At 53.7% G+C, this 57671-nt stretch carries 47 protein-coding genes (1 of these 47 running past the window's edge); 16 read left to right on the top strand and 31 right to left on the bottom strand.

Annotation, left to right across the window (positions count from 1 at the left end; genetic code table 11):
• The 5 genes in view from AAC086_RS21095 to phnN are tightly spaced (at most 14 nt apart) and all read left to right on the top strand, a layout consistent with a single transcriptional unit that may run on beyond the window.
• Nucleotides 1–540, top strand: partial view of an alpha-D-ribose 1-methylphosphonate 5-phosphate C-P-lyase PhnJ gene (locus AAC086_RS21095; RefSeq protein WP_339781749.1) — the 3' portion only. 387 nt of this gene lie to the left of the window's left edge; the window shows 540 of its 927 coding nt (coding positions 388–927); the start codon falls outside the window, past its left edge; the stop codon is at nucleotides 538–540.
• An 8-nt stretch (nucleotides 541–548) separates the two neighbouring features.
• Nucleotides 549–1322: a phosphonate C-P lyase system protein PhnK gene (phnK, locus tag AAC086_RS21090; protein ID WP_339781777.1), complete on the top strand. Its 774-nt coding sequence runs from the start codon at nucleotides 549–551 to the stop codon at nucleotides 1320–1322.
• Between the two features lie 14 nt (nucleotides 1323–1336).
• Entirely contained in the window at nucleotides 1337–2041 is a 705-nt protein-coding gene (gene phnL, locus AAC086_RS21085; protein WP_339781748.1) for a phosphonate C-P lyase system protein PhnL, read from the top strand.
• Nucleotides 2034–3176, top strand: a complete 1143-nt coding sequence (locus AAC086_RS21080; RefSeq protein WP_339781746.1) for an alpha-D-ribose 1-methylphosphonate 5-triphosphate diphosphatase — start codon at nucleotides 2034–2036, stop codon at nucleotides 3174–3176. The genes phnL and AAC086_RS21080 overlap by 8 nt, the downstream gene beginning before the upstream one ends.
• Entirely contained in the window at nucleotides 3173–3799 is a 627-nt protein-coding gene (gene phnN, locus AAC086_RS21075; RefSeq protein ID WP_339781745.1) for a phosphonate metabolism protein/1,5-bisphosphokinase (PRPP-forming) PhnN, read from the top strand. The genes AAC086_RS21080 and phnN overlap by 4 nt, the downstream gene beginning before the upstream one ends.
• 62 nt (nucleotides 3800–3861) lie before the next feature.
• Here phnN and AAC086_RS21070 read toward each other — a convergent pair whose 3' ends face one another.
• The 7 genes from AAC086_RS21070 to phaR all read right to left on the bottom strand — a co-directional run bounded on the left by AAC086_RS21070 (nucleotide 3862) and on the right by phaR (nucleotide 10881).
• Nucleotides 3862–4575, bottom strand: coding sequence for a DUF1045 domain-containing protein (locus tag AAC086_RS21070; protein ID WP_339781743.1), 714 nt, complete (start codon nucleotides 4573–4575; stop codon nucleotides 3862–3864).
• Between the two features lie 126 nt (nucleotides 4576–4701).
• Complete coding sequence (locus AAC086_RS21065; RefSeq protein ID WP_339781741.1) at nucleotides 4702–5316, bottom strand: chloramphenicol acetyltransferase; 615 nt, start codon at nucleotides 5314–5316, stop codon at nucleotides 4702–4704.
• Between the two features lie 36 nt (nucleotides 5317–5352).
• Nucleotides 5353–6165, bottom strand: coding sequence for a phosphonate ABC transporter, permease protein PhnE (phnE, locus tag AAC086_RS21060; protein ID WP_339781740.1), 813 nt, complete (start codon nucleotides 6163–6165; stop codon nucleotides 5353–5355).
• A 69-nt stretch (nucleotides 6166–6234) separates the two neighbouring features.
• On the bottom strand, nucleotides 6235–7251 hold the full coding sequence (phnD, locus tag AAC086_RS21055) for a phosphonate ABC transporter substrate-binding protein (protein WP_339781739.1): 1017 nt from the start codon (nucleotides 7249–7251) through the stop codon (nucleotides 6235–6237).
• 72 nt (nucleotides 7252–7323) lie between these two features.
• Entirely contained in the window at nucleotides 7324–8169 is an 846-nt protein-coding gene (gene phnC, locus AAC086_RS21050; RefSeq protein ID WP_339781737.1) for a phosphonate ABC transporter ATP-binding protein, read from the bottom strand.
• Nucleotides 8170–8893: 724 nt separating this feature from the next.
• Nucleotides 8894–9289: a helix-turn-helix transcriptional regulator gene (locus AAC086_RS21045; RefSeq protein WP_339781735.1), complete on the bottom strand. Its 396-nt coding sequence runs from the start codon at nucleotides 9287–9289 to the stop codon at nucleotides 8894–8896.
• A 959-nt stretch (nucleotides 9290–10248) separates the two neighbouring features.
• Nucleotides 10249–10881 carry a polyhydroxyalkanoate synthesis repressor PhaR gene (phaR, locus tag AAC086_RS21040; RefSeq protein ID WP_339781733.1) on the bottom strand — a complete coding sequence of 211 codons (633 nt, stop codon included), beginning with the start codon at nucleotides 10879–10881 and terminating at the stop codon, nucleotides 10249–10251.
• 321 nt (nucleotides 10882–11202) lie between these two features.
• Here phaR and AAC086_RS21035 point away from each other — a divergent pair, with 321 nt between their 5' ends.
• Together AAC086_RS21035 and AAC086_RS21030 are read left to right on the top strand one after the other, a co-directional pair.
• Nucleotides 11203–12312: a hypothetical protein gene (locus tag AAC086_RS21035; RefSeq protein ID WP_339781731.1), complete on the top strand. Its 1110-nt coding sequence runs from the start codon at nucleotides 11203–11205 to the stop codon at nucleotides 12310–12312.
• Nucleotides 12266–13384, top strand: a complete 1119-nt coding sequence (locus AAC086_RS21030; protein WP_339781729.1) for an alpha/beta fold hydrolase — start codon at nucleotides 12266–12268, stop codon at nucleotides 13382–13384. The genes AAC086_RS21035 and AAC086_RS21030 overlap by 47 nt, the downstream gene beginning before the upstream one ends.
• A gap of 100 nt (nucleotides 13385–13484) precedes the next feature.
• Here the strand turns inward: AAC086_RS21030 and AAC086_RS21025 are convergent, their stop codons facing one another.
• The gene (locus tag AAC086_RS21025; protein ID WP_339781727.1) at nucleotides 13485–14447 is read right to left on the bottom strand and encodes a nucleoside recognition domain-containing protein; all 963 of its coding nucleotides are present in this window, start codon (nucleotides 14445–14447) and stop codon (nucleotides 13485–13487) included.
• A gap of 215 nt (nucleotides 14448–14662) precedes the next feature.
• Here AAC086_RS21025 and AAC086_RS21020 point away from each other — a divergent pair, with 215 nt between their 5' ends.
• From AAC086_RS21020 to AAC086_RS21005, 4 genes are all read left to right on the top strand, one after another.
• Nucleotides 14663–15121, top strand: a complete 459-nt coding sequence (locus AAC086_RS21020) for an Lrp/AsnC family transcriptional regulator (protein WP_339781726.1) — start codon at nucleotides 14663–14665, stop codon at nucleotides 15119–15121.
• A gap of 184 nt (nucleotides 15122–15305) precedes the next feature.
• Nucleotides 15306–16478 (top strand): acetyl-CoA C-acetyltransferase, encoded by a 1173-nt coding sequence (locus AAC086_RS21015; protein WP_339781725.1) that lies wholly within the window; start codon nucleotides 15306–15308, stop codon nucleotides 16476–16478.
• 252 nt (nucleotides 16479–16730) lie between these two features.
• Nucleotides 16731–17453 (top strand): acetoacetyl-CoA reductase, encoded by a 723-nt coding sequence (gene phbB / locus AAC086_RS21010; RefSeq protein WP_339781723.1) that lies wholly within the window; start codon nucleotides 16731–16733, stop codon nucleotides 17451–17453.
• 236 nt (nucleotides 17454–17689) lie between these two features.
• On the top strand, nucleotides 17690–18208 hold the full coding sequence (locus AAC086_RS21005) for a DUF2478 domain-containing protein (protein ID WP_339781722.1): 519 nt from the start codon (nucleotides 17690–17692) through the stop codon (nucleotides 18206–18208).
• Nucleotides 18209–18532: 324 nt separating this feature from the next.
• Here AAC086_RS21005 and AAC086_RS21000 read toward each other — a convergent pair whose 3' ends face one another.
• Both AAC086_RS21000 and AAC086_RS20995 read right to left on the bottom strand, forming a co-directional pair.
• Nucleotides 18533–19210, bottom strand: a complete 678-nt coding sequence (locus AAC086_RS21000) for an NTP transferase domain-containing protein (RefSeq protein ID WP_339781720.1) — start codon at nucleotides 19208–19210, stop codon at nucleotides 18533–18535.
• Nucleotides 19211–19255: 45 nt separating this feature from the next.
• A complete protein-coding gene (locus tag AAC086_RS20995; RefSeq protein ID WP_339781718.1) occupies nucleotides 19256–20206 on the bottom strand; it encodes an NAD-dependent epimerase/dehydratase family protein in 951 nt (316 codons plus the stop codon).
• A gap of 285 nt (nucleotides 20207–20491) precedes the next feature.
• On the opposite strand from AAC086_RS20995, the gene AAC086_RS20990 reads away from it, so the two are divergent.
• The 3 genes from AAC086_RS20990 (at nucleotide 20492) to AAC086_RS20980 (ending at nucleotide 25175) form a co-directional block, all read left to right on the top strand.
• Entirely contained in the window at nucleotides 20492–23527 is a 3036-nt protein-coding gene (locus AAC086_RS20990; RefSeq protein ID WP_339781716.1) for a response regulator, read from the top strand.
• Between the two features lie 237 nt (nucleotides 23528–23764).
• Complete coding sequence (locus tag AAC086_RS20985; protein ID WP_339781714.1) at nucleotides 23765–24139, top strand: response regulator; 375 nt, start codon at nucleotides 23765–23767, stop codon at nucleotides 24137–24139.
• Between the two features lie 49 nt (nucleotides 24140–24188).
• Complete coding sequence (locus AAC086_RS20980; RefSeq protein WP_339781712.1) at nucleotides 24189–25175, top strand: endo alpha-1,4 polygalactosaminidase; 987 nt, start codon at nucleotides 24189–24191, stop codon at nucleotides 25173–25175.
• Nucleotides 25176–25258: 83 nt separating this feature from the next.
• On the opposite strand, the gene pelG is transcribed toward AAC086_RS20980, so the two are convergent.
• From pelG to gstA, 14 genes are all read right to left on the bottom strand, one after another.
• The gene (pelG, locus tag AAC086_RS20975; protein WP_339781710.1) at nucleotides 25259–26635 is read right to left on the bottom strand and encodes an exopolysaccharide Pel transporter PelG; all 1377 of its coding nucleotides are present in this window, start codon (nucleotides 26633–26635) and stop codon (nucleotides 25259–25261) included.
• Entirely contained in the window at nucleotides 26635–28161 is a 1527-nt protein-coding gene (pelF, locus tag AAC086_RS20970) for a GT4 family glycosyltransferase PelF (RefSeq protein ID WP_339781708.1), read from the bottom strand. The genes pelG and pelF overlap by 1 nt, the downstream gene beginning before the upstream one ends.
• Complete coding sequence (locus AAC086_RS20965; RefSeq protein WP_339781706.1) at nucleotides 28158–29273, bottom strand: hypothetical protein; 1116 nt, start codon at nucleotides 29271–29273, stop codon at nucleotides 28158–28160. Before AAC086_RS20965 ends, pelF begins: the two co-directional genes overlap by 4 nt.
• Nucleotides 29270–30691 carry a hypothetical protein gene (locus AAC086_RS20960; RefSeq protein ID WP_339781705.1) on the bottom strand — a complete coding sequence of 474 codons (1422 nt, stop codon included), beginning with the start codon at nucleotides 30689–30691 and terminating at the stop codon, nucleotides 29270–29272. The genes AAC086_RS20965 and AAC086_RS20960 overlap by 4 nt, the downstream gene beginning before the upstream one ends.
• A gap of 24 nt (nucleotides 30692–30715) precedes the next feature.
• Nucleotides 30716–31324 carry a GNA1162 family protein gene (locus tag AAC086_RS20955; protein ID WP_339781703.1) on the bottom strand — a complete coding sequence of 203 codons (609 nt, stop codon included), beginning with the start codon at nucleotides 31322–31324 and terminating at the stop codon, nucleotides 30716–30718.
• Nucleotides 31325–31343: 19 nt separating this feature from the next.
• On the bottom strand, nucleotides 31344–32927 hold the full coding sequence (locus AAC086_RS20950) for a tetratricopeptide repeat protein (protein ID WP_339781701.1): 1584 nt from the start codon (nucleotides 32925–32927) through the stop codon (nucleotides 31344–31346).
• 38 nt (nucleotides 32928–32965) lie between these two features.
• Entirely contained in the window at nucleotides 32966–36895 is a 3930-nt protein-coding gene (locus tag AAC086_RS20945) for a tetratricopeptide repeat protein (protein ID WP_339781699.1), read from the bottom strand.
• A 59-nt stretch (nucleotides 36896–36954) separates the two neighbouring features.
• Complete coding sequence (locus tag AAC086_RS20940) at nucleotides 36955–39195, bottom strand: hypothetical protein (protein ID WP_339781698.1); 2241 nt, start codon at nucleotides 39193–39195, stop codon at nucleotides 36955–36957.
• Between the two features lie 366 nt (nucleotides 39196–39561).
• Nucleotides 39562–40404 carry a formate dehydrogenase accessory sulfurtransferase FdhD gene (gene fdhD, locus AAC086_RS20935; protein ID WP_339781696.1) on the bottom strand — a complete coding sequence of 281 codons (843 nt, stop codon included), beginning with the start codon at nucleotides 40402–40404 and terminating at the stop codon, nucleotides 39562–39564.
• A 32-nt stretch (nucleotides 40405–40436) separates the two neighbouring features.
• Nucleotides 40437–40661 carry a formate dehydrogenase subunit delta gene (locus AAC086_RS20930; protein WP_339781694.1) on the bottom strand — a complete coding sequence of 75 codons (225 nt, stop codon included), beginning with the start codon at nucleotides 40659–40661 and terminating at the stop codon, nucleotides 40437–40439.
• A 200-nt stretch (nucleotides 40662–40861) separates the two neighbouring features.
• A complete protein-coding gene (fdhF, locus tag AAC086_RS20925) occupies nucleotides 40862–43741 on the bottom strand; it encodes a formate dehydrogenase subunit alpha (RefSeq protein WP_339781693.1) in 2880 nt (959 codons plus the stop codon).
• 4 nt (nucleotides 43742–43745) lie between these two features.
• Nucleotides 43746–45302 carry an NADH-quinone oxidoreductase subunit NuoF gene (locus AAC086_RS20920; protein ID WP_339781691.1) on the bottom strand — a complete coding sequence of 519 codons (1557 nt, stop codon included), beginning with the start codon at nucleotides 45300–45302 and terminating at the stop codon, nucleotides 43746–43748.
• Nucleotides 45299–45751 carry a formate dehydrogenase subunit gamma gene (locus AAC086_RS20915; protein ID WP_339781775.1) on the bottom strand — a complete coding sequence of 151 codons (453 nt, stop codon included), beginning with the start codon at nucleotides 45749–45751 and terminating at the stop codon, nucleotides 45299–45301. The genes AAC086_RS20920 and AAC086_RS20915 overlap by 4 nt, the downstream gene beginning before the upstream one ends.
• A 246-nt stretch (nucleotides 45752–45997) precedes the next feature.
• Complete coding sequence (gene gstA / locus AAC086_RS20910) at nucleotides 45998–46612, bottom strand: glutathione transferase GstA (RefSeq protein WP_339781689.1); 615 nt, start codon at nucleotides 46610–46612, stop codon at nucleotides 45998–46000.
• 101 nt (nucleotides 46613–46713) lie between these two features.
• Between gstA and AAC086_RS20905 the strand changes: the two genes are divergently transcribed.
• Nucleotides 46714–47595: a LysR family transcriptional regulator gene (locus AAC086_RS20905; protein WP_339781688.1), complete on the top strand. Its 882-nt coding sequence runs from the start codon at nucleotides 46714–46716 to the stop codon at nucleotides 47593–47595.
• Nucleotides 47596–47618: 23 nt separating this feature from the next.
• Here the strand turns inward: AAC086_RS20905 and AAC086_RS20900 are convergent, their stop codons facing one another.
• Both AAC086_RS20900 and AAC086_RS20895 read right to left on the bottom strand, forming a co-directional pair.
• Nucleotides 47619–48506, bottom strand: coding sequence for a LysR family transcriptional regulator (locus AAC086_RS20900; RefSeq protein WP_339781686.1), 888 nt, complete (start codon nucleotides 48504–48506; stop codon nucleotides 47619–47621).
• 179 nt (nucleotides 48507–48685) lie between these two features.
• Nucleotides 48686–50422 (bottom strand): OFA family MFS transporter, encoded by a 1737-nt coding sequence (locus AAC086_RS20895; RefSeq protein ID WP_339781685.1) that lies wholly within the window; start codon nucleotides 50420–50422, stop codon nucleotides 48686–48688.
• 412 nt (nucleotides 50423–50834) lie between these two features.
• Between AAC086_RS20895 and AAC086_RS20890 the strand changes: the two genes are divergently transcribed.
• Nucleotides 50835–51200 (top strand): hypothetical protein, encoded by a 366-nt coding sequence (locus AAC086_RS20890; protein WP_339781683.1) that lies wholly within the window; start codon nucleotides 50835–50837, stop codon nucleotides 51198–51200.
• A gap of 32 nt (nucleotides 51201–51232) precedes the next feature.
• Here AAC086_RS20890 and AAC086_RS20885 read toward each other — a convergent pair whose 3' ends face one another.
• From AAC086_RS20885 to AAC086_RS20865, 5 genes are all read right to left on the bottom strand, one after another.
• On the bottom strand, nucleotides 51233–53290 hold the full coding sequence (locus tag AAC086_RS20885; RefSeq protein ID WP_339781682.1) for a cache domain-containing protein: 2058 nt from the start codon (nucleotides 53288–53290) through the stop codon (nucleotides 51233–51235).
• Nucleotides 53287–54843 carry a sigma-54 dependent transcriptional regulator gene (locus AAC086_RS20880; RefSeq protein WP_339781680.1) on the bottom strand — a complete coding sequence of 519 codons (1557 nt, stop codon included), beginning with the start codon at nucleotides 54841–54843 and terminating at the stop codon, nucleotides 53287–53289. The genes AAC086_RS20885 and AAC086_RS20880 overlap by 4 nt, the downstream gene beginning before the upstream one ends.
• A 169-nt stretch (nucleotides 54844–55012) precedes the next feature.
• Entirely contained in the window at nucleotides 55013–55747 is a 735-nt protein-coding gene (locus AAC086_RS20875) for a DUF4396 domain-containing protein (protein ID WP_339781678.1), read from the bottom strand.
• A 180-nt stretch (nucleotides 55748–55927) separates the two neighbouring features.
• Nucleotides 55928–56134 (bottom strand): hypothetical protein, encoded by a 207-nt coding sequence (locus tag AAC086_RS20870; protein WP_339781676.1) that lies wholly within the window; start codon nucleotides 56132–56134, stop codon nucleotides 55928–55930.
• A gap of 212 nt (nucleotides 56135–56346) precedes the next feature.
• On the bottom strand, nucleotides 56347–57288 hold the full coding sequence (locus tag AAC086_RS20865) for a hypothetical protein (protein ID WP_339781674.1): 942 nt from the start codon (nucleotides 57286–57288) through the stop codon (nucleotides 56347–56349).
• Nucleotides 57289–57671: the final 383 nt, after the last annotated feature.

Below are 57671 nucleotides of genomic sequence, written 5' to 3'. Positions count from 1 at the left end.
GTCTATCAGGTGCCGATTCCCGAGCCTTTGCGTTTTTTGGAACCGCGCGAAACCGAAACCCGCAAGATGCACGCGCTTGAAGAATATGGCCTGATGCATGTGAAGCTGTATGAAGATATTGCCCGCCACGGTCATATTGCCACCACTTATGCCTATCCGGTGCTGGTCGATGATCGTTATGTGATGGACCCGTCGCCGACCCCGAAATTTGATAATCCGAAAATGCATAATATGGCGGCCCTTCAGCTGTTTGGGGCAGGGCGCGAAAAACGCATTTATGCCTTGCCGCCCTATACCAGGGTCAAAAGCCTTGATTTCGAAGATCACCCGTTCGAGGTGCAATCCTGGCAAGAGACCTGCGGCATGTGCGGGGCGCACGACAGTTATCTTGATGAAGTGATCCTCGATGACAAGGGCAACCGGATGTTTGTGTGTTCGGATACCGATTATTGCACCGAACGTCAGGAAGCGGGCCATCGGGGGGCGCAACATCATGATCAGCCGCTGGGCGGCACCAAAAGCGGAAAGGCAGCAGAATAATGAACAGCATGAATGAACCGCTTTTGCGCGTTACCGACCTGACCATGATGTATGGCGACCGGTTGGGGTGCAAGGATGTCAGTTTTGAGCTGCGCGCCGGAGAAGTTATTGGCATTGTTGGTGAATCGGGATCGGGGAAATCAACGTTGCTGCGCGGTATTTCCGCACAGCAAGAACCGGCCAAAGGGCGAGTTGACTATCAAACCCGTATTGACGGCATCTGCGATGTTTATGACATGTCCGAAGCCCGGCGCCGGTTATTGATGCGCACTGATTGGGCTTTTGTTCATCAAAACCCGCGCGATGGTTTGCGCATGAATGTCAGCGCCGGGGCCAATATTGGCGAACGCCTGATGGCGGTTGGCGAGCGCCATTATGGCAATATTCGTGAGGCGGCCGATAGCTGGCTGGGCAAGGTGGAAATCGCATCCGAGCGCCTTGATGATTTGCCATCAACCTTTTCAGGGGGTATGCAGCAGCGTCTGCAGATTGCCCGCAATCTGGTGACCAGCCCGCGCCTTTTGTTTATGGATGAACCGACGGGCGGGCTGGATGTTTCGGTTCAGGCGCGGTTGCTTGATTTGCTGCGCGGGCTGGTGCGCGACCTTAATCTTGCGGTGATTATTGTTACCCACGACCTGGCTGTTGCGCGCCTGTTGTCACACCGTTTGATGGTGATGCAGCAGGGCAAGGTGATCGAAAGCGGCCTGACCGATCAGGTTCTTGATGATCCGCAGCATGCCTATACCCAGTTGCTTGTTTCTTCCATCCTTCAGAACTGATGCCGGGGCGAAAAATGTCTGAAATGCTTCATGCTCTCAACGTCTCGAAAAGTTTTACGTTACATACTCAGGGTAGCGTGATGATCCCGGTTTTTGACGGTATTGAATTCAGCCTTTCGGCGGGGGAATGTATCGCGCTGACCGGGGAATCCGGGTCGGGAAAAAGTACATTCATGCGGATGCTATATGCCAATTACACATGTTCGAGCGGGTCTATCGCCGTCATGCATGATGGCGACTGGCTTGATATTACCACTGCCAGTCCGCACGCGATCCTTGAAATGCGCAAGCGCACGATGGGGTATGTCAGCCAGTTTTTGCGCGTTATACCGCGTGTGCCAACCCTTGAAATTGTGGCCGAACCGGCGGTTGCCCTTGGCACGTCACGTGCCGATGCGACAGGCAAGGCACGCGATCTTTTGACGCGCCTTCGCATTCCCGAGCGCCTGTGGCAGCTTTCGCCATTGACCTTTTCGGGGGGTGAACAGCAACGCGTGAACATTGCCCGAGGCTTTATTGCCGATTATCCGGTTATGTTGCTAGACGAGCCGACAGCATCGCTTGATAGCGATAACCGTGCCACGGTTCTGGCCTTGATCGAGGAAGCCAAATCGCGCGGGGCGGCAATTGCCGGTATTTTCCACGATCACGAAACCCGCGATGCGGTCTGCACCGGGGCATTTGATGTGACATCGTTTAAAGTTGGGGCCAATGACTGAACAAATTTTTACCAACGCCAAAATCGTTCTGGCAAATGATGTCATTGACGGGGCCATTCAGATAAAGAACGGGATCATTACCGATATATCGGATCGGGCATTTGATTTGCCCGGTGCCGAGGACCTTGGCGGTGATTATCTGATGCCGGGTCTTGTTGAATTACACACAGATAATCTTGATAAACATCTGACACCGCGCCCGAAAACCCGCTGGCCGGCCACGGCGGCGGTTGTTGCCCATGACAATCAGGTTGCCAGTGCCGGGATCACAACCGTTTTTGATGCGGTGTCGATTGGCGATGTCAATGAAGGGTCTGAACGCATCGTGCGACTGGTTGAATCGGTCGAGGCCCTTGCCCTTGCGCAGGATAACAATCTTTTGCGGGCCGATCACAAATTGCATTTGCGCTGTGAAACATCCTTTCCCGGCATGGCCGATGCCCTGGGCAAGATGGTCGATCTGGCGTTGGTCAAAATGTTGTCCGTCATGGACCATACACCGGGCCAGCGCCAATTTGTCAGTCTGGAGGCCTATTACACCTATTATCAGGGGAAATATGGTCTGAATGACGAAGCTATGAGCATGTTCGTTGCGACCCGCAAACGTGATTCCGAACTTTATTCCGCGAAAAATCGCCGTCTTGTGGTTGAAGCCGCCCATGCCAGGGGCCTTGCCCTGGCAAGCCATGACGATGCCACCACGGCCCATGTGGCCGAGGCCGTTAGCGATAAAATGACGGTTGCTGAATTTCCCACCACGCTCGAAGCTGCCAGGGCCTCGCACGAGGCCGGGCTTGGCGTGATGATGGGAGGACCAAACCTTGTGCGCGGCGGGTCGCATAGCGGCAATGTTGCGGCGGGTGATTTGGCCAGAAACGGTTATCTCGATATCATTTCCAGTGACTATGTCCCGCACAGCCTGTTGCACGGGGCGATGAAGCTGTTTGATGATTTTGACGGGTATGATTTGCCCCGCGCCATTCGCACCATTTCACTTAACCCTGCAACCCAGGTCGGCCTGAGCGATCGCGGTGAAATTGCCGTTGGCAAACGGGGCGATCTGATCCGTGTGCATCATTCGCCGCATCACCCGATTGTGCGGGGTGTGTGGCGCGAAGGTGTCCGGGTATCATGAGCACAGGCCCGCAAGAGCGAAATGGTTTGGGTGGGGCGTCAAAAAAGGGCATGCTGATCCTTGTCGTCGGCCCGAGTGGTGTGGGCAAGGATAGCCTTCTTGACGGCGCGCGCGCCAGGCTTGGTGATGCAGATGCAGCACAGTTTTGCTTTCCCCGGCGCTGCATCACGCGGCCAGCGGGCACCATTGGCGAAAACCACATTCCTTTGCGGCCCGATGATTTTCCGTCGATGGCAAAACAGGGGGCTTTCCTGCTGAGCTGGCGCGCGCATGATTTGTGCTATGCCATTCCAAGGCATGTCCAGGATGAAGTTATCAAAGGCAAAACCGTGATCGTCAATGTGTCACGCAGCGTGATTAACGATGCGTTTGCCCTTATCGGCGAGCGCAATGTGCGCGTTATCAGCATTTGCGCAAAGACAGAGGTGTTGCGTCAACGTCTTGAAGCGCGTGGTCGCGAAGATCGTTTTGACATCGAGAGGCGTCTGGCACGTGCATCGGCCTATGAGGTTGAGGGGCCAAATGTTGTGCATGTTCACAATGATGCGGATTTGGAAACCGGCATTACCCGGTTTCTTGAGGCCATCGTCGCACCACGCCCTGTATCGACCCCAAAAGTTTGAGCCCGTTTGAAACGGTGTGGAAAACATTCCAAGCCTTAACAAGATCAAAAATGCGGCGGTAATTACTGCCGCATTTTTGATCTGTTTAACGCAAAACGCCTTAGCAAATGAAACGGTTTTCCGTCACCGGGATCGCCAAAAAGGCAAATATCGTCGATGATAAAGGCGGTTTGGCAAAGGGGGGCTGCCGTGGAGGCAAGGGATGCTTCAAACCGTTCAAGCTGTTTTGGGTCAAGTTTGTTGCTGAGCGTCAGGTGGAACCGAAAGTCTTCCATCACATAGGGATAGCCCCACGTGACCAGATAGTTTTCCTGACGTTCGCTCAGGCCTGCCGCCCGGCGTTTGTTCATTGCCGTTGCGTCTTCTGGCTGACGAAAATCATCCAGATCGCGGACCATTCTTGCGGCCAGATGTTCCAGGGGGGCAACCGGATCGGTCGGTATCAAAGCGAGAAAGCCGCTGATTGATTTAAGGGTTAGCGGGCCGCATGTTACCGGTGTGATATCAGCACAGAGCTTTTCCAGCGCCGCTTCAAGACCAGAACGGCTTTGTCCTTGTTTTAAGGTGAAGGGCGGCTTTAGCGTTCCGTGAAAACCATATCGTGTCGGTGATGTGGTTGCCGCGATGACATCATCTGCCTTAAGGCCCGCAAGAGCAGGGCGGGTCAGTTCAGTATTTGCAAGCGGGTCCCGGCCCAGCCATGCATTGCCAAACCGGCCAAGGTCACTTTGGGGGTGCGGGGCGTAATAAACGGCATAGCGTTGATAGTCGGTCATGGAAGCTCTTTAACATTCGAGGCAACGCCAGAGGCAGGCAGTTTGGGAAGGAACCACGAGGTGCGCAACAGATAAATCAGGGCGGGGTGTTTGCCTGATAAACCTGACATACCAGGTTGGATGGGATCAGATCGTATCGAATTTCAAGCAAAAGGCCCGCACAGGAAGGCTGCGAAAATCGTTAAGGTTTTCCGCCAGCATATCGTGGCTCCAGTCCCACCAGCAGATGCGCATCAAGGCATCGACAATGTCGGTTTCAAACCGGGGGCGCAGCGGCCTGGCCGGTATGCCCGTGACAATCGTGTAAGGGGGGACGTCCCTGGTGACCACCGCACCCGACCCGACAACAGATCCGATGCCGATGGTGACGCCACCCTGCACAATTGCCCCGTGACCGATCCAGACATCATGTTCAAGTGTGACACGCTTTTCACGACGCCAGTCAAAAAATGTTGCATCATCATCCCCCAGGCGATAGGCGCTGGATCGATATTGGAAATGATGCATGGATGCCCGATCCATCGGGTGCTGGCCGGGATTTATCCGGGTATGGGCCGCGATATTGACGAATTTTCCGATGTTGGAATAGATGATTTCGCTGTCGTTTACGACATAGGAATAATCATCCATCACGGTTTCGCGGATACTGGTTCGCGGGCCAATTTCGGTCCAGGCGCCCAGTTCACAATCGACGACGACGGCACTTTCGTCAATTGTAGGCTGTTCGGACAGTTGTTTCATGGCTGATTTGGCCTGTGTTACCTGATAACGCATCGATCATATCACCAGTTTGCGCAGACGCTGCGAAACGATGTCAAGCAGGCTGACGGAAATGATGATAATGATCATGACCGCGGCGGTTTCGGCGTAATAGAACGCCCGGATATATTCCCACAGAACCATGCCAATGCCACCTGCGCCGACAATGCCCAGAACGGTAGCGGAGCGCACGTTGCTTTCGAAGCGATACAGCGAATAGGAAATCCACAGCGGAAGAACCTGGGGGATCACCCCGAAAATAACTTCCTGCAGGCCATTGGCACCGGTCGCCCGAATGCCTTCGACCGGTTCGGGATCAATTGCTTCGACGGCTTCGGAAAACAGTTTTGCCAATACGCCGGTCGTATGAATCCACAGGGCAAGCACACCGGCAAACGGACCAAGCCCCACGGCGACGACGAATAACATGGCAAAAACCATTTCGTTGATGGCGCGAAAGGAATCCATCAGGCGACGCACCGGCTGATAGACCCAGAACGGAACAATGTTTTCAGAACATAGAATACCAAACGGGATTGAACAGACAATCGCAAGGGCCGTGCCCCAGATTGCAATCTGGATCGTGATCCACATTTCGCTGACATAGCTTTTCCACATCAGGAAGTCGGGCGGGAAAAAGCCATCGGCAAAATCGACCATGTTGCCGCTATTTTCGATCAGGGCCATCGGGCGCATATCCGCCCCCTCCCACGAATATGCCAGAAGACCGAAAATAAAGGCCCAAAGAAGCATGCTTCCCATCGACCGTTTAAGGTCATGCGGCGGAAGTTCCGTAGCGGCAGGGGATGTCGAAGAAATGCTGCTGTTCATCGTGTTAATCCAGGATTGTAAATGCAAACAGGGAGCCCGCTTCACGCGCGCTCCCTGCCTAAAGGTCGATTACTCGTAGGAAACCAGAATGTCGAGTTCTGCCAGTTTCTTGTCTACTTCAGCAAGGCGGCTTGCTTTTTCGTCAGCAGACAGCTCTTCGGTGTTCTGAATTTTCAGTTTGTCTTTGAACAGGGCAAGCTGACGGATCGGGTAAAGCTGCGCGTTGGAGCTTTCCATGAATTTGCCCATGCCGTCCTGAATGCCGACAAGAACCTTGTTGGCTTCTTCAACATTGCCAAGACGGCCATAGCTAAGGAAGAAGGCCTTGATTTCAGATTTCAGTTCGCGCGACAGATCTTTGCGATAAACCATCGGGTCAGACGGGATCAGCGGTGACGTCCAGATCACTTTGACCTTGTCGGTGATTTCCGGCTTGACCATTTTGGTGCGTGCAAGCTGCTCGGAGTTATTGGCAGCAACATCAAGCTGGTTGTTGGCTGTCGCCATCAGGTTGGTTTCATGGTTCGCATTGCGCACGGTCTTGAAGCATTCTTTCGGATCAACGCCGTTTTTCGCAAACACATAGTAAGACGGAACCAGGAAGCCCGAGGTTGAGTTCGGATCACCGATACCGAAGTTCAGCGTTCCGTCACATTTGAGCATATCGGCAAGCGTGTTGATCTTGTCGTTATTGGCCTGGGTGATGATGTGGGAATAATACCCGTTTGTACCGTCGCTTTTCGACGTCTGGACGAACACTTCACCGCCCGCACGGTCAACGGCTTCCATGGCCGACTTGTTGCCAAACCAGCCAACATGGACCTTGCCAAAACGCATGCCTTCGATGATACCAGCGTAATCGGGCGCAAAGAATGCTTCGACTTTTTTGCCAAGCGTGGTTTCCATGTCGTCGATCATTGGCTGCCACTGGGCTTTAAGATTGGCACTTGATTCAGTCGAGATGAAACCGAAAACGATGGTATCGGGATCTTTTTCAAGCGGCTTGAAGTCAATATCGGCCTGGGCAAAGCCCGAGGCAAACATGCTTGCTGCAAGTGCAACAGATGCAAGTGTTTTGCGGATCATGAGAAGTCCCCTGTCAGGTTGTTGTAGAGATGAGAGCCAATGAGGTCAGGCAGAGAGAAACATTGTGTTGCTCTAGCTTGGCGCGTAAGCCATGTCTTTTTGCGCTTCGACAACCTTGCCTTTTGCCGGTGCGGGCTCGGGCGGGATTGCGAAAAGTTCGGATGAATATTCGCCGTAAAGATCGCGCAGAAACTCGGGCGTCAATGCGGTGGACGGGCCGTCAAAAATGACTTTGCCGTCCCGCATGGCGATGGCCCGGATGCAATAATCCCGGGCGTAATCAACCTGGTGTAACGATACGATCACGGTTACATTGTCTTCGCGATTTACCCGCTCAAGCGTGTTCATCACCTTGCGCGAGGATGCAGGATCAAGCGATGCAATCGGTTCGTCCGCCAGGATCAGGCGTGCACCCTGGGTAATGGTGCGCGCAATCGCCGCACGTTGTTGCTGACCGCCGGAAAGATTGCGGGCTTTTTTCGTTGCATGCCCGTCGATCCCGACACGTTTCAGCGCGGTCATTGCCTGCATGCGCTCTGCACGGGTAAACAGGCAAAGCGACCCGCGCCATGCCGGAACCTGTCCGAGCATGCCGGTCAAAACATTGGTTAAAACCGTCAGGCGGCTGACCAGATTGAATTGCTGAAACACAACGCCAATATTGGCCCGCACCTTGCGCGCACCCCTTGAAATACGGCCGTTCTGCTGGATGACTTCGCCAAAGACTTCGATCATGCCACCGTCGCGATCCGCGCGCAGCAAACCGGCAATATGACGAATAAGGGTTGATTTACCCGAACCGGATGCGCCGATCAGCGCGACCATCTCGCCCTCGCGAACCTGCAGGCTGACATTGTCCAGCGCCCGCTTGCCCCGCGTAAAGCTTTTACTTAGTCCGGAAATATTTACGACCAGCATTAACGTCCGCCTGCTTGTGTTTCGCTGATCAGGACGCTACGCGGAATTCGCGACTCTATGGTGACGGTGATGTTACGGTTCGATGATTACAGTGCCTTATTTTCATCGACAACAATCAAACTTGTCTACACATTAAGTATTGTTTTGAGTTAAAGTGCAATTTTTCATGTAAATTAGATGTAATAATTCATTTTACAATAAATAAAATGAATTTTATCTCGAAATTTTAAGAAATGAACAGGTCTTTATCATGCCTAAACTTTTTTTCATGATGCTTCATAAAGTATATGGGGCATTGATTTTTTTTTGTTTCTGTCTTCGATCGCGAGTTCCCGCTTTGAAAGCATGCCGTTATGGCGACCGTGTGGAATTGAGCACAGCAGAGGACCAGGAGAGGATAGGACTGTTTTTCTTTTTGATCTTTTGTTCGGGCAACTGTCCGGAGCTGTATGTCTTGTCGTTGATCAATCACGCTTAAATTACATGGCATAACGTGTTTGCGTGTGTTTGTAAGTTTTTCAACCAGATCAACAACAGCACGTTTTAGGCGCATATCGTGATAACGCTGACCGCGTCTTCAACGCACTGTTTCTATCGGTCATATTAAAGGAAAAATGCTTTATCCGATCCTCGCGTGACAACGTCTTCCGGGACGAGACAAGACATCAAAAAAGGCCGTCGTGAGACAGCCTTTTTTAAGGTAGCACTTCTGACGAAAAAACGGTCAGGCGGCCTGGTCGGCAAGGGCGCGGGCCATGTGGCTTAACGCTTCCTGATGTTTTTCGTGTTTGATGCTGGCGAAGTTACGCGCCAGTTCAAGGCACATGCGCTGACGCGCATTAAGTTCAGTTTCCTGGTTGCCTTCCAGCCCTTCATAGAAGTAGCTGACAGGAACACCAAGGACCTGCGAGATTTCATAAAGACGACCGGCAGAAATGCGGTTAATGCCGCGTTCGTATTTATGAGCCTGCTGGTAGGTAACACCAATCAGGTCTGCCATCTGCTGCTGGCTAAAGCCCAGCATGATACGGCGTTCGCGGATGCGCTGGCCGACATAGCGATCTGTGTCGGTTGCACGATTGGCACGTTTAGGTTCTTCGTTGGGGGAAATTGCATTCATTGCATTGTTATCCGTTATCAACCGCCAGTTATAAAGGTTCCCACCCCGGTCGTCGTTTGGCGTCGTAGTTGCGCCGCCCTGCCAAATCATTTGGTCTAGATTTTTAGAGGATTTTAATGTGGCAGGAATCTGACTGGGAGTCAGATATCGTTCTCAACGAACCGAAGGAAGCTAGGTATATAGGTCAATTGGTCTGTCATTGTCTAGTGCGTAAGGCGAAAAAAAGACAGAGGCTTCTGACCCGTAGGGTGTGAAAAAAGCCGCATAGCTGACATGCATCTTTCGAATGATCGCAGGTTGTGCATTGTTTTCCGACGGTAACAATTGACCTAAAAGTTGGGCCATAAAAGCCGAACTGCCACCGGGAAAATGATAGTCAAGCCAAGGCCCTCCGCCTTGATTTATAGCCAAATTCTTATGTGGCGGTGCAGCATGTTCAACCCTGATTTCACGCGTGCTGCTTGCGCCGGTATTGCTGGTTACCGGGGGGCGAACGGGGGACGCAAGCGGGGCCGTGACGGGCATTTCGGAGACGTATCCTGTGGGTTTATATCACGATTTTTTGAAGCCTTTGAGTTGCGCATTTGCGGAACGGCAGGGGTGTAAACCGAGTTTTTCGGACGCAAGCGGCGTTGTGGCCGCAAAAATTACCTGTTTTGATCGCGAGCAAACGCCATTTTTCGATCAGGCAGGCAAAATTTGCCGGTCGAATCGCCGTTTTGTGACAGTTCGTCGATTTCTGGAAAATCGATGCAGGATTGATGCCGAAGCGAATCGTTTCGGTTGTAAAAAAAACGGGGCGCACGGGCCCCGTTTGTTACATGTGGTATCGTCCTGTGCGATGCTGGTCGCGGCACCCATAAATGCGCGCCGGTTGCCACCATGTCCGTCTGTCGGTCGGGGCGTCAAAAGATGCCACCCGTATCGTATCGGCGGCCCGCCAGAGTCTTTGTTTCGGTCTATTTTTTGGTTTTGTTATCGACCAGATTGTTAAGTTGGGCCTGCATGGCTTCAAGCTGGGATTTAAGTTCGTCCAGCGAGGCATCGCGTGCGGCTGGTTGGGGGGGCGTGGGGCGCGGGGTATTGCTGGGGGCTGTGCCGTTTTTTTGGGCACGTTCCTGTTCCTGGGCCAGAAACGGCGAAAACATTTTCATCGTCTGTTCAAACAGGGCCATATTCTGTTTGTTCATTTCTTCAAATTGGCCGAACGGAAAAATGCCGTGCATGGTGCCCTGCATATAGTCGCGCATCTGTTCCTGGTTATGGGCAAAGGACCGCATGGATTGTTCCAGATAGCTGGGAATAAGCCCTTGCAGGCTGTCGCCATAAAAACCAATCAATTGCCTGAGAAAACTGATGGGCAGCAGGTTTTGCCCCTTGTTTTCTTCTTCGACAATAATCTGGGTCAGCACGGGGCGGGTAATATCGTCGCCGGTTTTGGCGTCATAAACGACAAAATCCGTGTTTTCCTTGACCATCTGCGACAGATGGTCAAGCGTGACGTAGGAACTGGTTGCGGTGTTATACAGGCGACGGTTGGCGTATTTCTTGATAACAACGCGATCCGGATCGTTGGTGTTTTTATGGGTCATGGCGGTGTTCCCTGCTTCCCTAGTTTCCCCGACGTGCGGTTTGTGAACCAACTTTTTGTCGTGTGATGCTTGTGCGTGCGCACAAAATGCCACGTGGCGCAGCAAGTGGACTGCTGCAATTGCTAATGCCTGTAACAAGAGTGCCGCTTAATTTCAAATGTGTCCAGCATTCAACACCGGTTGCAACGCGAAACAGGATGCGTTTTTGCGTTGTTGCTGCGCAACACGGGATTTGATTTTAGCAAAAACTGGTTGAGCCTGTACGAAGAATGGTATGATGTTTGTGGCCAGCCGCGCAAAATTGGGGGCGATGAAATAGCCATGACGGATCAGATCAAAAAAAAATCAACCGCGTCCCGGCGGGGTAAAAATGCTGCGCCGAAAAAGAAAACGGCCAAGGCCGGGCGGGCGGCAAAAGGGCATAAAAGCGAACGTGCAGATGCACCGGTACTGGCGGATCATACCAAAACAGCAATGCCGGGTGGCACAGCTTTAGCCAAATCGATATCGAAAGCAAAACCGGCAGCTAAAAGTGCGCCGGATGCAAAAGCAGATACCGCATCCGCCAGCCCGGCGGGGAAAAAGCACAAGGCCAGGAGCAAACGCCCGGCACCCGGTTTGGATGCGCCATCGGACGCTGCGCATCAGGCGCAAACGGCATCGGAAACGCACACGGACGGCGCTGATAAGGCGGCCGCTGATCCCGATGCGCTTGCGATCCGGTTTTTGGAACTTTGGCGCGCGCAGGTGGCGGCAACGGCAGGGGGCAGCGATGCCGCCAGTGCCATTGGTCGTTTATATGCCGGGCTTGGGGCCGATACATCGCGCCTGGCCGAAGGGTTTGAGGCATGGGGCCGTTTGATTGGCCAGTTGGCAACAGGCCAGCCACCGGTGCAAAACCCGTTGGCGCCAGGCCCGGGCCGAACCGGGCAACACGTTGGTATGAACACTATGTTTGACCCGGTTCGCGCGATGATGAATTTTAAGCCCCCGTTTGCGACGGGCACGGCAACATCTTCTGCACCTGCAACATCCTCTGCGCCTGCGGCACCCTCAGCGCCCGCGGCACCCTCAGAGAACACGCCAGCCACTGGTGCAAAAAAGTCAGCGAACAAGACGCCGTCCCGACCAGACATTGCCACAACCACGGACCAGAAAACAGAAACTGTATCGTCAGAGGGCGGGGAAAAAACCGCATCTGTGACATATGACGGGGAAGAAAATGGGCGAGAACAATCACAACCGGCCGCCAGCGGGCGAACGCCGGGCGGGGCCAAGGCCACTGGCGACGCATCTGGTCGTCGAGATGACGAGTTGGCTGAGCTCACGCGCCGCCTTGCCGCTCTTTCGGAAACAATTGATGCCCTGGAAGCCGGAATTGACGATGGCAGCGGAAAGCCTGCGTCAGGAGATGTCCCACCACAGCAATGATGTGATGGGGCAAGCGATTGATCGGGCCGCCTTTGCCCAGCATTCGGCGTTGCATGATGGTATTCGCCGCTATCAGGCCCATTCGTATCGTCGCGGGGCAGAGGACGTGCCGGTGATATGGCAGGACGGGGCGAGCTGCATTTTTGACTATGGTGCGATTGCGCCCGATACCGCTGATGCGGATGCGACAAAGGCCCGCAGCAAAGGGGCGGTCTTGCTGGTGCCATCGCTGGTTAATCGGGGCTATATTCTTGATCTTAACAAAAAACGCAGCTTTGCAAGGTTTCTGGCTGCCCAGGGCTATCGCCCGCTTTTGCTGGAATGGGGTTATCCCGGTGCCGAGGAACGCGATTTTGGCATGGATGATTTTATCGCAGGAAGGCTGGTGACCGCCTTGCAGGATATGGCCGAACAAACCGGTGGCCCGATGCCAGTGGTGGGCTATTGCATGGGGGGTGTTTTGGCTATGGCGGCGTGCCTGTTGGAGCCTGCCCTGGTGTCGCGGCTGGTTTTGCTGGCAACACCGTGGGATTTTATGGCCGCAGGCCCGACCCAGGCCCGCATCGCCGCGGCCTTTGCCCCGACCTTGCCGCATATGTTATCCGTGCATGACGAATTGCCGGTCGATGTGTTGCAAACTCTGTTTTCCAGCCTTGATCCGTTTATGATTGGCGAAAAGTTTCGCCGCTTTGCCAATATGGACCCGGCATCAAGCCGGGCCGAAGACTTTGTTGCCCTGGAAGACTGGTTAAATGACGGTGTGCCGCTGACCCGCAAGGTGGCGATTGACTGTCTGATTGGCTGGTATGTTGAAAACCGACTGGCGCGCGGCCAGTGGGAGATTGACGGGGTAACGATGGAGCCTGCCGGTGTCACCTGCCCGACGCTGGCGGTCATCCCCGAAAATGACCGGATTGTGCCCCCCGAAAGTGCCCTGGCCCTGTATGATGGTCTGGCACCGGCCCTTCGCACAGCCCTTCGCCCCGCCGCCGGGCATATTGGCATGATGGTCGGGTCGCGCGCGCAAACATCCACCTGGCAACCGGTGGTCGACTGGCTGGAAACGGCGTGAACAAGGGCGTTATGGAAGCAGATATAACCGGAAACCTTGCGGGTTAATTTGCCGGTATCCTTTGGCCCGGGTGATTATGCCGCCCTGCGAGACATTTTGCCTATTGTGCCGAATTTTCAACGGGCGAAACAGCCGGGGCTGTTTGCCAGCGCCGTGTCAGCCAGGCCAGCAACATCATTATGATCAGGGTCAGCACCACCCGGCCCACCAGCACCACCCAGATATCCGCCCCAAGGGCCAGCATGATCACGGTATCCTCGATCAGGGAATGCGATAACGACAACCATGACAGCGACAGGAACAAGGTGCGTGGGGTGAAGTTTTTTTGCCGGGCTTCGTCAATGATCAGCGCGCCACCATAGGTGAGCCCCAGTAAAATGCCGATGGTGGTGACCGGGGCCGCATCCTTTGACAAGCCCGATACCCGCAGCACCGGCAGTAATGCCCTGGTAAAGCGATCCGTGAGGCCGGTTTTTTGCAAAAGATCCAGCAGCACCAGCAACCCGGCAATGATGGCGAAACTTGCCACCAGCGAATAAAACGTGCTTTGCGCCCAAACCAGCCAACCGGTCCAGCTTGTCTGGTTGACAGTATCGGCAGTGTTTCCGGCCATCCATGACAGATCAACCGATTCGGCGAGATAGCCGGTGTGGCGGCTGATCCAGGTGATGAAGGCCGCATAAAAAAGGGCGGTGAAAATACGTAACCCAGCGGTGGCCCAGAAACTGGCTCCGGCCTTTTTGACAATCGCCTGTTCAACGGGAATGCCATGCGCAAACAGCATCATGGCGCACAGCGCGCTTAATTGTGCCGATGTCATATCAAGGTGTGGGGCCAGCCCGGCAATAACCGCAACCGCCCCGTAAATGTTGATAAAAAGGCAACTGGCCCAGATCAGCCCGGCTTCGGGTGGCATGCCGATCAGGGACATGACCGGGGTAAGGATTTTTGACGCCAAATCGACGACGCCGAACTGATCGGCAACGCGCACAAGCAGCATGATCGGCAACATCACTTTGGCCAGTGTGATGAAAAGACGGCGGCTGCGGACCAGTAACGACATCAGATAGGGCTGCATAAACGAACCTTGCGAGATAGTTGAGTGTTTTGAGACGCCGACCAAAAAGCACAGCCCGGTATCCCAAAACAACACGGAATGATTGTTTGAGTTGCCACTTTACCGGGAAACAGCGATGCTGGTGGGCGTTTTTAGGCGAGGTTATGCATTTTTACGGCGTATTTAAGCATATATGCGCCGAATAATTGTGCGAGGATCGTGTGGAACTTGATCAGATTGACACCGGCATTTTGCGTCAATTGCAAATGGATGCCGATATTGCCACCAACCGGCTGGCCGATATTGTGGGGCTATCGCCATCGGCGTGTTTGCGCCGGGTGACAAAACTGCGTCGGGAAGGTGTTATTGCGCGCACGGTGGCGGTGCTGGACCCGGCATTGGTCGGGCGGCCGTTAACAGCGGTGATCACGCTGGAATTTGCCCGCCATGGCACCCGCCACCGGCTGGAATTTATCGACAAGGTGCGCAAGCTCTCGGCGGTGCGGCAGTGCTTTATGGTGACGGGCGAGGTGTCGTGTGTGCTGACACTGCATATGCGCGATATGGATGAATATCTGGCCCTGACCGAAGAGCTGTTTAATTCTGATCCGAATGTCGAATGGTTTCGGACTTATATTTCTGTTCAAACGGTAAAGGATGATCCGGGTGTGGCGCTTTGACGATGAGCTGACTACGTCCTGGATGGTTCTGGTGCTGTCAACAGCCCCACGCGTTGCAACCTGTACGAAAGGGGCATGTATCAGTGCTTGGCTTTTCATTGCAGCGCGATAAGATCAAATCTGGTTCGGTCGATTGAGCGAACGGGCCGGGAGTAAACGCAAAACAAAAGTTTCGGAGGGTTTCATGACCGAGGTCGTAATTGTTGGTGCCGCACGGACACCAATCGGTGCATTTAATGGCACGTTGTCTGGCACACCGGCCCATGTGCTGGGAGCCATCGCGATCAAGGCGGCTCTGGAGCGCGCCGGTGTCGAAGCCGATGCTGTAGACGAAGTTATTTTGGGTCAGGTTCTGACCGCAGGCGAAGGGCAGAACCCGGCCCGTCAGGCGGCCCTGGGGGCAGGCGTTTCCGAAAGTGCGACGGCCTTTCTAATCAATCAGGTTTGCGGTTCGGGCCTGCGCACGGTGGCACTGGCTGCCCAGCAGATCATGGCGGGCGATGCGACCATCGTTGTTGCTGGCGGGCAGGAAAACATGAGCCTGGCTGGCCATGTTGCACATCTGCGCGATGGTCATAAAATGGGTGACGTCACATTCATCGATACCATGATCAAGGACGGCCTGTGGTGTGCCTTTAACGGCTATCACATGGGCAATACGGCGGAAAATGTTGCTTCGAAATGGGATATCAGCCGCGAAGAGCAGGACGCCTTTGCCGTTGCGTCGCAAAATAAGGCTGAAGCCGCCCAGAAAGCGGGCCGTTTTAACGATGAAATTGCCCCGGTTGCCATTCAGCACCGCAAGGGTGAAACCATTTTTGATACCGACGAATATCCGCGCCATGGGGCATCGGTTGAAGGCATGGCAAAATTGCGCCCGGCCTTTTCCAAGGATGGCACAGTAACCGCAGGGAATGCATCGGGCATTAATGATGGTGCTGCGGCCCTGGTTTTGATGTCGGCAGAAGAAGCCAGCCGTCGCGGTTTGACCCCGCTTGCCAAAATCAAAAGCTGGGCGACGGCCGGCGTTGATCCGTCGATCATGGGCAGCGGGCCGATCCCGGCATCGCGCAAGGCGCTTGAAAAAGCGGGCTGGAGTGTTGATGACCTTGACCTGATCGAAGCCAACGAAGCCTTTGCCGCCCAGGCCATTGCGGTTAACCGCGATATGGGGTGGGATACGGATAAGGTGAATGTCAATGGCGGTGCCATTGCCATGGGCCATCCGATTGGTGCATCGGGCGCCCGCGTTTTTGTCACCTTGCTCCATGAAATGCTAAAACGCGATGCCAAAAAAGGTCTGGCGACCCTGTGCATTGGCGGCGGCATGGGCATTGCTCTGTGCGTTGAACGTTAATGCGGGCCAAGTCATTCGTGCGTATCAAAATGTAGGTCAGGCGCACTGTCGGTATTTTTCATCCGGCGGTGCACCTTCCTGTCAGTTTTCGTGCAATCGGTTTGATGCTTGCAACTTATGACTTGGATCATGGCGCAAGGTTGATTTTGCGGTTACCCTGAAGCCATTCTTGGTTTGGTGTGAAGGGCAAGTGAAGATGCGGTTCTGGTTAATCAGGGCTGTTATTAAAAACTGTTTCTAGGGAGGTCTGCAATGACCCAAATTGCACTGGTTACCGGTGGTACACGCGGCATTGGCAAGTCGATCAGTCTTGCCCTTAAAAATGCCGGTTTTGTTGTTGCTGCGAACTATGCCGGAAATGACGATGCCGCCCGAAAATTTAGCGATGAAACCGGTATCGCCACCTTCAAGTGGAGTGTGGCCGACCCGGATGCCTGCGTAGAGGGCATCAAACAGGTTGAAGCAGAACTGGGCCCGGTTGATGTCCTGGTTAATAATGCCGGAATAACCCGTGACGGCTTTATGCATAAAATGTCCGTCTCAGCCTGGCAGTCGGTGATTGAAACCAATCTCGGGTCGCTGTTTTACATGACCCAGCCGGTTCTTGAAGGTATGCGCGCGCGTGGTTTTGGCCGCGTGATCAATATTTCTTCCATCAATGGGCAGGCTGGCCAAATGGGCCAAACCAACTATTCGGCCGCCAAGGCCGGCGTGCATGGCTTTACCAAGGCGCTGGCACAGGAAGTGGCGCGCAAGGGCATTACGGTTAACACCATCTCGCCGGGTTATATCAATACCGACATGGTGGCGGCGGTGCCTGAAAAAGTGCTGGAAGGTATTATCGGCAAAATTCCGGTTGGCCGACTGGGCGAAGCCGATGAAATTGCCCAGGCCGTCCTTTATCTGTCGGGGCCAAATTCGGGCTTCATTACCGGGTCGTGCCTGTCAATCAATGGCGGGCAGCATATGTGCTGATTTGCATATCAGCACCTGATATTGTTTGTCTGCAACACCCCGGTTTTGCCGGGGTGTTGCTGTTTGGGGTTGGTGATGGGGTGCTGAAGAACCGGACCCGTGAGAACGGAACGTGCGATGCTGTGTGATATGCGTTTGCCGGGCTGGACATGGGGCGAACGGGCGTGCAAATTTGTGTTTATGTCATGCCATGCTCCGGTCTGTAAGACATCGCGGGGCGCAGTATCGGAGCAAAAATGAAGTTTGCGTTTATTGCCGTGCAGGAACGCGGGCAGGTTGATCATTTGTTAGCAGAGCTGGCAAACCGTTTGATCGCCGAGGGTGCCAGGTTGGCCGGGGTTGTCCAGATTAATGCCGAACGCGCAGGGGCGCGCCATTGCGACATGCTGGTCAAGGTTTTGCCCAACGGTTCGCTATTTGATATTTCGCAGAAGCTTGGCAATGAATCGCGCGGGTGCCGGCTAGATGTGGGTGCGCTTGAACAGGCGGTGGCCAGCGTGCAGGCGTCGCTTGAGAACAGTCCCGATATTGATTTGTTGATTATTAATAAATTTGGCAAACACGAAGCCATTGGTCGGGGTTTTCGCGATCTGATTGCCGAGATGTTGTTACGGGGTATTCCGGTTTTGCTGGGGGTTAATCGGCTTAACCGCCCCGCCTTTGAAGAATTTGCCGATGGTGCTGCCATCGAACTGGCTGCGGATGAAGCGGCTATCTATCAATGGTGCCGCGATAACAGCCTGCTGCCAGCCTGATACCATATTGCCGCGTTTGGTGTGTTGAACAGGCATACCGAACGGTTGGTCGGACGGTTTTAAAGCATGTTTCCTTTAATATGACCCATTTTGTTTGTTTTTGGCGTGTCGTTTGGCAAGGCACAGCGCGCTGCGCGATGCGGCGCATCGGGCGAGCGGTGTAACGCCGCCAAACACCGCCAAAAACAAACCCTGTGGGCCAGCGCAGTCTGCCGCCTGGCCGCGTCGAAATCCTTGTCCGTAAACCCATTACGCCCGGCGGACTTCTCCTTACCAGGCGGCAGACTGCGCTGGCAAAATGGGTCATATTAAAGGAAATATGCTTTAGATTGGCAGGGTTTCCAATTGATCAATGTCACTTTGGGTATTGATATTGGCAAATAGCCGCGCCGTATCTGCATCATTTTCACGGGTTGTAAAATCGACCTTAACGGCATTGGCCTGTTGCAGGGCTGCGCGCACACGGCGTTGATCCTGATCGAGCAGGGTGGCAATGGCCGGGGCCATATCGCGATGCCAAAGGGATGCCAGAAAATGGTCGCGCCCGGCATAATGGGCATAGGCGGCACGGATGGGGTTCTGTGTTTGGTCGGCAGGGGTGGCCAGTGGTGCGATCATTGCCTGATATAGGCTGCTGACCAGATCATTTGGCAAAAACGGACAATCAACGGCGAAAACCGCCATCCAGTCGCTGTCATTTCCAAGGTGTTGCAACCCGGCCAGAATACCGGCCATTGGCCCCCTTCCGGGGGCGGGAACATCACCAATGACGGGGCAATCATAAGCGGCATAGTCCGCCTTGTTTTCATTGCTGGCAATCATCACGGCGTTGCAATTGCGCCGGGCATTGGCCAGGGCGTGCTCGATCAGATATGTGCCGTGTAATTTGCGAAACGGTTTGCCCCCGCCCATGCGCGTTCCAGCCCCGCCCGCAAGCACAAGGGCGGTGATTGGGGGCAGGGATACCCGGTTTTTATCGGGGCAATGGACGGTGGGGGCCATAAATCATCGGCCTTTCGGGTTCATTGGTGCGTGCATAAGGCGACGTTAGCCGTTGGTAAGGCGCCGGTTTTGTTCCCAGTCAAGCAGGGAGCAAAGGCCGTCTTGCAGTGAAACATCGGCGACATGGCCGATTTCGCTGTTTAAGCGGGTCGGATCGCCCTTGGATCGCAGGATGTCGCCCTGTCGGGCGTCGCGAAAAACGGGTTCGCTGGTTTTGCCCGCCAGCCGGGTAATTTCCCGGGCCAGATCCAGGATCGATACTTCCTGTCCCCGGCACACATTGGCGCGGATAAAGCAGGCCTGGTGGGTGTTGTGCAGATAGGTCATCGCCCGGTGCAAGGAAGCGGCAACGTCGGAAACAAAGACGAAATCGCGGGTTTGCTCACCCGTGCCGAAAATTTGCAATTGCCGGTCGGCCAATACGTGATTAACGAAAATTGAAATCACCCCGCTATAGGGCGATGACGGGTCCTGGCGCGGGCCATAGACATTAAAAAATCGCAATCCGGCAAATCGCATGTCATAGGCGGTGGCGGCCAGCCCGGCATGGATTTCATTTGCCAGTTTATCGGCGCCGTAAAATGAAATCGGCTGCGGAATTTCAGCTTCGGAAACCGGAATGACGGTGGTGTCGCCATAGATCGCTGCCGAAGAGGCAAAAACAACCGGAATTTTTCCGGCATTGCGGGCGGCTTCAAAAACAGTGACCGCGCCCAGCGAATTTACGCCGTGTGTTTCGCCCCAGCATTCGATGCTTTTTTGTACTGATGCCACGGCGGCCAAATGAAAAACGCCATCGCATCCGGCGATGGCATTTTTGACGGCGTCGGGGTCGCAGATATTGCCAACGATCAATTCTGCTTCGGCCATCAGATTATGCCGGTGTCCGGTTGAAAGGTCATCAAGCACGCGTACGGTGTCGCCATTGGCAAGTAATCTGTCGGCCAGATGCGAGCCAATGAAACCTGCGCCGCCGGTAATAAGATATTTCGCCATTTTTGATACCTGCTGTGAAATCGGGATTTATTTCAGGTTATGTCATGCCATGACATATATTTTTGTTGAAGTTCGCTATTTCAAGCCAAATTTAAAGACAAAGCATTGGCTCTTTGCTCGGGTTCGAATTACGGTTCAGGGCAGGGCAGGGCTGATCTGGCAGGCTTTGCCTGGATTTTAATCTTAGAATATAGGGTTTGTTGTGTGACGGGGAACAATCCTAAACCGGAACTCGTGAACGGTAGCACCGCAAAAGCAACCTTGGCAACGAACAAGCAGTTCGTAATGGGAGCTTTGCTGGTTCTGGTCGCCACAATTCTGATCGGGTTCAACGTGTATGTGCGCGTTGTGCTGGATGCGCGTGCAGTTCAGGCGGCCTTTTCCGACCTGAATGCCATGCTGAAAAGTTACTCCGACCAGTTTGAACAACGCACCCGCTTGTCAGGAACGGTTTTGATCGGCCTGGCCGACAAACTGGGCAGTGGCCAGTTTTCCCGGCGTGAAGGTTATATTTTGCTGCGCCAGGCGGCAGAAAGCCTTGAATTAATTCGCTTTTTGGCCGTGGTCGACAAAAACGGCAATATCGTTTTGTCGTCACGTAGCCCGACCCCGCCCAAGGTTAATGTCAAGGACAATGCAAACGTTGCCTATTTCCTGAATGGCGGTAAAGACCCGTGGTATTTTGACGGGCCTTATAAAAGCCGGATCGATGGAGAATTGCAGGTTCTGGTGTCGGCACCGGTATATGATGCCAGAGGTGCGCTAAGCGATGTGATTGGCGCGGTCATTGACCCGGAAACGATTTTGACGCCATTGCAACGCGTTATGCTGCCAGGTGACGAACTGGTTATGATGAATGACCGCAGCGCGTTGATCGGCACGATCCCGTTTGACGGGGCAAAGGTCGGCACGACGGCGCAATTTGCGGAGATGGGGGCAAAAAGTATCCGCACCACCAGTTCTGTCTATGAAGTTCGTGAAGACGAGGAGGGAAACGCACTGCTGGTTGCAGCCCAACCGGTTTTGGGGGGCAAGGTCAGTGTTGTGCTGACCCGCCCGATGGCGCTGGCTCTCAAAGGTTGGCAACTGTTTGGGCTTGCATCGCTTATTGCATCGATTGTGCTGTTCTTGCTGGCGGTTTTGGGGTGTGTTGTTTTTGCTTATTACGATGTTTTGCAGCAGCGCAACTTTAAGCAATTATCGCTTTTGAATACAAAAATCCGCGAGGAAGCCGACAAGGTCGAGGAACTGGCACAGGTTAAAACCAACTTTCTCGCCAATATGAGCCACGAAATCAGAACGCCGATGAATGCCATTATCGGGCTGTTGCATTTGCTGGGATATACCAACCTGACCGATGAACAGCGCGAATATGTGCGCAAGATATCGGATTCAGGCAAATTCCTGCTGGGTATTATTGACGATATCCTGACCTATTCAAAAATCGAGGCCGGTAAGGTTCAGATTGAGCAGACGATTTTCTCGGTTCAGGAAATCATGAATTCGCTCTCGACCATTATGTCGGTCAATTCGGCGGGCAAGGATATTGAAGTTCTGATTTCGGTCGACGAAAGCGTGCCGCGCCATATCATTGGCGATCCGTTTCGCCTGCAACAAATCCTGATCAATCTTTCGGGCAACGCAATTAAATTTACCAATCGCGGCGAGGTGCTGATTTCGGTTGAGTTGTTGCGCAAGGACCATGACCGGATCGAGCTGGAATTTGAAGTGCGTGACACCGGCATCGGGATGGATGAAGAACAGGTTGCCAATTTATTTGCCCCGTTCGCGCAGGCCGATACATCCACCAGCCGCAAATATGGCGGTACGGGGTTGGGGCTTTCAATTTGTTATCGTCTGACGGAATTGATGAATGGCCGGATATCGGTACAAAGCAAGCGCGGAGAGGGCAGTACTTTCCGGTTTGTTTTGCCGTTTCTGCTGCCTAAAAAACAGGATGTTGCCCTGAATGAAAGCCAGGAGAAACTGCGTGTTCTGGTGGTGGATGACAACTCTCTGGCCCGTGAAGTTCTGTCGAAAACCATTCATAATCTGGGCTGGGATACCCAGGTTGTGCATTCCGGCGAAGAAGCCATCGCCTTGATGGAAGAAAAACAGCAGGAAGGCCGGTATTTTGACCTGGTATTGATGGATTGGAAAATGCCGGGGCTTGACGGTGTGCATGCCAGCGAGGAAATCCGCGCCCGTCTGCCGCAAAGTTCAATGCCGATCATTGTGATGGTGACGGCGGGTGAAAAAGACAAATTGCTGCGCCATCCCTCGATCAGCAATGTGGACGGTATTATTTTAAAACCGGTGACGGAATCCGCACTCTTTAATGCGGTGGTGACAGCAAGAACCTGGACCAAGTCGCGCCACAGGGTGGAAGCGGTTGAAGCGGTTGAAGAAAATACCCGCCAGCCCGGGAGTGCGCATACATTGACGGGTTTGAATTTGCTGGTGGTTGATGACAATTTCATTAATCAGGAAGTCGCGAAACATATTCTGGAAATTGAAGGCGCAACCGTAACACTGGCAAATGACGGGCGGGAAGCCGTCAATATCATGCGCGATCATGGTCCCGAATTTGACCTGGTATTGATGGATTTGCAAATGCCCCATATGGATGGGCTTGAAGCAACCCGTGAAATTCGCGAAACACTGGGCAATCACAAGGTGCCGATCATTGCCCTGACCGCGGGCGTGTTTGAATCTGATCGGGCAAGATGTTTTGCCGCCGGGATGAATGGTTTTATCAGCAAGCCGTTCAAGGCGGAAAACATGATCCGCCGTATTCGCGATCTTGCCGGGTATCATCGCGATGCGGACGCGGTTTCAATCGCGTTATCTGGCGCAATCATCCACGACAATCAGGTCAATGGACCAGATATCATGGCGGGCGAAATTCATGAGCCCGCGCAGACAGATATGAATCCTGTTTTTGAAAATACGTCCGCCGAGGATGCGCCTGCCGAGAAAACAGAAAGTGTGATTGATCGTGCAAAGGCCATTGAAATGCTGGGCGGGGACGAAGATTTGTTTAAGTCTTTGGCGGCGCAGTTTGTCAGCCTGTATGGTGATAGTGCCGGTCAATTTACGCAAAGCCATGATGACCGGGATTTTGCGGCGTTGAATTTGCGCGCGCATAGCCTGAAAGGGGCAGCGGGAGCCGTTGGCGCGACCCGGCTGGCGGCGGCCAGCGCCAAACTTGAAACTCTGGCAGCGCAGAAAGACGAGGCTGAAGTTGCAGGGCAGTTTCCCGTTTTTTTGCATGACCTTCAACGGGCATTGGCAGAACTTGAACGGGAAGCGAATGGTTAAAGCATCTTTCTCTTAATATGACGCACTTTGTTTGATTTTGGCGGCAGAAGACCTGCGGGCAAAAATCTGTGCTGCAACGGGGTTTTAAAATATTAAATCTGGATGTTTCACACGAAACCTGACACGGCATGTTGGCTTTTTTCTGTGAACAACCATCGTTTAACATAGGGAACGACTTTATATGCTTATGCCTTGGTTGGAACGGATCTGGGCAGGCACTGTGCGGGTGAGTGGCCGATGAGCGATAATATTAAAATTCTGATTCTGGAGGACGAACCGATCACGAGAGCCTTGTTGCAGGCAATTTTGCGCAAGGCGGGGTATCAGGTAACCATCACATCAAGTTATGATGAGGCCTTTGCCGCATGGCAGCGCGGAAGTTTTCATCTGATTATTGCGGATTTCTTTTTGGAAGGTAGGCAAACCGGTGCCGATTTTGTGCGCGAAATTCGGGCTGCCGGCAAAAATGTTCCGGCGATTGCCCTGAGCATTGCCGAGCATAGCCAGAACCGCGAGGATATCGACCTGGCCGGGTTTGATTGCTATTTGCCAAAACCAATCGATGTGCGGGTTTTGTCAGATACGGTGGCAAAATTGCTGGCGTCAGCATGACGGGCAAAAAGAGAAAATGATGGGGATGGTTGTTTTCAGAAAAGTCAGAATGCCTGCCGGTAAACAGTCCTTTAAACATTGCGTGCAGCAGAACATGCGTGCGGCTGTGCGTGGTGTGTTTCGCGCCTTTATCGCTGTGCCGCCAATGGTCGCCGCCGTGATTTATATGGGCAGTTCCATTGCGATTGCGGCCCCGGCTTTGGCGGGTACGCCAGACAAGGCGAGGCATGCTGCGGGAGGATTGAACACAGGTTTTGATCCGTCACCGGCGACATCGCGCGGCGTGCAGTGGCCTGTTTCCAGGCAAATATCGGGCACAGCAAAACCGGTGCCCGTGCCCGATGGACGGTTTTTTTTGCAATTGCAGGGGGATGTGAAAGTGCCCGCCGGAACGCAGGTGGTGGATGCAGACCTTTTTGATGTTGATGCCAGCCAGGTTTCCGAGTGGCGCGATGCCGGTATCTATCCCATTTGTTATATGAGTGCCGGGTCGGTTGAAGACTGGCGCGAAGATGCCGCGATGTATCCAAAGTCTGTAACGGGCAAGGATTACGAAGGCTGGCCAGGTGAAAAGTGGCTTGATATTCGCCAGATTGCCAAGCTGGCGCCGATTATCAAGGCGCGGCTTGATTTGTGTCGTCAAAAGGGATTTTCAGGTGTTGATCCGGATAATATCGACGGTTACCTGACCGATACGGGATTTAACATTTCACGCGATGATGCTTTGAGGTTTGTCCGTTGGATGGCAAGCGAGGCCCATCAACGTGGCCTGACGATCGGTCAAAAAAATGCCCCGGACATGGCGGCAGACCTGTCGTCCCAGCTGGATTTTGTCATATCGGAAAGCCCGGTAACCTATGGCCATGTGCATTATTTTGCCCCTTATGTTGCGCAGCATAAGCCGGTTTTCGCCATCGAATATCTGACAGATCAGGCCGATATCGCCCGTTTTTGCCAGCTGGCCCGTCATGCGGGTTTTCAGGGTATCAATGCCAGCCCGGCCCTTGATGGCAAAAACCATTATTGCGATGATTAACACCGGGGTTTGTTAACCCCGACCATTCGCACAGCCGGGCCGAAAGTGCCATTCTGGCGTGATCCGCCGACATTCACCGCTTGCTAGATCGACGGGTTATTGGTGATGAAAGCGCCGTAGGCCAGACGTTTAAGGTTATAGACCAGGCATCCCATTGCCAGAACGAATGTCAGGGCCGCTGCCAGAAAATAACCCATGCCATGTAACGCGAAATAGTCGGCGCAAAGCCAGGTGAAGGTGAAATTGGCAAGCAGGAAAATGACGTTGAGGATCATGACCGGTTTGCGGAAATCGAAATAGGATAAAAACACCATTGTAAACATTGCCAGCACATGCAGGCAGGCCCCTAGCGCGCCAAAGCGGAATACACCAATTTCCTTGAACGGAATGTTCATGGTTTCAAGAATGAAGGCCGCAGATAGCACAATCAGAATGGCGAGAAGGCCGGTTAGCACGGTCAGATTGCGCAGGCTAAGCATTGTGAAATTGATGATGTCACGCTGATAGCTTTCAATCGTCATATAGGTGACGTGCTTTTGGAACGATTTGTAAAACCGGTTATATTTTTCGAAAAAGGCGGTTTCGATATTGACGAAAAATACCGCAAAAACCGGAATGGTAAACAGGTAGGACAAAAACATGGCTGAGTCATAGTAAGGGGCTGTGCGCAAGATGCCAGCCACAACATCGACATTGCTGTCACGCGCCCACATCACCCATTTATCCACCCAGATCGCCATGTTGTAGCTAAGGCCGCTAATGCCGAGTACCCAATAGGTTCCACCTTGCCGGAACAGGATAAACGGTTCGCGGGGCAAGGCGGGATATTCAACAAAAATCCAGGCCAGCAGCCCAAACAGGATAAATGCCAGCCCTGCGTTAAAGCCCCAGATAAGCCCGGTCGCACCATAGCTGGCAAGCAGCATGCTGCACGAAACAAAGGCGATAAACATGCCGATGAAAAAGACAGCCGAAACATAGGTGTAGTTCTTTAACGCACTGACAAAGACCACCACCGTCCAGATCAGGCCAATCAGATAGCCACCGGCAATAGCCGCGGCGCGTTGGCTGGCGGTCAGGGCGGCAGCATATCCATAAAGGTAAATCAGCGGCAGGGAAACCAGCGCAATATAGGCCATCATCATGGAAAACAGCAGCGATGGTGCGCGGTCAAGCCGGTCTTCGTGGATCTGATCGGCCAGCAACCGGGTGCCGACCATGACAATCGGCCCGCAAAATACCAGTGAGAACGAAAAATTATAGGTAATGATGGTGCGAAAAATCAGAAGGTCGTCCCAGGTCACCAGATAGCGGGTTAAAAACGTAATGCCGACCAGTGCCAGAATGGTGAACAACCATGGTCCGGAAGAGAGCAGCGCCGAATAGGAATAGGCTTGGACAATGCCCCACAGGTCGCCCCGTCCGGTCATTTTGCGCAGGGTAAAACCAATGCCAGCCATTAAAGCATGCCCCCTTTGCTGCGGATCAATGGCCCGTTATAGCCATTTGGGGCATCGCGACCGGTTTGGTAAAGTTCCCCATACAGGGACAAAACGTTTTTCTTGTTATACTGCTTTTTAACCCGCTGCTTGATGGTTTCCCCGAATTTGTCGCGGGTTACAGGCGATGTAATGATTTGTGCCAGGGCCTTTGCCATTTCACTGGGATTTGCAACGGGCACGATAATTCCGCCTTGCCCCAGACCGGGAATTTCATCTGATCGGCCATAAAGCATTTCGCGACACGCACCTACATCGGTCGCAACCGTGGGGATACCCGCAGCCCCCCCTTCGAGAATGACCAATGGCTGGGCTTCGCTGACGCTGCTTAGGACCATAACATCGATTTTACCCAGGTAATCAGCAATATTCACCCGGCCACCAAAGGTGACAACATCCTGTATTCTTAGGTGTTCTACCATTTCCAGGCATTCGTCAAAATAGGTCTGGTCTTCGTCGGTCGGGCCCAGGATCAGGGCTTTAAAATGGCGGGTTTCGCGGCTGAGCATGTGGATGGCGCGGATAAAGGATTTGATATCCTTGATCGGAACGACACGGCCAATCAGACCAATGATCGGTTTTTCCTGCTTTTCACGCGGAATGGCGGCATATTTATCGTAATCAATGCCATTGGGAATAACACGGACCCGTTCCGGGTCGGCACCATCGCGCAACTGCAAAATCTGGTTGCCTTCGTAAAGGGTGATGATTTCGTCGCAGGCCCCGTAACAGGCCCCCGACAGGGCAGAAAACCCTTTAAGCCAGAGTGACCGAATGTCTTTTTCCAGGCTTTTGACATCGTAGTCGGGGATCGGGTTTTGATACAGCCAGTCAGCCATGGCGATTTCGATCCGGCGTTCGTTGGTGTAAATGCCATGTTCGGTCAAAATCACGGGGCGTTGATATTCAATTTTGGCCCGCGCGGCCAGCAAGCCTGCATAGCCGGTGGATACCGCATGATAACAGCGCGCCTTGGGCAGGGAAAACCGGGTTGTTGCCAGAATGCCGCCCACCAGAATGCGCCAGCTCCAGAAAAAATCGAGAAACGATGTCGATGCAAAGTTTTCTGAATAATAGGTCTTTAGAAATTCCCAGCCAAAATGGCTGTTCAGCAAAATGTTCTTGCCGATATCAAGGCTGTTGACACCGTTGGTAAAGGTCGAGAAATCCTCGACCTGGCCATGATTTAGAAATTGTAGCAAGGCGTGGGTGGTCTGGCGTAATTTTTTGCCCTGCCAGGTAAATTTGCGGCCGTCGGGCAAGTCGTGCAAATACAGATGCCGGATGCCAATGACATTTTCCGGGACGTCATATTTATGGGCAATTTCGCCGGTATTTTGGGCGAGAATGGCGACCACCTCGAATGTGATGTCGGGCATGGCACAAACAATGTCGTGCACCCAGCTTGAGACGCCGCCCGCAACATAGGGATATGTCCCTTCCAGCAGCAGGCAGATATCAGCTTCCTGTGGCGCGGGCTTGTTCATTGCGGTGAACCTTTTTGCCACAGGGCCATGCTATCAAGGCGGAACGGGCTGACGACCGGGTTTTTGCCGGTGGTCGTTTCGGGGAAATGGCGTGCGATCAGGTCGCGCACCCGGTCATAGTTTTTGGCATTGTAGTTTGCTTCGATCAGCCAACTGGCAATTGCCTGTTTGTCGGTTGAAAGGTTAAGGGCAACTTCAAACAGACGGGCAGCCCCCTGATAGTCGCGTTGCTGGTTTAAAATCCGCCCGATCCGGTAAGGCGGAATGGCATCGTCAGGGCGGTCCTTGCGGCATTGTTCGTAAGTTTCCAGTGCCATTTTCCGGTTTTCAATTTCGCGTTCATGGTCCAGCAGGCCGGTAAAGGCGTAATCATCATACAGGGTGGCCAGGGCCATTTTGCCATCGAAGTTATCGGGGTTCTGGCGGATGGTTTCCTGAATTTTTAAAACATTTGTCAAAAAACGGTTTTCGATCCGTGCCTTGGCCGACGCGGCAAGTACCCGGACGGTCGGGTCCTGGTCATTCATTGCCATGACAATGACATTGGCAAAATCAGGCCGGAAATAACGCGATACCAAGGTCACGATCGCCAGCTTTTCCTCGGTTTCTGCTTCCTGCATCAGATCGGTATAAACTGTAACACTGTGTTCTGGGCCAATGGCACGACTGCCCGAAATGATTTGCCCATATAATTCTTCGGCACTGGTGGCGTGGTCGGCCGGGAACAGTGCGATGTACCAGTCGCGAAAACGCCATTTATCGCTGCGGGTAAAAAACGATACCGTTACCAGCAGCACGCTGCCTGCCGTTCCCAGAAAGCCGCATAACAAATAGCCAAAACCCAGGACGCAATATTCGCGGATAAAAAACCCGCGTGATGCCCGCCAATAGCACAATAAACCAATCAGGCAGGCCGATGTCAGATGCAAGCCAGCCAGTTCGGGCCAGGAAAAGGCCGTGCGGGCAAAGGCAAAAGCCACCAGACCCGACAAAGCCAGCGCCAGTATTGTGATCAGAAGAATCCAGACATAAGACGATAGCGGGCGCGCCACATAAACATTATCCCCCTTCAGGGATGCCGATAGTGTTGATGTGGGCCGATGATTGCTCATGGTACGGAATGTTCCCGGGGATGCACAGAACCAGGTTTGTTCACAAGTGTTTTCGTCACAAGTGCCAACTGGCAAATGGTTTGGTCGCTACTGGCGCGCAAAAGCTTGTTTAATTTGCCACACACATTATCAATGCCTGCTTTGTCAGTGCCAAGAAGCAGAATCGATATGATCGTACCATGATCATGTCCGTCACGTTGAAAAACCAGATCGGTATTTCGCAATTCACGCGAAAACCCGCGGGCGATCTGGTCGGTCAGGCGCAGGGCTTCTTCGCTGGCGATGTTGTTTTCGATATTTCTGACATCAAGTTGCCATAACGATAATCCGTTTCGTTTACATACCTGGATCAACCATTCCGACAGGGACGGCCAAAGCTGGCTTGAAACAATGGCGTGCCGAACTCCGTCGTCGCCGATCCAAACCGAGTTTTCATAGGTTTCGGCTTTGGCAAAGGCGCTGCTGAGCCATTGGCGCACCAGATTGGCATTGATCAGAAGCGAACTGTTCAGTTTGTCGAAATCGATTTCCTCGATTCGGATAACGGCGAGAATTTCGCCGGTCTCGTTATTTTGAACCGGAATAGCAATAACGGCATCTTTCCCCAGAATGGCAGCGTCGTCTTGCCTGTTGATCATCAGGATGCGCCGTTCGGTGAGCAGGGACGCATAAAGCTGGCTTTCGCCGTGAATTTGACGGGAAAATTCAGTCGGGGTTTCCCAGCCATGTGACACCAGGGCATCAAGATTATTGCGGCTGGGGACAAAGACTGAAAACTTGTTCGGGGCCAGAATTTCATCCACCAGGCTTTCAATGCCGGTAATCACGTCGCTTACTTCAAGCTGTTCCACGTTCTGTGCCGCGCGAAACACGGTCAGAACCGTCTGTGCCTGGGTGGCGATTTGACGTTCCAGAAAATGCACCCGTTCCATGGTCGAGGCATAGGCCTTTGACAATGTTTGCTCGCGCAGTTCGGTTTGTGCAAGATCGGCACGCAATTCGGCATTTTGCACCAGTTGGCGACGCCGTAATTCGCCCAGCAACAAACCGGTCAGCATCCAGACAATGGGGCGCCAACCGATGTAAAGCAGATAATCGTAGTAATCCTGATCGACATTTTGCGGCGGAAAATGTCCACTGAGCAATGTAATGCTTGCGGCAATGGCCGCAATTAACCCGGCACTGGTCCCATATTGCACCGATAGCAAAATGACGACAGCCCATAGCGGATGCGGGGCTGTTGCCCAGAACCGGGTGCCCGTACCCATCGTATAGTCGGCTAACAGGAACAGGCCGATGAAAACGACCAGTTCAATGATGGCAGACAAACGCAGATCAGACCCGGCGCTGCTGGCGCTTTGCCGGGCTGTTTCCACTTCGATGCGTTCATTGGTGTCAATAATGCCGGAGCGGGTCATGTTTCGCGTTACCGATCAGAATGTTTATTTGGTGGTTTTGGTCTGGCTCATAGCGGCGATCATGTGGTTGACCAGTCGCTGGGCAATGATGCTCACACTGTCGCGTGAAAATGTGCCCTGGCCAACGATGCCGGAACTTGCCGTCCAGACAACCGCCCCGTCGCTGATATCGACCAGCCGCATATTCATGCTGACCGATGGTTCTTCGCGCAGGCCATATTGATAGCCATATTCCGAAACACTGCCGGTCAGAACATATTGCACACCCAGTATTTCGCCCAGTTGGCGGGCTGAAACGGTGGTATGTGCCCCAACAGCGCTGGTTGCTGTATTTTCGTTTGCCAGCGAATCATAGGTTTGCGCCACGTTGTTTTCGGGCTGAACCGCAAGATCGGTGGTGGCCCGAAGCGCACTGACCGCCAGATAGGACGCAACCTGTCCGGCTTCTTCGCTGTTGGTCAGATTGTCAAAGGGCATTACGGCGATGGTATTGCCCTGTGCAAGGGAAACCGGGGTACTGGCGGTAACAATCTGGCGGTCACCCCCGGCGCAGGCGGCCAGCATCAGGCCAAGCGCGCCTGTTGCCAGCATATTGCGCCACATGCGAAATCGCCCATTACGGTGTGTTTTCATCGTGCTGTTCTTTCCCGTTCTAGAAATATTGTTTGATCGAAATGCCGATAAAGGTTGAACCACTGCTGCCCACACTGCTGGATGAATTGGCGGTATGGCCAAATGACAGGGTTGTTTCATATTGATCTGCCAGGTTGCCGATCAGCGCGCCTGAAAACCCGAAGCCCTGTTCGCCATAGCGGTCATAGCTATAGGCAATGCCGGTCGACAGGGTCAGATAATCGGCCAGGCGGAGATCGTGGCCGATTGAGAATTCGTGAACTTCACGCCGGGCGACCTCAAGCGGGCGAAATGTGGTGCCTTGTGCGCTTTTGTCGGTTTGCGAAAGCGGATATTCGGCATCCAGGCGGTATCCGGCAAAGACAGGGAGGGTGTAAATGTCGAAATTGTCGCGCACATAGCCCTCAAGCCGCAATGTCCGGGCCAGGTCTTCATCTCCGTCAAGTCCGTACCGGTTTAGGGATGTGCCAAGCCCGATGTCCCAGTCATTGGCGGTGGCAATGTCATAGTTCAACGAAAGATTATCGCGTGTGCCATATTGCACAACCGCGCTGGTCTGGTCCCAATAGGGCTGGTGGTAATCAAAGCCGATTGTGGCAATGCCGGGCAAAATACTGTGTTGCCATTCGGCCCCGATGCCGGGTGATTTTTGGGTGGCATAAGCCCGATATTGGAAAATATCGCGGGCGGAAATTTCCTGATCAAGTTTTAAGGCCAGTTTTTGCCGGTTTCCTGTGAAGCCTTCATTTGCGCCGTTGCGGTTCACAAACGGGTCGGCATCGATATTGCGGTTTTCAAGGTCCATCTGTAACAGCAAGTCATTGCGCACAAAGGCCCGGCCGCTCAGGGTGCCAACAATTTGGGTGTTGCTGCTGCCATTGTTTTGAAATTGCGCCCCGCCCCCCATATAGGATGCATTCTGTTTTAAAATATCCTGGCGGGCACGGACAATGGCCGGGTCGTGGTTTGTTGCAATAACCCGGCCATACTGGCGGGCCGCTTCGCGCCAGTTGCCGCTTTGATATTCAACTTCGGCAAGGGCGTTGCGGGCATCAAGGTTGTCAGGGTCATTTTTCAGGATGTGGCTTAGAATATCGCGGGCATGGCCATATTGGCCCAGTTCCATGCGGGCGCGGGCCTCGATAATGGCGCGGCGGGTTTCGGCGGCGGATGTTGCGGTGCCCTTTTGGGTAATTTGCGCCGGGGTATTTACGGCATTGGTCGGTTTTGAGGCGGCGGAATAGTCAACCTCAAGCTGGCCCGTGGTTTGCGAAATTTTAAAGGCACCCTCAAAGGCCATTTCCATTAATAAAACATCATAGCTCGTTTGAACGGTAAGCACCTGCTGTGGGTATTTTCCGATCAGGGTGTTGATGTCAAATGCGCCAATCGGATCGCTAAAACGCACGATCAGTTCGCGGCCATTGGGTGTAACCGTGTTGTTTTGGGAATTTTTAAGATCCAGCACCATGTTAAAATGCCGGGTACCATCACCGGTGATGCGGGCATCGGTAATTTCGGCACAAGCCGGTTGTGCCAGCCCTGTAATCCCGGCACACAAGGCGAAACCATACAGCCCTGTTAAAGTTGTAACCTTGCCCAAATTATTCCCCTTTATTGCCCCGGAACCCCAAAACCCTGTCATTGCTGGCGAACCCTTTGCAAGGCCCGTTGCGGTGATTTTTGCAAAAGCCGCGTTTCGGCAATATCGGCAATGACCCCGGCATCACCCGGCCTGTCGCGCAACAGGCGGGTGAAAATCGCAACCGCATCGTCATAGCGTTGCAGGCGTTGCAGCAGCAATCCTTCAAGATGGCGCATATCGAATGTGGGGTTTGGCTGCTGCTTTAACAGATCCAGGGCCTTGCGATAATTTTGCGTTGCGGTTTTTAGCCGCCCCAGCCGGTCGTAAGATTCGGCCAGTTCATAATAGGTTTCGTAATCGCCTGCCGGTTTAAGCGCGAGATAGCGTTCAAGATAGGCCCGGGCAGTGTCAAACTGTTCTTTGCCAAAGGCAAGTTGACCCATAATCCGGAATGGTTCAGGGCCGCTTTTGTCAATGACCGTCAGGCGCTGCGCAATTTGCTGGGCCAGACCTTCAAAATTGCTGGCCTGTGACGCCACCATCAGGGTTTTCAAGCGTGCCGGATCATGGGTTGCCCGTTTGCGCAGGTCATCAAGCAGGCCGAGCAATGCCGCGCGATTGCCTGATTCCTGATAGGTAGCGATCAAACGGTCATTAAAGGCATCATTATCGGCATATTGGCTGGCATAGTCGCCCAGCAGTTTTTCCGCCCTTTGGGGGGCAAAGGTATTGCTGGCGATATCAAGCCAGGCCAGGCGGGTTTGGCCGCTGGTGTGGCTGATCCGGTCTGTAATCCAGTCGGCCTGTTTGTCGGTCAGGCGCGGGCCCCATAAAAATAACAGGGTTTTTGCCACTTCACTGTTTGGCCCGTCCTTGGTGGCAAGTTTCTGGAAAATCTGCACGCTTGCACTTTTCTCACCCGCAGCAAGCAGGCGATAGGCAATTTCCTGGCGGTCTTTGTCGCCCATATCGGCCTGTTGTGCCTGGCGGATCAAAAAGGCAAAGGCCTCCTTGCGACGGCCCAGAGACGACAGGGCATCGAAATAATAATTGCCCCATTCAATCGACTGGTCGGCCCGTTTGGACAGTTCGGGCAGTACTGTTTCATAGGCCTTAAGCCCGATCAGGTCATAAATAAGCTGGGTTTTGCGCGGTTCGTCGCTGTTATTTAAATCCTCGCCTAACAGGGTCACCAGTTCCTTGCGGCCTGATCCCCCTGTATTGACATTTTGACGCAGGGTTTCGGTATACAGGTTGCGATAATCGCGATTGGTAAGTGGCAGGTCACGGGCCAAAGCCAGCGCACTGGCAACATGCCCGGCCCGCAAATGGGCATCGGCCAGCGCAAATCGCAGGGCGGGCTGTGCCGGGGCCAGATCAAACTGTTTTTGTGCGGTCACTATTTCGGTTGCAAGGTCGCTGCTTTGGCTGGCAAGGCTTTGTAATGTTGCCAGATCGCCGGTTTGATCTTCGTGCCATGAATAGGTGGCAATCCAGTTGCGGATAGGGGCCGGTGTTTGCGGGCCAATTGCCAGAATGGCCAGGGCCAGTTGTGTCTCATAGCTGTGCGGTTTTGCCGCGACCCGGCTGATCAAATCGGCCCCGTCGCCGGTGCGGTTCAGGCTGCGAAACAGCAGGGCCGTTTCGGTCAGGCTGGCATCGTCAAGCGATTTGGCGTGCGCCAGGGCATCAAGTATTTTGTTCAGGGCTGCTGTTGCCTCGGCATCCAGGGGGGCGGGGCTGTTGGCTGTGTTCGCCGAATTTTCGGGGTTTGCCGTGGTGGCGGGTACGCCAATCATTTGCCAGATACGCGCCATTTGCAACAGGGCCGCAGGTGAACTATCGTTTAAATGCGTTAAGGATTTTTGCAACATCATGCGTGCCTGATCATACTGATGATCGGCAAATGTGGCCCGTGCGCGGGCAAGGGAAATCCACAATTCGTTACCGCGCAAGGGTGTTTCAAGGGTGAGGCAGGCCTGGGCAAATTTGATGTCGCCCCCGTCAAGTGCGCGGTCGATCAACAGGCCACGCAGCCAATCGGGCAATTCGCCATAGCGCGCCAAAATCACATCATGAAGGGGGGCGGTTTTGTTCAGTGTGGTTGCAGCTTCAATATAGGCCGCAAAGGTCGTCGCCGAAAGCTGGCTTGCCGGGATGTTAAGGGCGGAAACTGTGTCGTACAGGTTCTGCTGGTGGTTGGTTGCCAGGGCCGCCGACACCCAGATGTCGGTGAGGTTCATATGGGCGGCAAAATCGGATTTGTAATTTTTCGCCAGGTCATAGGCCCGGGCGGGCTGGTTAACATCCATCATGAATTGCGCCAGCCGGGTGGCATTGGCGGGTGTCAGCGTTTCATCAGGTAACTGATCAAACGCGGCATTCAGCCGTGCCATATCGTTTTGCAGCCATATTGCTTCAAGCACCAAAAGCCGGTTATCCGGATTTGGCTGACGCCTGGTCATTTCCCGGGCAAGCTGTTCGGCAAAACCATATGCTTTGCCCTGTGATGCCGTGGCATACAAGGTTGACAGAAGATCAGCATCAAGCTGGCTTTCGTCGGCATCTGCCAACCATTTTTGTGCAAGATCACCATGCCCGGTGGCGGCATTTAACAAGGCCAGTGCGGCCTGATTCCGCAAAACAGGGTTATTTTGCAGCACCGGGGCCAAAAGTGGCAGGCCATGTGCGGCTTGGCCCAAGGCGACATAAAGGCTGGCGATGCCAAAAATGTCGCCATTTTCCGGCGTTGTTTTGGCGAGTTGATCCAGCACAGGCAGCAAATCGGTGGTGCGGCCCAAATCGCTGAGCAATGTCGCCAGTTCGTAGCGATCGTCGAAAGTCATGTCGGTTTTGGCCAGGGCAAGGCGGACCCATTTACTGGTATCTTTTTCGTCCTTGCGCAGCATGGCATAACGCGCCCACAAAACCGGTGCCCCCAGGCGCATATTTTCGGGGATATTATCGGCAAAGCGGGCGGCACTTTGCAGATCCCCCTTTTGCAAGGCAATTTCCAACCCGTAGGACATATTTTCGGGCAGGGCGGCATAAGGATGCTGGTCGATATAGGTGATGGCATCGCGCAGGTTTCGGGCACTGATAGCGGCGCGAACAGCAACGGCCCAGCCATCGTCAGTCAGACTGTTCTGGGCAATCAGCGGCGCGAGTATCGCCTGCGCGTCGGCGATGCGATCATTGTCGAGCAGGGCTGACGCGTAAAGAACTTCCAATTGCGGGTCGGTTTTATCGGGGATGTTGCGCAGATCGGCCAAAATACGGATCAATTGTTTGGGGGTGCTACGGCTCTGGTACAGGTTGGCAATGGTGCGTGCCGTGGCATAAACCGGTAGCTGGCGCATCCAGTTGTTGGCAAACTGTACCGCGAGATCAGGCTTGCCGGTGTCAAATAACAGGCGCAGTTTTAATTCGGCCAGGGTGGCGGTAAACCCGTTTGGTTTTGCCAGCAACTGATCGACGAAATCGACCGACTTTTCCATTTCGCCAAGACTGGCATATAGATAAATAATTGATACCAGATCGTTATTTGTGGCCCAGCCGCGATCAGCCAGTTCACGTAATACGCCAATCTGGTCGCGATAGCGGCCGTTGAAATTGTAAATGTTGGAAAGATTGCGCAGCAGGGCTTCGGTTGGGGCGATTTGGCGTAAGTCTTCCAGTGTGCGGGTATAGTCATCGGGGCGCTGGGCATATTGATAATATGTGCCAAGATCGGTCAGGACACGTATCGATGTCGGGTTTTTGCGGTACAGTTCCTCGAACAGGGTAATGGCGCGGTTAATGTCACCATCTTGCAAATAGATGCGCGATAGCGCGCCATAGACATCGATACTGCGGTCGCCTGCGGCGTATTCTTCTTCATAAAACTGGCGGGATTTCACAAAATCCTTGTCGCGGAAATAGATATTCGCCAATTCTCGCCTGGAGGGCACCAAAAGCAGGCCAGAGATAACAACCGTGCCTGTCATTGCAATAATGACCCCCAGGCTGGTTAAATTTATTGTCCCCAAACGCACGGTGTTGTTGCCTATTCCGTCACAGGTTCAAGCGTTAGCTCGGCACCGGAAATGCCATCGAGCGGGATGGAGAAATGCAACATGCCTGACGCATCTGCCGTTATGGTTTGCGACCATGCGGGCTGATTTTGTCGCGCCGGAACGGTAACGTTGAAAACTGCCGCCGGTTTCGTGCGCCATTGCATTTCGCCAGGTCCAAAACCCTGTATTTTCATATGGAGTGTGCCGTGGTCATTTTGTATCCCCCACGCCCGCCAGCGGCTGGAAATAACATAGGGTTGGCTTGCGAACGGGTAGCGTTCTTTGGCGGTACTCGTTTTTACCGCGACAATCGGTGCGTCAACGGCCTCGTCGAGGGAAATATAAAGGCTGCCCTGATAGTGGGTTTGCCCGATGACACCACTGGAATTGTCAAAATCGACAGACAGATGTGCGCCATTGTCAAAACGGACGGTTTCGGCTTGCCCCCGGTTGCGGATTTGCCAGCGTCCATCGATGGTTTTTTCAATTTCGGCGGTAAAGAACCCTTTGCCCACGCGGGCATAACGGCTGGCGGCAATGGGGATGATCGATGATTTTCGGGCGAGTTCCAGGTTGGAAATTACGGCATTTCGGCTGGCAACTTTTTCGCCCGAATAGGTGTGGTAATAAATGTTGAACGGACGCAAGCGGATGGGGCTTTCGGTATTTTCAACGGTACTTGCCAGATAGCGAAAGCCGAAATAACGATCCGACCACAGGCGGGTATAGGTGTTTTCGTTGCTGGTTGAGGCATAAATCTGCACGGTTTTTCCCACCCGCATTCCTACCGGTGCCACCCAGGCAAGCGACGGGTAATCCGGGTCCCAGCGGCTGTCGCCCCCATTCAGGTTTGGCAACCCGATGCTATCTGCCATTGCGATGGCGGCTTCAAACGGCGATGTATCCCCTGACCATTGCAGCAGTTCGACCTTTTTGCCTTTGGGGGCATAGGTGCTGATATAGTCGGCGGCGCCAATAATTTCCTGATGCAGGTCAAACGGGCGACGAATATAGGCACGCGGCAGTTCATAGGTTTTTTTCAGGCCGGTATCGGAGGCGTTGATATCATCGGCAATACCTAAAAACTCCTGCACCCGGGCCGAGAGTTCATGGCCACTTTGCCCAAAATCGCGGGATTCGCGTTTGGCTGAGTAATTTTTGAAATAGCTCCACTGGAACGGGTGCGTATAGGTGTGCGATGCAGCTTCGACCTGTGGCAAGGCAAAGAGCTTGCGCGCGATGTCGCCGGTTCGTTTGGTGCCAACCCAGGCCGGGTCAAGGTCAGCTGCAATCGGGGCCACGGAAACCGGCAGGTCGGGATAGGGTGCAATAAGGTCGCGATAGACAACTTCGGAATCCAGCAAGGGTTGATCGTTATCCCCGCGTATCTCGCTGATATTACGCCAGCCATCGCCGTCAATGTGCGAATAATAGATCCGGCGTCCCATCAGGGTGGTGGTGTCTATTTTCGGGAATTCTTCCAGGTCAAAGGCGCGCGAAAAGAATTTGAACGGGTTTAATATCCATTTGCGGTCATGTTCATTGCGGCCAAAACGTACGGCATAACCGTCCTGAACAAACCCGCCCGATGGTCCAAAGGCGCCGAGAACATATTCGCTATTACCTTGTGGTGGCTTGGCCGTGGCAAAAGGAACCGATGCGGTTGCGCTGCGCTCAACACTGTAAAAAGGCGGTAACGGTTTTACGATGTCGGCTTCGTAGTCGGTCATGTCGGGGTTTAAATGGCTCAGGCTGAAATCAAAGGTAAGCTGTTCCCAGTCGCCCGTATAGTGCCCGCCCAAACGGCTTAGGACCCGGTTAACGCGCGCCAGAGAGACGATTTTTCCGTCCAGATTTTGCAAAAAAGACCAGTCGCCCAGAAGAGCCACTCTGGTTCCGGCGTTCATTTGCGTTTCAAGCCATGCAAGGAACCCCTCCGGGTCGGGCAAACGGTCGATTTCCATCCAGACCAGAATGCCGCGAAATTCGTGCGGATCATCAAATTTTGGCAGCCCCTGGCCCAAATCAAAATGGGTTACGGTCAAACCCAAATGGTTCAGGACTGTTTCCGCCAGCGCATGGCCAGCGGTAAAACGTGGTTTGGGGTCTTCCGGGGAATAATAAACCGATGCAATCTCGCGTGACACCGGGCGCGCCTGTGCCGCCGACAAGGGGGCAAGAACGGCACTGCATAGAAGAAGGACACGGAAAATAGTCAGAAGTGAGGACAAACGTTCACCCGTTTATCTGCGCGAAGGACACCTGGCAGTGTTCAAATTAGATATAGTTGACGATCCAGAGAGCCCTTTTACGCCAAAAGTATAGTGAGTTACAGGGGAAATTATACTTTTGTTCTTGGCAGCAGACGGGCCGATCATTTCTGTAAAAATGATAGTGATTCGCAAAATTGTAACGGGAGTAAATATTTTATGGCGGATTATGGATTACGTTTTGAAAAAGTATAATTCTCACCGGAAGTTATTGACCGTGCGTGGTTTGAATATTGTGCGTCCCTTATGAATTGCGGTTTTTTTCATTCGTACGTAAAAAGAGGTTGTTGTATTTATTGATTGTCGGGGAAGAGTTTAAACAACGCCCTACGCAAACCGGCGAAACAGGCCGCGTCGTTCCCGGCAGATCAGGGTTAAACCGGCCTGGCGCGCCAGATTAACCGCTGTCAGGGTGGGGCCGGAAAGGGTAACCAGCCCGCCAATACCGCATTGCACGGTTTTGGTGACAAGTTCATAGGAACAGCGGCTGGTCATTAAAATGAAGCCCCCGGCGGGATCAATGTTTTGCCGGGCAAGGGCACCTAATACTTTATCAAGCGCATTGTGGCGGCCAATATCTTCGCGGGCCAGCATAATGGTGCCGCTGGCATCGGCAAAGGCGCTGGCATGCAGCAAACCGCCGCCAGCCTTGTTGCGGCTTTGAAAGGCGGGCAGGGCATCGATGGCGGCAAGCACAACATTTTGCGCCATATTACCCGGTGTGACCTGGCGCGTCGCCTGTGCGGGAATGGCTTCAAGCGATTGCACGCCACACAAGCCGCACCCCGACCGCCCTTCCAGGGTGCGTTGGCGGCTGGCCAGCGCATCGATACAATCTTCGTCCAGATCGGCCTCAATGACGTATCCGCGCAAGGTTGATCTGACATCGCGAACCGCAATTTGGCTAATCGTCTCAATAATGCCTTCGCTGAGGCAAAAACCGGTGACGAAATCCTCCAGATCATAGGGAGATGTCATCATGACCATATGGGATTTGCCGTTAAACACCAATGCCGCCGGAACTTCGGGCTGAAGCAACAGGGCATCTTCATCGCCATTGTCTGCGGTGATGGCTATGGCGCGGTCCCGGGTGTGGTCATCAATGGTGCGGTCATCGATCATATCGTTGGTATTGGCGGTTTTTGGAGCCAAGGGGGATGCCGTTTTCATTGCGGGGCCAGCTTTGTGCCTGATATGCCCGATTAGGCGGGTTGTTTTACCTTGCGAATGGCCGGGATGGCCTCAATCACCAGCGGGTCAAGGCCGTCGCCGCCTTTGGCAACATGATCAAACAGGGCGGTGCGCATCCGGGGTTCCCAAAAATCGCTGATATGCCCGGCAATGCCCGGCACGGCGGTTTCAGGCGGTTGCGATTTAAAAAAGGTCGCAATCTGATTGGCCATATAAACAAGTTTTTCAGGTGTCATGGGTGGTTTCTCCGGCCAACGCACAGGCATTCATCATACAGAATTTTGCAGGTTTTACAAAGACACCCTGTTTTGCGCCGATGGGGGGCAAAACAAACAGCGGGCTTTTGCAAGATCAAGCATGAAAGGACCTGCATTGGCGGTAAGGGGAAGGTTTAAGCGGGCGCGTTGTCATGATGGCGCGCCCGCTTAAACGGTTTTTATTCTGCGGCGTCAATAGTGGGCAAAATACGACGAGCCTGTTTGGCCTGTTCGTCATATTCGACCTGCCATTCGGTTGGCCCGTTTGACGATGACACCTGCACCGCTGTTACCTTGTATTCCGGGCAGTTGGTGGCCCAGTCGGTAAAGTCGGTGGTGATCACGTTGGCCTGGGTGCCGGGGTGGTGGAAGGTGGTATAAACCACACCGGGTGCTACGCGATCGGTGATTTTGGTGCGCAGGGTTGTTTCGCCAGACCGCGATGCCAGTCGGACCCAGTCGCCATCACGAATGCCGCGTTGTTCGGCATCATGCGGATGAATTTCCAGAAGGTCTTCCTCGTGCCAGACGCTGTTTTGGGTGCGGCGTGTTTGTGCACCAACGTTATACTGGCTCAGGATACGCCCGGTGGTCAGCAACAGCGGAAAGCGCGGGCCGGTTTTTTCGTCGGTGGCAACATATTCGGTCACCACAAACTTGCCCTTGCCGCGCACAAACCCGCCAATATGCATGACCGGGGTGCCGAGAGGGGCCTTTTCATTGCATGGCCACTGAACCGATCCTTCGCGGTCCAGCAGGTCATAATTAACTCCGGCAAAGCTGGGCGTGGTGGCGGCAATTTCGTCCATAATCTGGGACGGGTGGGTATAGGTCCAGTTAAGGCCCATTGCGTTGGCAAGGTTTTGCGTCACTTCCCAGTCGGCATAGCCGTTTTGGGGCTTCATCACGCGGCGCACGCGGTTAATGCGGCGTTCGGCATTGGTAAAGGTGCCGTCTTTTTCCAAAAAGGTCGAACCGGGCAGGAAAACATGGGCGTAATTGGCGGTTTCGTTCAAAAACAGGTCATGCACCACCACGCATTCCATGGCAGCAAGGCCTGCGGCCACATGTTTGGTATCGGGATCGGACTGCAAAATGTCTTCGCCCTGAATGTAAATTCCGCGAAATGTGCCATCAACGGCGGCATCAAGCATGTTGGGAATGCGCAAACCCGGTTCGTCGTTGAGTTTGACGGACCACAGTTTTTCAAAAATATCGCGCGCACCATCATCGCTGATATGACGATAGCCGGGCAGTTCGTGCGGGAAAGATCCCATATCGCACGCACCCTGCACATTGTTTTGCCCGCGCAGCGGGTTCACCCCGACACCGGGGCGGCCAATATTGCCGGTTGCCATTGCCAGGTTGGCAATCGCCATAACGGTGGTTGATCCCTGGCTGTGTTCGGTAACGCCAAGGCCATAGTAAATCGCCCCATTGCCGCCGGTGGCAAAAATGCGCGCTGCCTTGCGAATCTCATCTGCCGGAACACCGGAAATTTTTTCAATTTCTTCGGGGCTGTTTTTGGCATCGGCAACAAAGGCCGCCCAGTCTTCAAATTCGGACCAGTCGCATTTTTCGCGAATGAAGGCTTCGTCAAACAGGCTTTCGGTGACAATGACATGCGCCAGTGCGGTGAGTACTGCAACGTTACTGCCGGGCCGCAAGGGCAAATGGGCGGCGGCCTGAATATGGGGGGATCGGACCAGATCAATCCGGCGCGGGTCAATCACAATCAACTGCGCCCCGGCGCGCAGGCGTTTTTTCAGGCGCGATGCAAAAACCGGGTGGCCGTCGGTTGGGTTCGCCCCAATCAGGATCACAACATCGGTATGTTCAACGCTGTCAAAATCCTGGGTGCCAGCCGAGGTGCCAAAGGTGGTTTTCAGGCCATAGCCGGTGGGCGAATGGCACACACGGGCACAGGTATCGACATTGTTATTGCCAAAACCGGCCCGGATCAGCTTTTGCACCAGAAAGGTTTCTTCATTGGTGCAGCGTGACGAGGTAATGCCGCCAATGGAGTCCTTGCCATATTGTTCCTGAAGGCTGCGGAACTTGCTGGCGGTATAGGTCAGGGCCTCTTCCCACGAAACCTCGCGCCACGGGTCGGTGATGTTATCGCGGATCATGGGGTTTAAAATGCGGTCCTTGTGGCTGGCATAACCATAGGCAAACCGGCCCTTAACGCAGGAATGGCCCCGGTTGGCCTTGCCATCTTTATAAGGCACCATGCGCACCAGTTCATCGCCGCGCATTTCCGCCTTGAACGAACAGCCCACCCCGCAATAGGCACAGGTGGTGACAACCGAATGTTCCGGCTGGCCGATATTGATAACCGATTTTTCCTGCAAGGTTGCAGTCGGGCAGGCCTGCACACAGGCCCCGCAGGATACACATTCCGATGACAGGAAATCTTCGTGCATACCCGGCGAGACGCGCGATTCAAACCCGCGCCCTTCAATGGTCAGCGCGAATGTGCCTTGCACCTCTTCGCAGGCCCGCACACAGCGCGAACAAACAATACATTTGCTGGGGTCATAGGTGAAATAGGGGTTGCTTTCATCTTTGCGCATATAGCGGGGGTTTTCCTCGCCATTTTGCCGGGATTTAACGTGGTTTCCCCCCTCATAGCCATAGCGCACGTCGCGCAGGCCCACGGCACCGGCCATATCCTGTAATTCGCAATCGCCATTGGCGGCACAGGTCAGGCAGTCCAGCGGATGGTCGGAAATGTAAAGCTCCATCACCCCGCGACGCAGCTTTTTAAGCCGGTCATTCTGGGTGCGCACCACCATGCCATCGGCAGCGGGCGTGGTGCAGGATGATGGGGTGCCACGGCGGCCTTCAATTTCAACCAGACACAGGCGGCAGGAACCAAAGGCATCAACCATATCGGTTGCGCACAATTTGGGAATTTGAATGCCAGCTTCCATCGAGGCCCGCATGACTGATGTGCCTTCGGGCACGGTCACGTCAAAGCCGTCAATATTCAGGGTGACGGTTTTGTCGGATGTGACGGCGGGGGTGCCGTAATCGATTTCTGTAACCAGGGACATTTTCTTACTCCGCTGCAATATCAAGCGCGCGTGGCTTGAAATCTTCGGGGAAGTGGGTCAGCGCACTTAAAACCGGATAGGGGGTAAAGCCCCCCAACGCACAGAGTGATCCGAATTTCATGGTGTCGCACAAATCATGAAGCAGCGCGATCTGACCGTCGGGATCATCGCCTTGGGCAATTTTATCGACGGTTTCAACACCGCGCACCGCACCAATACGGCACGGCGTGCATTTGCCGCAGCTTTCGATGGCGCAAAACTCCATCGCAAACCGGGCCTGTTTCATCAGATCAACGCTGTCGTCAAACACAACAATACCGGCATGGCCGATCAACCCGTCGCGCTTGGCAAATTCTTCGTAATCAAACGGGGTATCAAACAGTTCGCGCGGGAAATAGGCCCCCAAAGGCCCGCCGACCTGCACGGCGCGCACCGGGCGACCGGTGGCAGTACCCCCGCCAATGTCGTCTACCAGTTCGCCCAAGGTCAGGCCAAAGGCGGTTTCAAACAGGCCGCCAAATTTGATGTTGCCGGCAAGCTGGATGGGAATAGTACCACGTGACCTTCCCATGCCGAAATCGCGGTAAAATTCGGCCCCCTTATCCATAATGATCGGAACGGATGCCAGCGACAGCACATTGTTGACCACCGTCGGGCGGCCCAAGAAACCTTCAAGGGCGGGCAGCGGCGGTTTGGCCCGCACAATGCCGCGTTTGCCCTCAAGGCTGTTTAACAGCGATGTTTCTTCACCGCAAACATAGGCCCCGGCCCCGGTGCGAACTTCCATGTCGAAATCATAGTCCGAACCCAGAATGTTCTTGCCCAGAATGCCGCCAGCCCGCGCCACCTTAACGGCTTCTTCCATAATGCGGATGGCATCGGGATATTCCGAGCGGGTATATAAATATCCCCTGGTTGCCCCGGTCGCGATCCCGGCAATGGCCATGCCTTCGATCAGAACAAAGGGCTCGCCTTCCATGATCATACGATCGGCAAAGGTGCCGCTATCGCCTTCATCGGCATTGCACACAATGTATTTTTGCGGGGATTCTGCGCCAAGCACCGTGTTCCATTTAACCCCGGTGGGAAAACCGGCCCCGCCGCGACCGCGCAGGCCGCTATCGGTGACTTGTTTAACAATATCGGCCGGTTTCATGGTGACGGCTTTATCCAGCCCGGCAAAACCTTCATAGGCGCGGTAATCGTCAATCGATAACGGGTCAATAATGCCGCAGCGGGCAAAGGTCAGGCGGGTTTGTTTTTTAAGGAACGGAATATCCTCGGTCGGGCCAAGGGCAAGCGGATGGTCTTTGCCCGCGATGAAACCGGCATCAAACAGGCTGGCGACATCCCTGGGGGTGACCGGGCCATAGGCAAAGCGCCCGTTGGCTGTTTCCACCTCGACCATCGGTTCTAACCAATACATGCCGCGTGATCCGTTACGGACCAGTGTGGCGTCAAGGTTGCGTGCGTTAATTTCAGTTGAAACGGCGGTGGCAACATCATCGGCACCAAGGGCGATGGACCCGGAATCCAGCGGAACGTAAATTTTAAGGCTCATGACCGTGCCTCCGCGATCAGGGTATCAAGGCGGTCTTCATCCACACGGCCCACCAGTTTGTCATCCATCAGGGCGGCAGGCGCACAGGCGCACAGGCCCAGGCAATAAACCGGCTCCAGGGTTATGGCATCATCGGCGGTGGTTTCGTGCCAGTCCACCTTCAGGGCGTGTTTGGCATGGTCGGCAACGCGGTCCGCCCCCATCGACTGGCAGGCTTCCGCCCGGCAGATTTTAAGCACATGGCGGCCCGGATGTTTGTCGCGAAAATCGTGATAAAAGCTGGCAACACCATGAATTTCGGCGCGGCTTAAATTCAGGCGGCTGGCAATAAGTTGCAGGGCAGGTTGCGGGACAAAGCCAAATTCCTTTTGCACATCATGCAAAATCGGCAATAGCGGGCCTTCCAGCTCGGCACATGCATCAACGATGGCACCGACCCGAACGGACATTTCCTCGGTCAAAACAGATAAAGACAATGCAGCCTCTCTCACAAAGCAGTCTTTGATTATTTTTATCAGTGTCGGCAAAACCGCCACTGCGTTCAATAGAGCGTTCCCGTTACGCGATAGCAAAATCCTATCATAACCCTACCGGGACTAATGTTATTATCCGCAGGCAGGTGAACGCATGTCGGCGTCATACATCTTCGGGTATATGACGCCGATTTTTCATGTCTTTAAAGGTGATTTAGTTCCCTAAATGCGAGGGAATTGTGCCTCACATTTGCGTGCGGCCACAACAGAGGGCCGCAATGCGATTTGGTCCATATAGGCCCTGATACGGGGCCATGTTTTGAGGTCAATGTCAAAAAAACGCATCCAGTCCAGCACGGTAAACAAATAGGCATCTGCAACCGCGAAATTTGCCCCCATCAGACAGGCGTTATCGGCAAGATGATTTTCAATGAAGTCAAACCGGGCGAACAGCCGCGTTTTGAAATGGGATTTTACGTCTTCGGGCAGGGCTTTGTTAAATAGCGGGGCTGAACCGGCGTGAATTTCACCGGTGATGAAGTTCAGCCATTCCTGCAAACGAACCCGTTCAAATGTGCCCGGTTTTGGGGCCAACCCGGATTCAGGAGCCTGATCCGCCAGATATTGTACAATTGCCGGCCCTTCGGTCAGCACAGTGCCATCGTCGAGCATCAGGGCCGCGACATATCCCTTGGGATTGATCTTTCGATAATCTTCGCCGTCAGACATTTTTTTGCTTTGCATATCCACGCGCACAAGTGTGTAGGGCAATCCTGTTTCCAGCAGCACGATATGTGGCGATAGCGAACAGGTATCGGGGGCGAAATACAATTTCATGACAGAACCTTTGTCGTGTTTGGATAAGTCCCCCGATATTGACGGTGGCGGTAATATAAGACAAATTACTTTAAAATTTTTACTTCATTAGTTTTGTTAATATGAATATCACACAAATTAGAAGTCTGATTGCGATTGCGGAAACGGGCAGCTTTACCGCAGCAGCCCATCGCATGGGTATCACCCAATCAGCCATGAGCCAGGCCATGGCCGGGCTGGAGGAAAATCTGGCGGTAAAATTGCTGGTTCGGCAGTCAGGTGGTGTCTGTTTGACAGCCTTTGGCGAAAGGGTGCTTGATCACGCGCGACGTGCCATGACCCACTTGAACGCCATTCAAACAGAAGCGGCGATTGAGGCCGGGCAACCGCCTATGTCCCTTCGACTGGCGGCGTTTGCCAGTGTTTATTCCACCATATTGCCACGTCTGATTGCGCGGTTTCGGGGGCTGCATCCCGACATTACTCTTACCTTGCTGGAAAGCGACGACAGTGAAATTGAAAATCTGCTGGCGGCGGGGCATGTGGATTTGGGGGTGGTTTTGAACCCTGCGCCAGAGGATAACGCGCTATTGCTGGGGCAGGATGAATGGATGGCCATTTTCCCGCGTTCTCACCATTTGGCCCGTCGGCAGTCTGTATCCCTTGCTGACCTTGCCGGGCAGCCGTTTGTTCTGGCAACAGGCGGCTGCCAAATTCATGCACAAAGCCTGCTGGCAGACGCCGGGCTGACATTGTCCGATATTCGCATTCGTGTCCGGGACTGGAGCAGCGCGATTGCCCTGGTGGGTGCTGGCGAGGGCATTGGTCTTGTCCCGGAATCTGCCTTGCAGGGGCAAGACAGGATGATCGGGCAGAAAAGTCTGGCAACGGCGCGGCTTGATCCGGGGCTTTATCGCCAATTTGGGTTGCGGGCACCATTGCCCGATGAAATGTCGCATGCAGCGCGCTTGTTCTGGAACATGGCGGAACGCCGTATCGCCTGAAAGGCTGATCAGGGAAAAATTTCTTAAACCAGCGAGGATATTCTGGCAGCTTCTTTCAGCAAGGCCGAAACCACGGGCGTTGCCGGTTCGCGGTTAACCGCAATCAGGCCAATTTGATGGGTGGCATCGGGATCGGTGATGGGAATGGCACGAATGCGGTCGGGCAGGCCAAAGGTTTCGATCATTTTTTCCGGCATGATGCTGGCCCAGTTGCCGGTTTGCACATGGGAAAACAGCGCAATCATGGAATCGGAAACCAGGGTCGGTTTGGCCTCGGCCCCGGCTTCGGCCAGGTGATTGTCGATGATGCGGCGATTTTGCATGTCTGGCGTTAACAGGCACAGCGGCAACAGGCTGGCATCGTGCCAGGTGATGCTGTCGCTATGGCCGTAATCGGCATGGATGGAGGTGACCAGCAAATAGCGTTCGTCGTATAAGGGTACTTTGGTGACCCGGCCTAACGGTTCATTGTCGAGATAGGTAATTCCGGCATCGATTTCCAGATTTTCCAGCAAGGTGCGAATTTCGCCCGATGTGCGCGAGAGCACCGAAAAGGTAATATCGGGGTGTTTTTCGCGAAACGGTGTTGTCAGTTCCTGCACCATGGCAAGGGCGGTGGGGATAACGGCAATTTTCACCCTGCCGGTCAGGCCCAGCCGCATGGCGCGCATTTCATCGCGCATGGACCGTGCACTGCCCACAATATGCCGGGCCCAGTCCAGCACCCGTTCGCCTTCCAGGGTTAATCCCTGAAACCGCGATCCGCGCCGCACCAGCATCACACCTAACTGGTCTTCCAGTTGCCGGATGGCGCTGGAAAGGGTGGGTTGGGTGACCCCACAGGCTTCGGCGGCATGGCCAAAATGCTGTTCGCGGGCCAGCACCATAAACATTTCAAGTTTGTCGATCATTGTTGCCCCGTCCCGGTTATTCCGGTCCGTTTAAGGTGGTTTTGTTGCAGGCAGGATAACCGATTTGGGGTGGATACCTGCAACAAAACCTTTTTCGTCATGTGGGTATTATCCGTCTGGCATAAAACCCGTCAGGCGAAATGTGGCGACCCGAAACGATCAACCCCATCCCTTTGTCGTCAGGCCCTGGATGCCGCTGCCGCACTATTGTCAGCCTCGTTCTGGTCGGCTGTTTCCATGTAGTGCTTGTCATGGATCGGTTTGACCAGGGCGTTGGCGATCAGGCCAATCACCAGCAGGCCTGCCATGGCATACATGGTGGTATTATAAAGGCTGGGTGTCGGATCAACTGTTCCGGCCGGGGCGATTTCCATCAGACGCCCGATGGTGACGGTTTTGGCGGCCACCAGTTGATCCAGCTGATCCATGCTGGCACCGAATTTTGCCTGAAAAGCTGCCGGATCGATATGGCTGGCCAGATCCCGGATCGAATTTCCGACCGAGGTTTGGCGCAACTGCGTAATGGCAAGCGGCCCTAACACACCCGCAGTACTCCAGGCGGTTAACAAACGCCCATGAATACCACCGACATATTTGGTGCCGAAAACATCGGCAAGATAGGCCGGGATGGCGGCAAAACCCCCACCATACATGGTGAAAATAATCATGGTGGCACCATAGAACATGATCAGCCATGTCACGACCGGATTAACACTGACCTGGCTTGCCGCATAGGGGATCGACAGATACAGGATGATGCCCAGAATGAAGAAGCAGTAATAGGTATTCTTGCGCCCGATATAATCGGAAATCGATGCCCAGAAGAACCGGCCGCACATGTTAAAGACCGAAATCATAAACACGTAGGTTGCGGCAAAACCGGAATTGACGACCAATGGCAAGGTACTGCCAAAAATTTCCGACATCATGGTTTTGGCAACACCAATCACCCCGATGCCTGCTGTGACGTTAAAGCACAGAACGATCCATAACAGGTAAAACTGCGGGGTTTTTAATGCCTGATCAATATGGACGTTTTTATGCGTGATCATGCGTTTGGACGCGGTATCGGCGGTGGGTGGGGTCCAGCCAGCCGGAAGCCAGCCTTCGCGCGGCACGCGATAGGAAAAGGATGCAATGATCATGACAATGAAATAGGCAACGCCCAGGGTAAAGAAGGTTGAAGCCGCACCGGTATTACCGGTTCCAACCACATAAACCCCTTCTTGCAGCGGAATCGGGGCAGATGCCACCTGTGCGGCACCGGCAACAACCACTTCCACCATTTGGCCGCCAACGTCGGCCATGCGTTTGCCGCCTTCGGTGACCATTTTGATGGCACTTTCAGCCCCCAGATAATCCGGCGCCTTATAGAAAAACGACAGCAATGATTCCTTGATCGGCGTTGCGATCATGGCACCGCCGCCAAAGCCCATAATGGCCATGCCGGTTGCCATGCCGCGCCGGTCGGGAAACCAGCGGATCAGGGTTGAGACCGGCGACACATACCCCAAACCAAGGCCGCAGCCACCAATGGCACCATAGCCCAGATAGACCAGCCATAGCTGGTGGGTCATAATACCAAAACCGCCAATGATGAAGCCGCCGCCCCAGCAAAAGGCGGCAACCATGCCGACCATGCGCGGGCCAACTTCTTCAAGCCATTTGCCACCAAAGGCGGCAGCCAGGCCCAGAAAAACGATGGCAACAGAGAAAATCCAGACAACAGATTTAAGGCCCCAGTCCCCCGACGAGGCCGCAACCACGCCAAATTCCTTGATCAGGGGCGGATTAAAAATGCTCCAGGCATAGACGGAGCCAATGCATAAATGAATGGCGATGGATGCTGGCGGAACCTTCCAGCGATTGAAATCGTCATGCGCGACGATATGTTCCTTTTTCAGGCTCTCAAACATTCAGATTTTCCTCCCGGGTATTCTGTTTTTTCAGACCCTTGATCGGCCCGTCCGTGATTGACCGGAGCAAACAGCATCGCAAAACCCGTGCCATTTGCATTAACGGCAGGGAATTGGCGGGGTTATTGGAAAGATTCTGATTGTTTTTATCTATGGGCCGATTGGGGCGCGGACAAAATGTCCAACTATTTTTAAAATATTGACGCGGATAGGGACATTTTGTCCAATGTACATTGCGGGGTAACCAGATACTGCGCAGCATTTTATTTAAAAATCATCCATCAATCGTACCGCTGATGTTGCAAGGTTTATTTCCTGTCTTTAGGATATGAATGACGGTTATTGTTTAAAATGTCACCAATCAGCATCTATGCTGCCGGGATATTTTACGGATTGGTAAACAGATAAACGGATGAAGTCCCGGATGCGTATTTTAAAGGCGATACAGGTTCTGTCGATGGCGGTGGTTGTTACCTCATATGGGCAGATGACGTACGGGGCACAGGCCAGTCAAAATTCAACCGCCCCGTTAAGTTGGGCGGCAAAGAAGTGCCAGTTATTTACTCGCTTCAGTCTGGACGAGGCAAAGAATAATGGTGATTTGGGAAAGGCATTTCTCGCCCGTCAGGATCAGTTTATCCAGTCGGGCTGTGTCGCGCGCATTCATGTTTGCCCGACCTCGCAAAGCGAACTCGATTACGCCAACCGCATGTCGATTTTCATGATCAATCAAGGGGCGACCGGGTCTTTTTTGCCGTTTTTATGTGATCAGGGCTAAACAGTTTACGTATCCTAAAAAGCACTTTTCCTTTAATTGGCTTCAGGCAGCCAAATCAGAAATGTCGTGCCCTCGCCCGGTGTGCTGGTGACATCAAAACTGCCCCCTTGCCGATCAATCAGGGTTTTGCTGATCGACAGGCCAAGCCCCGTGCCTTCGCGTCGTTTGGTGGTGAAAAACGGGTCGAATATGCGGGCCATCACATCGGCTGTCATACCAGTGCCGGTATCGGCAATGGTGATTAAAATGCCCGGTTCCCCGTCGCGTGCCATATCCTGATCCATTAAGGTCAGGGTGCCGCCATCGGGCATGGCATGAATGGCATTGACAATCAGATTGACCAGCACCTGTTGCAGTTCGGTGCGGTTCATTACGATAAACCGGGTCGAGCTATGGGTGAGGGTTACGCTGATGGCGGCGCGATTTAACAGATGTTGCACCAGGGGCAGGCAATCATCGATGACGTCACCGGCGTCGTGACGTTGTACAAATCCGGCATATTCCTCGGGTTTGGCAAATTGCAAAAGCTTGGTCACAATCTGGTTGATGCGGCTAACCTGTTCATCAATCAGGCGAATTTCTGTTTTGGCAATTTCGGTCTTGTCTCCCAACAGGGCGCACATCACATCAAAATTGCCCTGTAACACCGCCACCGGGTTGTTAATTTCATGGGCCACCCCGGCGGTAATTTCGCCAATTGCCGCCAGTTTTTCCGACATGATCAGTTGTTTGGTGGCGGCTTCAAGCTGCTGGTTGGCTTTTTGCAGTGCTGCGGTGCGTTCATCCACCCGGGTGTTAAGCTCATCATTCCAGTGGCGCAATTGCCGGTCGCGTTGCTGGACCTGGTTTAGCAAATCATCAAGATGCATGGCGACATGCGAAATTTCATCGCGCGCGGCAGGCAGGTTGGTGCGCGCGCTTAAATCACCATTTTCTACCCGGGCAATGGTGCGGGTCATGCGTTCCAATGGTTTGAAAATGCCACGCGCCCAGCGCAAAAATACCGGAATGGTAATGGTCGCCACCCCCAGAAATGCGCCAAATATTAAAATCAGGCTCTCATATTTGGTCCGGGCAAAGGGTTGTTCCAAAAAGCCGACATACAGCATCCCCACCCGTTTGCCGAAACTGTCCGTGATCGGTTCATAGGCCGAAATGTACCAGTCATTCACCACAAAGGCCCGGTCCAGCCAAACCTTGCCATCGCCCAACACCGCCGACCTTACCGCGCCCGATACCCGCGTTCCCAGCGCCCGGCGATTTTCAAACAGGCGCACATTGGTCGATATGCGTACATCATCCAAAAACAGGGTCGCCGTGCCCTGGCTGCCTTCGGGCAGGCTGCTGGCGCGATAAACCAGATCATTGATGGTATCGATGAAAACAAGGTTCTGATTTAGCAAAATGCCGCCGACCAACGCACCGGTGCTGCCATCGGGCAAGGTGACATGGCTGGCCGAATGCACCACCATGCCTCGGCTTTCAACGTTTTGGTCACTTGGGCTGGCATTGGGCGTGTCGATTAAATCAAGCCGGGCACGTTGGGCCATTGCAGGTGAAATCGCGGCCAGGTCACTGTTTTTAAAGATATCAACGGCGGTCGATGATCCTCCCGCAAGGGCCGTTTCAATGACGGGCCAATTCTGGTTGATAACGGGCCTTGCTGTGGCGGGCGATGCAGTGGCAACCAACGACTTGCTGTCGATCAGATATAAAAAATCCAGCCCCATCTTCTGGCGTTGCCGGTCCAGCAGGGTGGCAAGGCTCTGATCATGATGCGGGTCATCATCGTTGGCGTGCAAGGCATCGTGAAACGAAACCGATTGCCCCAAAGCCTCGATCTGCTTGCCGGTATTTTCCAGAATATGACTAAAATACTGATGCGCAATGGTTAAATCGCCATGCACTTTTGATGTCAGCAAGGCATCAAATTTGCCGTTCCATCGCACCATCATAAAACCCAGCATCAACGGTAAAATAACCAGCGTTGGCAACAGGGCAATCGCCAGCAAGCGAAACCGTATCGATCTTCCTCCCGGCTTGACGGTTCCGTATTTCACCGGCTCTGACGATGGCGCGGCTGTTGTCATTCCTGCGGGCCGTTCCAACTGGCACATTTGCGATCAATGGTTTTGCGCGACACCCCCAGTCTCCGGGCTGCTTCGGTGCGATTGCCGTCGGTTTTATGCAGCATCGTCATAATGTGGCGGCGCTCCAGCGCGTCTAGCGTTTCGCTTTCGTTGCTGTCAGGGGTTTGGGCGTCGTCATCGCGAAATTCGGGCGGGAAGCGTCCCAAAATAAGTGACCGTTCAATCAGATTGCGCAATTCGCGCACATTTCCCGGCCAGGTGTAGCGGGTTAATCCGGCCCGTACGGCACCGTCCATCGCCACCATTGGCATCCCTAGTTGCTTGCTGAGTTTGTTCATAAACAGGGCAGCCAGTTCCAGCACGTCATCCCCGCGTTCACGCAAGGGCGGCATCAGCATTTGCATGACATTGATCCGGTAAAACAGATCGGCACGGAAATTTCCGGCCTCAACCTCGGCTTCCAGATCGGCGTTGGTGGCAAAAATAAACCGTAAATCCACCGGGGCCTCGCGTTCGGACCCGACCGGGCGAATCCGTCGGTCTTCAATCGCGCGCAACAGTTTGCTTTGGGTGGCCAGCGGCAATTCGCCAATTTCGTCTAAAAACAACGTGCCGCCCTGCGCATGTAAAAACAGGCCATCGCGGGCATTGTTGGCCCCGGTAAAGGCCCCCTTTAAATGCCCGAACAGTTCAGCTTCGATCATATCAGTGGGGATGGCCGCACAATTAACCGGCACAAATGGTTTGTCAGCCCGGTCAGATAGCGCATGGATGGAACGTGCTGTGACTTCCTTGCCGGTTCCGCTTTCACCTGAAATTAAAATCGATGTCGGCAGCGGGGCGACCCGGGCAATGGTATCGCGAATATCCTGAATTTCGGGCGAATAGCCAATCAGCTTGTCGCGCAGCAATACATGATCGGATGTGGACCTCAATTCATGGCGCAGCACATAGTTTTCCCGGCGTAATCGCATCCGGTCCAGGCAGCGGGCAACGGCATTCAAAATCTGGTTGGATCGGAACGGCTTTAAGACAAAATCAACAGCACCTGCCCGCAACGCCTTGATCGCGGTGTCCAGATCGGCATAGGCGGTCATAAGGATGGCATCGGCAAAAAAGCCGATTTTACGTTGTTCGGTCAGCCACTCCACCCCGCTTTTGCCCGGCATGATGTTATCAAGGATCACGACATCAAAATGGTGTTCGTCCAGCTTGCGCGATGCTTCGCTGCTATCGGCGGCTTCTTCCAGCCGTTTGCAGCGCGGGCCAAGGGTACGGGCCAGAAAATTGCGCATGCCCGGTTCATCATCGACAATCAGGATTGAGGCCTGCGCCAGCCACGGGCCAAATTCCGGTCCCGGTCCGCTTTCGTTCTGGTCTTCTGCGGGCATCAATGATGCTTCCGTGCCGGGCGACGCGGTGGCTGTTTCATCCATCGGCGACATATCACCACGGCCGGTTTTGGCGGTACCGTCGTCGCGGTTTGCCGGGGGCAGGGGGGTATAGACATGCGCAGGTTTCCCCGGCGCACTTTGTGCGGTCGATCTCATCATGTTCCTCCGCCGATTTTATCTTGTTTTTTTCAGATTAGATCAGTCGGCGGGGAAAAGCAAAACCGGCAAACGGACAGGGCCGGTTTGCCTTTTGGTGGCAGGCGACCTGTCGTGCCGGTTTTGCGGTGTTCTTGTGCTGTGCTGGCTTTCTGGGCAGTGCCGGGGCGGCTTACATTTTTTCCTTCACCCCGCTTTTGATCAACCAGCTATTGACCGGATAGGATGTGGCAAAACCGCACCACATGGCGATTTGCATCATGAACCAGAATTCAACCGATGCGACCTTCAGATCCGTCCCCAGCAGGTTCTTGAAAATGATGAAATGGGCAATGGCCATAAAGCCATACATGCCCACCTGCCAGGCAATCAGCGACAGGGCATCGGCCTTGATCGCCTGGTAAATACCCTGCCCAAAGCTTAGATCACGCATCGGTTTGATGGTGAAATACTGAAAAACCACGCCAAAGCCAAATGCCAGAATAAAATCCAGGATCCAGGTTGCGTACATCTTTTCGGAAAAGAACGACGGGTAGCCCAGCCATATAGCGATAGCAGGCACAAAAAATACCAGCCATTCAGCAATGATGTCGCCCAGCGCGCAGCCACTGCCGCAATGCGCCGTACCTTTGGCCACCATGATGCCAAACGGGGTAAAGCGTTTGTTGGGCGGGGTTTTGTTGTTTTTCATCGCCGGCATCATCGCGCCATGCGATGCCAGAACCCCATAACGGAAATACAGCCACAGGGCTGCAACCGAGGCAAATAATGCAAATAGAGGCCAGACCGCGTTCATGATCCACATATGTTGCGGATCGTGCATTTCTGCGACAATGATGATAATGGCACTTACCAGCCCCATCAAAAGCGAAATGATGGCAACGGCATGTAGCCAGTCGGGACTCATAACAGGCTCCTTGTTTTTTTCTGGTGGTTTGGTGCAGATGTCGGTTACAGCGATTTTTCAATGCGAACCGGAATGGATTTTGCCGCAGGTCCATGTGCGGTGCGCGCGCGGTGGAACAACGGCATCAACGGGGTCAGTCCGGGGAATAGCCCGCGCAATTTCCGATCGGGATTGAATAGGCTACAATGCGCGCCCCTCCACCTGGCGATCAATGCCATCCGATATTGCCGTAACCAGATTAACCCGTTTGCCTTTTTTCAGTTTCAGGCGGTCAATGTCGTGCTGGTTGAGCAAAATCATCATGCGGGTACTGTGAATGCCGCGTAAACGGTCATCATATCCGTAAATTGTGGTGTTGAACTGATTATTGGATCGAATGGTTAGCAAGGTGGCACATCCTTGCCATAACAATATCTTTATCCAGCTCGGAACGTTTCATGATTATTACTCGACATCGTAAAACATGGCCGGTTGACAGGGGCCAATAGGCCGGGATGCAGGACGCACCCGTCCAGATAACGACAAGGGGCCCCTCAATGTTCCGAAAGACCCCTTTTGGGCGGTGAAACTGGCGGTCAATCTGGCCGAACCGATCTTGCTCAGTTGCTTGTGTTTTCAAGGACTGCGCCGGATAATCGATAATGACAGGACCATGGCTGGCGGGCCGATAGCGCCACACCCGCTTGGAGCATCCCTTCCGGGGTCATGTCGTTGCGGTCAAAATAGGAGTTTACCGGTTCAATGCCGATTCCCTGAAAGTGCGGCGCCGGGCTGATGGCCTGCAAACCGGGATTGGCAACCCAGATCAGGCAATGGGGAAAATCCCGGGCATTCCAGTCAAGGGTGGCGCTAAATCCTTCCTGTGGGTAATTCAGTGTCATCTGCCCCTTGCTGTCAAAAATCGCGATAATTTCCTCGCCCAACTGCGATGTCTGTCGCCAGATATTGCTGTTCTGCCCATCTTTGCGCCGGACCTGCCCGGTATCACTGACCCTTTCATGCGCACCAAGCACGCTGTCGCGCGGGGCGATGTCATGTGGGGCGGTCAAGACCTGGCCATGTGCGCCAGGGCGAATGTCAAATGCGCCTTCTTCCTGCGGCAATTTGAAAATCGGATGCAGCCCGACCGGCAAGGCGCAATCTGCGTTGACATATATATGTAGTCCGCAGTCGATGGCCGCCCGGTCGGGGGCCAGCTCGATGGTCCGTACCAGTTTCTTCACCACATGCCCCGCCGGATACTCAATGCCAAGGCGCAGGCTGGTCGCGCTTATATCCTCAAGCTGCCATGCGTTATCACTGCCATATCCATGATGATGGCGGTCATGGCCGGTGGTGCCAAAAGGGATGCAAGGCCATTCGCCGCCAATATGTTGAACATGCGGGGCAACATTCTCAAGCGGCGTATCATGCCATGTTGCTTCGGCCAGCGGTGATACTGTTTTGCCATTGGTCAGGTGAAAGCGCACATGATGCATTGCTGCCCCGATGGCAAAGACATCAAGGTCGCAAAATGCATTGGCAATATGCCACCGTTTCACGGGCGGTCCCGGGTTGGTCCCGGGTGCCGCCAGCGATGCATCCGCGAATAATGGGCGTTGGGGCATTGAGGGGGGCCTGTTGTGTTTTTATGGTGGTTATTTCGTCTGTTTTGATCGGATCGGCGAAAATAGCAAGCGACTTAACTTTGCCCAAAGGTCATCTGGCGTCAATCTTTGCCACCCGCAGGCCCACTCCGGAACAGGAGTCTTTGACCTCTGGTTGCCAAATGCCTGCAATCATTCCCTCTTCTTTCTAAAACGCGTTTTGAACAGAAATTCAGCGCTTTTCTAACTATCTGTTTTAAAACGATTTTCAATAAAAACGCCCTAAACGTCATTTTTGTTTAAAAAAGGTATTTACAGGTCTGGCTTAGGCCCCTATA

The sequence above is a fragment of the uncultured Thalassospira sp. genome (assembly GCF_963976115.1).
Taxonomy (GTDB): domain Bacteria; phylum Pseudomonadota; class Alphaproteobacteria; order Rhodospirillales; family Thalassospiraceae; genus Thalassospira.
Note: the sequence above shows the minus strand (reverse complement) of the source record. Positions and strands in the feature narration are given on the sequence as shown.

What these genes read in the sequence shown, in the direction of transcription:
- AAC086_RS20915 (WP_339781775.1), bottom strand. Translation starts at nt 45,751, where the DNA reads ATGTCCGTTCGGGTCGGTGCCATCGTTGATGCATGTGCCGAGCTGGAA.
- AAC086_RS21035 (WP_339781731.1), top strand. Translation starts at nt 11,203, where the DNA reads ATGACGGATCAGATCAAAAAAAAATCAACCGCGTCCCGGCGGGGTAAA.
- AAC086_RS20995 (WP_339781718.1), bottom strand. Translation starts at nt 20,206, where the DNA reads ATGGCGAAATATCTTATTACCGGCGGCGCAGGTTTCATTGGCTCGCAT.
- AAC086_RS20880 (WP_339781680.1), bottom strand. Translation starts at nt 54,843, where the DNA reads ATGATGAGATCGACCGCACAAAGTGCGCCGGGGAAACCTGCGCATGTC.
- phnC (WP_339781737.1), bottom strand. Translation starts at nt 8,169, where the DNA reads ATGCTGGTCGTAAATATTTCCGGACTAAGTAAAAGCTTTACGCGGGGC.
- phnN (WP_339781745.1), top strand. Translation starts at nt 3,173, where the DNA reads ATGAGCACAGGCCCGCAAGAGCGAAATGGTTTGGGTGGGGCGTCAAAA.
- phnK (WP_339781777.1), top strand. Translation starts at nt 549, where the DNA reads ATGAATGAACCGCTTTTGCGCGTTACCGACCTGACCATGATGTATGGC.
- gstA (WP_339781689.1), bottom strand. Translation starts at nt 46,612, where the DNA reads ATGAAATTGTATTTCGCCCCCGATACCTGTTCGCTATCGCCACATATC.
- AAC086_RS20965 (WP_339781706.1), bottom strand. Translation starts at nt 29,273, where the DNA reads ATGAGCAATCATCGGCCCACATCAACACTATCGGCATCCCTGAAGGGG.
- AAC086_RS20900 (WP_339781686.1), bottom strand. Translation starts at nt 48,506, where the DNA reads ATGATCGACAAACTTGAAATGTTTATGGTGCTGGCCCGCGAACAGCAT.
- AAC086_RS21080 (WP_339781746.1), top strand. Translation starts at nt 2,034, where the DNA reads ATGACTGAACAAATTTTTACCAACGCCAAAATCGTTCTGGCAAATGAT.
- AAC086_RS21070 (WP_339781743.1), bottom strand. Translation starts at nt 4,575, where the DNA reads ATGACCGACTATCAACGCTATGCCGTTTATTACGCCCCGCACCCCCAA.
- AAC086_RS21015 (WP_339781725.1), top strand. Translation starts at nt 15,306, where the DNA reads ATGACCGAGGTCGTAATTGTTGGTGCCGCACGGACACCAATCGGTGCA.
- AAC086_RS20895 (WP_339781685.1), bottom strand. Translation starts at nt 50,422, where the DNA reads ATGTTTGAGAGCCTGAAAAAGGAACATATCGTCGCGCATGACGATTTC.
- phnE (WP_339781740.1), bottom strand. Translation starts at nt 6,165, where the DNA reads ATGAACAGCAGCATTTCTTCGACATCCCCTGCCGCTACGGAACTTCCG.
- phnL (WP_339781748.1), top strand. Translation starts at nt 1,337, where the DNA reads ATGTCTGAAATGCTTCATGCTCTCAACGTCTCGAAAAGTTTTACGTTA.
- AAC086_RS20890 (WP_339781683.1), top strand. Translation starts at nt 50,835, where the DNA reads ATGAAGTCCCGGATGCGTATTTTAAAGGCGATACAGGTTCTGTCGATG.
- fdhF (WP_339781693.1), bottom strand. Translation starts at nt 43,741, where the DNA reads ATGTCCCTGGTTACAGAAATCGATTACGGCACCCCCGCCGTCACATCC.
- AAC086_RS21025 (WP_339781727.1), bottom strand. Translation starts at nt 14,447, where the DNA reads ATGTCGTTACTGGTCCGCAGCCGCCGTCTTTTCATCACACTGGCCAAA.
- phaR (WP_339781733.1), bottom strand. Translation starts at nt 10,881, where the DNA reads ATGACCCATAAAAACACCAACGATCCGGATCGCGTTGTTATCAAGAAA.
- AAC086_RS21005 (WP_339781722.1), top strand. Translation starts at nt 17,690, where the DNA reads ATGAAGTTTGCGTTTATTGCCGTGCAGGAACGCGGGCAGGTTGATCAT.
- AAC086_RS20960 (WP_339781705.1), bottom strand. Translation starts at nt 30,691, where the DNA reads ATGACCCGCTCCGGCATTATTGACACCAATGAACGCATCGAAGTGGAA.
- phnD (WP_339781739.1), bottom strand. Translation starts at nt 7,251, where the DNA reads ATGATCCGCAAAACACTTGCATCTGTTGCACTTGCAGCAAGCATGTTT.
- AAC086_RS20985 (WP_339781714.1), top strand. Translation starts at nt 23,765, where the DNA reads ATGAGCGATAATATTAAAATTCTGATTCTGGAGGACGAACCGATCACG.
- phbB (WP_339781723.1), top strand. Translation starts at nt 16,731, where the DNA reads ATGACCCAAATTGCACTGGTTACCGGTGGTACACGCGGCATTGGCAAG.
- AAC086_RS21000 (WP_339781720.1), bottom strand. Translation starts at nt 19,210, where the DNA reads ATGGCCCCCACCGTCCATTGCCCCGATAAAAACCGGGTATCCCTGCCC.
- AAC086_RS20980 (WP_339781712.1), top strand. Translation starts at nt 24,189, where the DNA reads ATGCCTGCCGGTAAACAGTCCTTTAAACATTGCGTGCAGCAGAACATG.
- AAC086_RS21030 (WP_339781729.1), top strand. Translation starts at nt 12,266, where the DNA reads ATGGCAGCGGAAAGCCTGCGTCAGGAGATGTCCCACCACAGCAATGAT.
- AAC086_RS20875 (WP_339781678.1), bottom strand. Translation starts at nt 55,747, where the DNA reads ATGAGTCCCGACTGGCTACATGCCGTTGCCATCATTTCGCTTTTGATG.
- pelG (WP_339781710.1), bottom strand. Translation starts at nt 26,635, where the DNA reads ATGGCTGGCATTGGTTTTACCCTGCGCAAAATGACCGGACGGGGCGAC.
- AAC086_RS20885 (WP_339781682.1), bottom strand. Translation starts at nt 53,290, where the DNA reads ATGACAACAGCCGCGCCATCGTCAGAGCCGGTGAAATACGGAACCGTC.
- AAC086_RS20930 (WP_339781694.1), bottom strand. Translation starts at nt 40,661, where the DNA reads ATGACACCTGAAAAACTTGTTTATATGGCCAATCAGATTGCGACCTTT.
- AAC086_RS21045 (WP_339781735.1), bottom strand. Translation starts at nt 9,289, where the DNA reads ATGAATGCAATTTCCCCCAACGAAGAACCTAAACGTGCCAATCGTGCA.
- AAC086_RS20920 (WP_339781691.1), bottom strand. Translation starts at nt 45,302, where the DNA reads ATGAGCCTTAAAATTTACGTTCCGCTGGATTCCGGGTCCATCGCCCTT.
- pelF (WP_339781708.1), bottom strand. Translation starts at nt 28,161, where the DNA reads ATGAACAAGCCCGCGCCACAGGAAGCTGATATCTGCCTGCTGCTGGAA.
- fdhD (WP_339781696.1), bottom strand. Translation starts at nt 40,404, where the DNA reads ATGAAAACGGCATCCCCCTTGGCTCCAAAAACCGCCAATACCAACGAT.
- AAC086_RS20955 (WP_339781703.1), bottom strand. Translation starts at nt 31,324, where the DNA reads ATGAAAACACACCGTAATGGGCGATTTCGCATGTGGCGCAATATGCTG.
- AAC086_RS20905 (WP_339781688.1), top strand. Translation starts at nt 46,714, where the DNA reads ATGAATATCACACAAATTAGAAGTCTGATTGCGATTGCGGAAACGGGC.
- AAC086_RS20945 (WP_339781699.1), bottom strand. Translation starts at nt 36,895, where the DNA reads ATGACAGGCACGGTTGTTATCTCTGGCCTGCTTTTGGTGCCCTCCAGG.
- AAC086_RS21065 (WP_339781741.1), bottom strand. Translation starts at nt 5,316, where the DNA reads ATGAAACAACTGTCCGAACAGCCTACAATTGACGAAAGTGCCGTCGTC.
- AAC086_RS20990 (WP_339781716.1), top strand. Translation starts at nt 20,492, where the DNA reads ATGGGAGCTTTGCTGGTTCTGGTCGCCACAATTCTGATCGGGTTCAAC.